The organism is Streptomyces sp. NPDC097619 (assembly GCF_040302735.1).
Classification (GTDB): Bacteria; Actinomycetota; Actinomycetes; order Streptomycetales; family Streptomycetaceae; genus Streptomyces.
Genome location: NZ_JBEOSD010000025.1, coordinates 1 through 55021, shown reverse-complemented (window position 1 = coordinate 55021; position 55021 = coordinate 1). Strand labels below are relative to the sequence as shown.

58 protein-coding genes and 1 pseudogene (1 of these 59 cut by a window edge) are annotated in these 55021 nt (G+C 73.0%); 37 read left to right on the top strand and 22 right to left on the bottom strand.

The features are described 5' to 3' along the window. Positions 1-63 carry the beginning of a KPN_02809 family neutral zinc metallopeptidase gene (gene ypfJ, locus ABTZ17_RS10125; protein ID WP_352195083.1) on the bottom strand. 828 nt of this gene lie to the left of the window's left edge, so only the first 63 of its 891 coding nucleotides appear in the window; the start codon lies at positions 61-63; the stop codon falls past the left edge of the window. A gap of 161 nt (positions 64-224) precedes the next feature. Between ypfJ and ABTZ17_RS10120 the strand changes: the two genes are divergently transcribed. From ABTZ17_RS10120 to amaP, 9 genes are all read left to right on the top strand, one after another. Continuing rightward, positions 225-992 (top strand): hypothetical protein, encoded by a 768-nt coding sequence (locus tag ABTZ17_RS10120; protein ID WP_352195082.1) that lies wholly within the window; start codon positions 225-227, stop codon positions 990-992. 80 nt (positions 993-1072) lie between these two features. Next, positions 1073-2671: an ABC-F family ATP-binding cassette domain-containing protein gene (locus ABTZ17_RS10115; protein WP_352195081.1), complete on the top strand. Its 1599-nt coding sequence runs from the start codon at positions 1073-1075 to the stop codon at positions 2669-2671. A 379-nt stretch (positions 2672-3050) separates the two neighbouring features. Further along, a complete protein-coding gene (locus tag ABTZ17_RS10110) occupies positions 3051-3272 on the top strand; it encodes a helix-turn-helix domain-containing protein (RefSeq protein ID WP_352195080.1) in 222 nt (73 codons plus the stop codon). Positions 3273-3392: 120 nt separating this feature from the next. Continuing rightward, complete coding sequence (locus tag ABTZ17_RS10105) at positions 3393-4172, top strand: enoyl-CoA hydratase/isomerase family protein (protein WP_352195079.1); 780 nt, start codon at positions 3393-3395, stop codon at positions 4170-4172. A gap of 188 nt (positions 4173-4360) precedes the next feature. Then, positions 4361-4813 carry an Asp23/Gls24 family envelope stress response protein gene (locus ABTZ17_RS10100; RefSeq protein ID WP_352195078.1) on the top strand — a complete coding sequence of 151 codons (453 nt, stop codon included), beginning with the start codon at positions 4361-4363 and terminating at the stop codon, positions 4811-4813. Positions 4814-4843: 30 nt separating this feature from the next. Continuing rightward, complete coding sequence (locus tag ABTZ17_RS10095) at positions 4844-5029, top strand: hypothetical protein (protein WP_352195077.1); 186 nt, start codon at positions 4844-4846, stop codon at positions 5027-5029. Between the two features lie 89 nt (positions 5030-5118). Continuing rightward, entirely contained in the window at positions 5119-5502 is a 384-nt protein-coding gene (locus tag ABTZ17_RS10090; protein ID WP_352195098.1) for an Asp23/Gls24 family envelope stress response protein, read from the top strand. Next, the gene (locus ABTZ17_RS10085) at positions 5499-6167 is read left to right on the top strand and encodes a DUF6286 domain-containing protein (protein WP_352195076.1); all 669 of its coding nucleotides are present in this window, start codon (positions 5499-5501) and stop codon (positions 6165-6167) included. Before ABTZ17_RS10090 ends, ABTZ17_RS10085 begins: the two co-directional genes overlap by 4 nt. Further along, a complete protein-coding gene (amaP, locus tag ABTZ17_RS10080; protein WP_352195075.1) occupies positions 6164-6727 on the top strand; it encodes an alkaline shock response membrane anchor protein AmaP in 564 nt (187 codons plus the stop codon). Before ABTZ17_RS10085 ends, amaP begins: the two co-directional genes overlap by 4 nt. Positions 6728-6766: 39 nt before the next feature. Here the strand turns inward: amaP and ABTZ17_RS10075 are convergent, their stop codons facing one another. The 5 genes from ABTZ17_RS10075 to ABTZ17_RS10055 form a co-directional block, all read right to left on the bottom strand. Further along, positions 6767-7522 (bottom strand): SDR family oxidoreductase, encoded by a 756-nt coding sequence (locus ABTZ17_RS10075; protein ID WP_352195074.1) that lies wholly within the window; start codon positions 7520-7522, stop codon positions 6767-6769. Positions 7523-7678: 156 nt separating this feature from the next. Next, a complete protein-coding gene (locus ABTZ17_RS10070) occupies positions 7679-8509 on the bottom strand; it encodes an SURF1 family cytochrome oxidase biogenesis protein (protein ID WP_352195073.1) in 831 nt (276 codons plus the stop codon). A gap of 276 nt (positions 8510-8785) precedes the next feature. Beyond that, complete coding sequence (locus tag ABTZ17_RS10065) at positions 8786-9019, bottom strand: metallothionein (RefSeq protein WP_352195072.1); 234 nt, start codon at positions 9017-9019, stop codon at positions 8786-8788. A gap of 63 nt (positions 9020-9082) precedes the next feature. Continuing rightward, the gene (locus ABTZ17_RS10060) at positions 9083-10069 is read right to left on the bottom strand and encodes a DEDDh family exonuclease (RefSeq protein ID WP_352195071.1); all 987 of its coding nucleotides are present in this window, start codon (positions 10067-10069) and stop codon (positions 9083-9085) included. 221 nt (positions 10070-10290) lie between these two features. Continuing rightward, positions 10291-10917, bottom strand: coding sequence for a TetR/AcrR family transcriptional regulator (locus ABTZ17_RS10055; RefSeq protein WP_352195097.1), 627 nt, complete (start codon positions 10915-10917; stop codon positions 10291-10293). A 124-nt stretch (positions 10918-11041) separates the two neighbouring features. On the opposite strand from ABTZ17_RS10055, the gene ABTZ17_RS10050 reads away from it, so the two are divergent. Genes ABTZ17_RS10050 through ABTZ17_RS10035 form a run of 4 tightly spaced genes read left to right on the top strand, consistent with a single transcriptional unit; the run spans position 11042 to position 15359 of the window. Continuing rightward, complete coding sequence (locus tag ABTZ17_RS10050) at positions 11042-11839, top strand: acetoacetate decarboxylase family protein (protein WP_352195070.1); 798 nt, start codon at positions 11042-11044, stop codon at positions 11837-11839. Position 11840: 1 nt separating this feature from the next. Next, entirely contained in the window at positions 11841-12725 is an 885-nt protein-coding gene (locus tag ABTZ17_RS10045) for an SDR family NAD(P)-dependent oxidoreductase (RefSeq protein WP_352195069.1), read from the top strand. Positions 12726-12735: 10 nt separating this feature from the next. Further along, positions 12736-14064 carry an amidohydrolase family protein gene (locus ABTZ17_RS10040; protein ID WP_352195068.1) on the top strand — a complete coding sequence of 443 codons (1329 nt, stop codon included), beginning with the start codon at positions 12736-12738 and terminating at the stop codon, positions 14062-14064. Next, a complete protein-coding gene (locus tag ABTZ17_RS10035) occupies positions 14061-15359 on the top strand; it encodes an amidohydrolase family protein (protein WP_352195067.1) in 1299 nt (432 codons plus the stop codon). Before ABTZ17_RS10040 ends, ABTZ17_RS10035 begins: the two co-directional genes overlap by 4 nt. Positions 15360-15390: 31 nt before the next feature. On the opposite strand, the gene ABTZ17_RS10030 is transcribed toward ABTZ17_RS10035, so the two are convergent. Continuing rightward, a complete protein-coding gene (locus tag ABTZ17_RS10030) occupies positions 15391-15591 on the bottom strand; it encodes a hypothetical protein (protein WP_352195066.1) in 201 nt (66 codons plus the stop codon). Positions 15592-16087: 496 nt separating this feature from the next. Here ABTZ17_RS10030 and ABTZ17_RS10025 point away from each other — a divergent pair, with 496 nt between their 5' ends. After that, complete coding sequence (locus ABTZ17_RS10025) at positions 16088-16315, top strand: hypothetical protein (RefSeq protein ID WP_352195065.1); 228 nt, start codon at positions 16088-16090, stop codon at positions 16313-16315. Between the two features lie 687 nt (positions 16316-17002). On the opposite strand, the pseudogene ABTZ17_RS36865 reads toward ABTZ17_RS10025, so the two are convergent. Continuing rightward, a pseudogene (locus ABTZ17_RS36865) lies at positions 17003-17335 on the bottom strand (NACHT N-terminal Helical domain 1-containing protein); the annotation flags it as partial. A gap of 267 nt (positions 17336-17602) precedes the next feature. Here ABTZ17_RS36865 and ABTZ17_RS10015 point away from each other — a divergent pair. The 3 genes from ABTZ17_RS10015 to ABTZ17_RS10005 all read left to right on the top strand — a co-directional run bounded on the left by ABTZ17_RS10015 (position 17603) and on the right by ABTZ17_RS10005 (position 20373). Next, positions 17603-18523 (top strand): sterol desaturase family protein, encoded by a 921-nt coding sequence (locus tag ABTZ17_RS10015; protein WP_352195063.1) that lies wholly within the window; start codon positions 17603-17605, stop codon positions 18521-18523. 44 nt (positions 18524-18567) lie between these two features. Further along, the gene (locus ABTZ17_RS10010) at positions 18568-19239 is read left to right on the top strand and encodes a lysoplasmalogenase (RefSeq protein ID WP_352195096.1); all 672 of its coding nucleotides are present in this window, start codon (positions 18568-18570) and stop codon (positions 19237-19239) included. A 90-nt stretch (positions 19240-19329) separates the two neighbouring features. Then, on the top strand, positions 19330-20373 hold the full coding sequence (locus ABTZ17_RS10005; RefSeq protein ID WP_352195062.1) for a zinc-dependent alcohol dehydrogenase family protein: 1044 nt from the start codon (positions 19330-19332) through the stop codon (positions 20371-20373). Positions 20374-20487: 114 nt separating this feature from the next. On the opposite strand, the gene ABTZ17_RS10000 is transcribed toward ABTZ17_RS10005, so the two are convergent. Beyond that, positions 20488-22014 (bottom strand): S8 family serine peptidase, encoded by a 1527-nt coding sequence (locus ABTZ17_RS10000; protein ID WP_352195061.1) that lies wholly within the window; start codon positions 22012-22014, stop codon positions 20488-20490. A 261-nt stretch (positions 22015-22275) separates the two neighbouring features. Between ABTZ17_RS10000 and ABTZ17_RS09995 the strand changes: the two genes are divergently transcribed. The 3 genes from ABTZ17_RS09995 to moaA all read left to right on the top strand — a co-directional run bounded on the left by ABTZ17_RS09995 (position 22276) and on the right by moaA (position 25428). Next, positions 22276-22650, top strand: a complete 375-nt coding sequence (locus tag ABTZ17_RS09995) for a DUF485 domain-containing protein (RefSeq protein ID WP_352195060.1) — start codon at positions 22276-22278, stop codon at positions 22648-22650. Continuing rightward, complete coding sequence (locus ABTZ17_RS09990; protein WP_352195059.1) at positions 22647-24284, top strand: monocarboxylic acid transporter; 1638 nt, start codon at positions 22647-22649, stop codon at positions 24282-24284. Before ABTZ17_RS09995 ends, ABTZ17_RS09990 begins: the two co-directional genes overlap by 4 nt. Positions 24285-24438: 154 nt before the next feature. Then, positions 24439-25428: a GTP 3',8-cyclase MoaA gene (gene moaA / locus ABTZ17_RS09985; RefSeq protein WP_352195058.1), complete on the top strand. Its 990-nt coding sequence runs from the start codon at positions 24439-24441 to the stop codon at positions 25426-25428. A 114-nt stretch (positions 25429-25542) separates the two neighbouring features. Here the strand turns inward: moaA and ABTZ17_RS09980 are convergent, their stop codons facing one another. Both ABTZ17_RS09980 and ABTZ17_RS09975 read right to left on the bottom strand, forming a co-directional pair. Continuing rightward, complete coding sequence (locus ABTZ17_RS09980) at positions 25543-25812, bottom strand: hypothetical protein (RefSeq protein ID WP_352195057.1); 270 nt, start codon at positions 25810-25812, stop codon at positions 25543-25545. Positions 25813-26044: 232 nt separating this feature from the next. Beyond that, complete coding sequence (locus tag ABTZ17_RS09975) at positions 26045-26365, bottom strand: DUF3099 domain-containing protein (protein WP_352195056.1); 321 nt, start codon at positions 26363-26365, stop codon at positions 26045-26047. 249 nt (positions 26366-26614) lie between these two features. Between ABTZ17_RS09975 and ABTZ17_RS09970 the strand changes: the two genes are divergently transcribed. Further along, positions 26615-26890: a GlsB/YeaQ/YmgE family stress response membrane protein gene (locus ABTZ17_RS09970; RefSeq protein WP_352195055.1), complete on the top strand. Its 276-nt coding sequence runs from the start codon at positions 26615-26617 to the stop codon at positions 26888-26890. Between the two features lie 101 nt (positions 26891-26991). Here ABTZ17_RS09970 and tyrS read toward each other — a convergent pair whose 3' ends face one another. The 3 genes from tyrS to ABTZ17_RS09955 all read right to left on the bottom strand — a co-directional run bounded on the left by tyrS (position 26992) and on the right by ABTZ17_RS09955 (position 31365). Continuing rightward, entirely contained in the window at positions 26992-28260 is a 1269-nt protein-coding gene (tyrS, locus tag ABTZ17_RS09965) for a tyrosine--tRNA ligase (protein ID WP_352195054.1), read from the bottom strand. A 148-nt stretch (positions 28261-28408) separates the two neighbouring features. Beyond that, the gene (locus ABTZ17_RS09960; RefSeq protein ID WP_352195053.1) at positions 28409-29806 is read right to left on the bottom strand and encodes a metallopeptidase TldD-related protein; all 1398 of its coding nucleotides are present in this window, start codon (positions 29804-29806) and stop codon (positions 28409-28411) included. Beyond that, positions 29803-31365, bottom strand: coding sequence for a TldD/PmbA family protein (locus ABTZ17_RS09955; RefSeq protein WP_502994633.1), 1563 nt, complete (start codon positions 31363-31365; stop codon positions 29803-29805). Before ABTZ17_RS09955 ends, ABTZ17_RS09960 begins: the two co-directional genes overlap by 4 nt. Before the next feature lie 146 nt (positions 31366-31511). Here ABTZ17_RS09955 and fabG point away from each other — a divergent pair, with 146 nt between their 5' ends. The 3 genes from fabG (at position 31512) to ABTZ17_RS09940 (ending at position 33676) form a co-directional block, all read left to right on the top strand. After that, a complete protein-coding gene (gene fabG, locus ABTZ17_RS09950; RefSeq protein WP_352195051.1) occupies positions 31512-32231 on the top strand; it encodes a 3-oxoacyl-[acyl-carrier-protein] reductase in 720 nt (239 codons plus the stop codon). Positions 32232-32235: 4 nt separating this feature from the next. After that, entirely contained in the window at positions 32236-33006 is a 771-nt protein-coding gene (fabI, locus tag ABTZ17_RS09945) for an enoyl-ACP reductase FabI (RefSeq protein WP_352195050.1), read from the top strand. 208 nt (positions 33007-33214) lie between these two features. After that, positions 33215-33676: a hypothetical protein gene (locus tag ABTZ17_RS09940; RefSeq protein WP_352195049.1), complete on the top strand. Its 462-nt coding sequence runs from the start codon at positions 33215-33217 to the stop codon at positions 33674-33676. A gap of 112 nt (positions 33677-33788) precedes the next feature. Here ABTZ17_RS09940 and ABTZ17_RS09935 read toward each other — a convergent pair whose 3' ends face one another. Continuing rightward, complete coding sequence (locus tag ABTZ17_RS09935; RefSeq protein WP_352195048.1) at positions 33789-34496, bottom strand: FadR/GntR family transcriptional regulator; 708 nt, start codon at positions 34494-34496, stop codon at positions 33789-33791. Positions 34497-34643: 147 nt separating this feature from the next. Between ABTZ17_RS09935 and ABTZ17_RS09930 the strand changes: the two genes are divergently transcribed. The 4 genes from ABTZ17_RS09930 (at position 34644) to ABTZ17_RS09915 (ending at position 37054) form a co-directional block, all read left to right on the top strand. After that, positions 34644-35927: a CynX/NimT family MFS transporter gene (locus ABTZ17_RS09930; protein WP_352195047.1), complete on the top strand. Its 1284-nt coding sequence runs from the start codon at positions 34644-34646 to the stop codon at positions 35925-35927. Positions 35928-35931: 4 nt separating this feature from the next. Continuing rightward, positions 35932-36048: an SGM_5486 family transporter-associated protein gene (locus ABTZ17_RS09925; protein ID WP_352195046.1), complete on the top strand. Its 117-nt coding sequence runs from the start codon at positions 35932-35934 to the stop codon at positions 36046-36048. Between the two features lie 171 nt (positions 36049-36219). Then, positions 36220-36438 (top strand): hypothetical protein, encoded by a 219-nt coding sequence (locus tag ABTZ17_RS09920; protein ID WP_352195045.1) that lies wholly within the window; start codon positions 36220-36222, stop codon positions 36436-36438. 100 nt (positions 36439-36538) lie between these two features. Beyond that, positions 36539-37054: a SixA phosphatase family protein gene (locus ABTZ17_RS09915; protein WP_352195044.1), complete on the top strand. Its 516-nt coding sequence runs from the start codon at positions 36539-36541 to the stop codon at positions 37052-37054. Positions 37055-37139: 85 nt separating this feature from the next. On the opposite strand, the gene serB is transcribed toward ABTZ17_RS09915, so the two are convergent. Further along, the gene (serB, locus tag ABTZ17_RS09910) at positions 37140-38342 is read right to left on the bottom strand and encodes a phosphoserine phosphatase SerB (protein ID WP_352195043.1); all 1203 of its coding nucleotides are present in this window, start codon (positions 38340-38342) and stop codon (positions 37140-37142) included. Between the two features lie 325 nt (positions 38343-38667). Then, positions 38668-40479: a streptophobe family protein gene (locus tag ABTZ17_RS09905; protein ID WP_352195042.1), complete on the bottom strand. Its 1812-nt coding sequence runs from the start codon at positions 40477-40479 to the stop codon at positions 38668-38670. Positions 40480-40799: 320 nt separating this feature from the next. On the opposite strand from ABTZ17_RS09905, the gene ABTZ17_RS09900 reads away from it, so the two are divergent. Beyond that, positions 40800-43352 (top strand): ABC transporter ATP-binding protein/permease, encoded by a 2553-nt coding sequence (locus ABTZ17_RS09900; RefSeq protein ID WP_352195041.1) that lies wholly within the window; start codon positions 40800-40802, stop codon positions 43350-43352. A gap of 139 nt (positions 43353-43491) precedes the next feature. Here ABTZ17_RS09900 and ABTZ17_RS09895 read toward each other — a convergent pair whose 3' ends face one another. Continuing rightward, a complete protein-coding gene (locus tag ABTZ17_RS09895) occupies positions 43492-44220 on the bottom strand; it encodes a transglycosylase SLT domain-containing protein (RefSeq protein ID WP_352195040.1) in 729 nt (242 codons plus the stop codon). Between the two features lie 505 nt (positions 44221-44725). On the opposite strand from ABTZ17_RS09895, the gene ABTZ17_RS09890 reads away from it, so the two are divergent. The 3 genes from ABTZ17_RS09890 (at position 44726) to ABTZ17_RS09880 (ending at position 46999) form a co-directional block, all read left to right on the top strand. Beyond that, positions 44726-45928: a GAF domain-containing sensor histidine kinase gene (locus tag ABTZ17_RS09890; RefSeq protein ID WP_502994632.1), complete on the top strand. Its 1203-nt coding sequence runs from the start codon at positions 44726-44728 to the stop codon at positions 45926-45928. Further along, complete coding sequence (locus ABTZ17_RS09885; protein WP_352195039.1) at positions 45921-46574, top strand: response regulator; 654 nt, start codon at positions 45921-45923, stop codon at positions 46572-46574. Before ABTZ17_RS09890 ends, ABTZ17_RS09885 begins: the two co-directional genes overlap by 8 nt. Before the next feature lie 179 nt (positions 46575-46753). Further along, positions 46754-46999, top strand: a complete 246-nt coding sequence (locus ABTZ17_RS09880) for a chaplin (RefSeq protein WP_352195038.1) — start codon at positions 46754-46756, stop codon at positions 46997-46999. A 242-nt stretch (positions 47000-47241) separates the two neighbouring features. Here ABTZ17_RS09880 and ABTZ17_RS09875 read toward each other — a convergent pair whose 3' ends face one another. Next, the gene (locus ABTZ17_RS09875; RefSeq protein ID WP_352195037.1) at positions 47242-48030 is read right to left on the bottom strand and encodes an Rv1486c family protein; all 789 of its coding nucleotides are present in this window, start codon (positions 48028-48030) and stop codon (positions 47242-47244) included. Between the two features lie 135 nt (positions 48031-48165). Between ABTZ17_RS09875 and ABTZ17_RS09870 the strand changes: the two genes are divergently transcribed. From ABTZ17_RS09870 to ABTZ17_RS09855, 4 genes are all read left to right on the top strand, one after another. Next, the gene (locus ABTZ17_RS09870; protein ID WP_352195036.1) at positions 48166-48960 is read left to right on the top strand and encodes an ABC transporter ATP-binding protein; all 795 of its coding nucleotides are present in this window, start codon (positions 48166-48168) and stop codon (positions 48958-48960) included. Between the two features lie 52 nt (positions 48961-49012). Beyond that, positions 49013-49441, top strand: coding sequence for an NfeD family protein (locus ABTZ17_RS09865; RefSeq protein WP_352195035.1), 429 nt, complete (start codon positions 49013-49015; stop codon positions 49439-49441). A gap of 217 nt (positions 49442-49658) precedes the next feature. Next, complete coding sequence (locus ABTZ17_RS09860) at positions 49659-50630, top strand: SPFH domain-containing protein (RefSeq protein WP_352195034.1); 972 nt, start codon at positions 49659-49661, stop codon at positions 50628-50630. 75 nt (positions 50631-50705) lie between these two features. Further along, the gene (locus ABTZ17_RS09855; protein ID WP_352195033.1) at positions 50706-51476 is read left to right on the top strand and encodes a sulfite exporter TauE/SafE family protein; all 771 of its coding nucleotides are present in this window, start codon (positions 50706-50708) and stop codon (positions 51474-51476) included. A gap of 112 nt (positions 51477-51588) precedes the next feature. Here the strand turns inward: ABTZ17_RS09855 and ABTZ17_RS09850 are convergent, their stop codons facing one another. From ABTZ17_RS09850 to ABTZ17_RS09840, 3 genes are all read right to left on the bottom strand, one after another. After that, complete coding sequence (locus ABTZ17_RS09850) at positions 51589-52092, bottom strand: HNH endonuclease (RefSeq protein ID WP_352195032.1); 504 nt, start codon at positions 52090-52092, stop codon at positions 51589-51591. 183 nt (positions 52093-52275) lie between these two features. After that, a complete protein-coding gene (locus tag ABTZ17_RS09845) occupies positions 52276-52812 on the bottom strand; it encodes a YbhB/YbcL family Raf kinase inhibitor-like protein (protein ID WP_352195031.1) in 537 nt (178 codons plus the stop codon). Positions 52813-52822: 10 nt separating this feature from the next. Further along, complete coding sequence (locus tag ABTZ17_RS09840; protein WP_352195030.1) at positions 52823-53605, bottom strand: sporulation protein; 783 nt, start codon at positions 53603-53605, stop codon at positions 52823-52825. Between the two features lie 91 nt (positions 53606-53696). Here ABTZ17_RS09840 and ABTZ17_RS09835 point away from each other — a divergent pair, with 91 nt between their 5' ends. After that, a complete protein-coding gene (locus ABTZ17_RS09835; RefSeq protein WP_352195029.1) occupies positions 53697-54338 on the top strand; it encodes a DNA-3-methyladenine glycosylase in 642 nt (213 codons plus the stop codon). Positions 54339-55021: the final 683 nt, after the last annotated feature.

The following is a 55021-nucleotide window of genomic DNA, read 5'->3' as shown; positions in this document are numbered from 1 at the left end:
GCGGCTGCCCCGCACGTCCTTGACCTCGGAGGTGTCCAGATTGGCGTCGTCATCGAACTGCATCCCGCACCGTCCTCGTCGGTCCGCACGCGCCGGACGCGGCACCCGGCCCCTCCATCCTGGTACGCCCACCCCCCGTACGGCGCCGGACGAGGGCCGAACGGGGGACCCTCGGCCCCGCCGCCCCCACCACCGGCCCCCGCCCCCGCTACGCTCCCCGACCCGTGAGCCCTGCGCCGAACACCTCCGCCCGACCCGGCACCCGGCTCGTCCTGCCCCTCCTCGGGGCGGCCCTCGCGGCCCTGGCCGCCGTCCCCCTCGCGCAGACCGCCGCCCGACACCCGGACCCCGCGCCCTACGGCGACCGCATCACCCCCCACCCCGGCCCCCCGGCCCCGGCCGCCGCCGCGGAGCCCGTGCCCCGGCTCGCCGGCCCCGCCGTCGAGGCCCGCCGCCCCGGCACCGGCCGCCCTGCCTGGACCTACCGCCGCGAGGGCAGCCGCCCCCTCGACCTCCGCGCCGTCCCCGGCCACGCCTTCACCCTCTGGGACGACGGCCTCGTCACCGACACCACCCCCACCGGCACCGTCCGCTGGCACCGCGCCGTACCTGCCCTGCCCGACCGCCCCACCGGCGCCCTCCAGCCCCTCGACCCGGCCGGCCGGATGCTCGCCGTGATCACCCCCCGGCACGTCTCCGCCTACCGCACCGCCGACGGCGACCTCCGCTGGGTGCTCACCGCGCGCGAGGGCTGCGTCCACGACCCGACCCGGCAGGCCAGGATCGGCGCCGTCCTCCTCCTCGCCCGCCCCTGCGCCGACCCCGACGCCCCCTGGACCGACACCCTGGTCGCCGTGGACGCCCTCGGTCGGCTCAGCCCGCACCGCCGCCCCCTGGGCAACGGGCTCCCGGGTGAGGCCACTCACAGCCCCCGGACCCAGTCCCGTACCGCCGTTAGACTGGTGGGCATGTCACATCTCCTTGCGCATTAGCGGCGTCGAAGCAACGCGACCAGCCCTCACGGCGCGAGCAGCGCCGTCCTTCCGCCGTCCATACCGCCCTGGAGTCCTCCGTGATCACCGCCACCGGCATCGAGCTGCGCGCCGGCGCCCGCATCCTGATCGAGTCCGCCTCCTTCCGCGTCGCCAAGGGCGACCGCATCGGCCTCGTCGGCCGCAACGGCGCGGGCAAGACCACCCTCACCAAGTGCCTCGCGGGCGAGGGCCAGCCCGCCGCCGGCACCATCACCCGCTCCGGTGAGGTCGGCTACCTGCCGCAGGACCCGCGCACCGGCGACCTCGACATCCTCGCCCGCGACCGGATCCTCTCCGCCCGCGGCCTCGACGTGCTCATCAAGAAGATGCGCGCCAACGAGGACCGCATCGCCAACGGCTCCGGCGCCACCCGCGAGAAGGCACTGCGCCAGTACGAGCGCCAGGAGACCGAGTTCCTCACCAAGGGCGGGTACGCCGCCGAGTCCGAGGCCGCCACCATCTCGGCCGCCCTCGGCCTGCCCGACCGCGTCCTCGGCCAGCCCCTGCACACCCTCTCCGGCGGCCAGCGCCGCCGCGTCGAGCTGGCCCGGATCCTCTTCTCGGACGCCGACACCCTCCTCCTCGACGAGCCCACGAACCACCTCGACGCCGACTCCATCGTCTGGCTCCGCGACTACCTCAAGACCTACCGCGGCGGGTTCATCGTGATCTCCCACGACGTGGACCTGGTCGAGACGGTGGTCAACAAGGTGTTCTACCTGGACGCCAACCGCTCCGTGATCGACGTCTACAACATGGGCTGGAAGCTCTACCAGCAGCAGCGCGAGGCCGACGAGAAGCGCCGCAAGCGCGAGCGCCAGAACGCCGAGAAGAAGGCCGCGGCCCTCAACTCGCAGGCCGACAAGATGCGCGCCAAGGCCACCAAGACCGTCGCCGCCCAGAACATGGCCAAGCGCGCCGACCGCCTGCTCGCCGGCCTGGACGCCGTCCGCGTCTCCGACAAGGTCGCCAAGCTCCGCTTCCCGGACCCGGCCCCCTGCGGCAAGACCCCGCTCACCGCCGAGGGCCTCTCCAAGTCCTACGGCTCCCTGGAGATCTTCACCGACGTCGACCTGGCCATCGACAAGGGCTCCCGCGTGGTCATCCTCGGCCTCAACGGCGCGGGCAAGACCACCCTGCTCCGGCTCCTCGCCGGCGCGGAGAAGCCCGACACCGGCGAGGTCACCCCCGGCCACGGCCTCAAGCTCGGCTACTACGCCCAGGAGCACGAGACCCTGGACCCGGAGCGCACCGTCCTGGAGAACATGCGCTCCGCCGCCCCCGACCTCGACCTCGTCGACGTCCGCAAGACCCTGGGCTCCTTCCTGTTCTCCGGCGACGACGTGGACAAGCCCGCGGGCGTGCTCTCCGGCGGCGAGAAGACCCGACTGGCCCTCGCCACCCTCGTGGTCTCCTCCGCCAACGTCCTCCTCCTCGACGAGCCCACCAACAACCTCGACCCCGCCAGCCGCGAGGAGATCCTCGGGGCCCTGCGCACCTACAAGGGCGCCGTCATCCTCGTCACCCACGACGAGGGCGCCGTGGACGCCCTGGAACCGGAGCGGATCATCCTGCTCCCGGACGGCGTCGAGGACCTCTGGGGACCCGACTACAAGGACCTCGTGGCCCTGGCCTGAGCCCCGACCGCCCCCTTCCGGCCCTGGTCGGGGGCGTGATCCGGCCCGCCGACCGGTTTCCGGCCGGGACGCGGCCCGGCTTCCCGATCATTCGGCTCATCGGTGATCCATCATCTGAGTGAGCCCGTCTCGTACCGCTGCATCCTGTACAACGGCCCCCAGCGACCAGCACCGCATCTCGGGGCGCGGCCGGGGTTGCGTGTTCCCCGTCACACCGCTCTGACCTGCCCGTTCACCCGTCGCGAAGGTCGCCGGGGGGCAGCGGAAGCGGAACGGAAGAAAATTGCCCGCGATCCGACCTTGCCGAATGGGTGGCCAGGAAGGCCGGGAGGGGTGATCATGAGAAGCACCAGAGCGCACTTCCCACGAGGAGGCACGGGTGGCCGAGACTCTGAAGAAGGGCAGCCGGGTGACCGGCGTCGCGCGCGACAAGCTCGCGGCAGACCTGAAGCGAAAGTACGACTCCGGTTCGAGCATCCGGGCGCTGGCCGAGGAAACCGGCCGCTCCTACGGATTCGTCCACCGGATGCTCAGCGAGTCCGGAGTCACACTGCGCGGTCGCGGTGGCGCGACCCGCGGTAAGAAGGCGGCCTCGGCCTGACCTGGGCCCGGCCGAGAACCACACCGCCGTCACGGCCTTCGTGACCCCCGGTCGGCCATCCGGCCGACTGGGTGGTTACTGTGCAGTCACTTCTCATTCGACTGCTCTCCGGAGGCATCGATGGCTCTGCTCGACAAGGACGGCGTACGGCTCACCGTCGAAGACACGGTCGCCACGGTGACACTGACCAATCCGGCCAAGCGCAACGCCCAGTCCCCCGCGCTCTGGAGGGCGTTGACGGAGGCCGGGCGGTCGCTTCCGGGCACCGTGCGGGTCGTCGTCCTGAACGGTGAGGGCCAGTCCTTCTCCGCAGGGCTCGACCGCCAGGGGTTCACCCCCGAGGGCTTCGAGGGAGAGCCGTCCTTCCTGGATCTGGCGCGCTCCGAGGACGCGCGACTGGACGCCACCATCGCCGATTACCAGGAGGCTTTCACCTGGTGGCGACGGAGCGACCTCATCACCGTCGCCGCGGTGCAGGGGCATGCCATCGGGGCGGGCTTCCAGCTCGCCCTCGCCTGCGACCTGCGCGTCGTCGCCGACGACGTGCGCTTCGCCATGCGCGAGACCAGCCTGGGCCTGGTGCCGGACCTCACCGGAACCCACCCGCTCGTCTCCCTCGTGGGCTACGCCCGCGCCCTGGAGATCTGCGTGACCGGCCGCTTCGTCCAGGCGGAGGAGGCCGAACGCATCGGCCTCGCCAACCTGGTCGTACCGGGCGCCGAACTCGACGACGCCGTCAAGGACCTCACCGCCGCCCTGCTGGCCGCCCCCCGGGACGCCGTCATCGAGACGAAGACCCTCCTGCGCGGCGCCACCACCCGCTCGTACGAGGAGCAGCGAGCCGCCGAACGGGCCTCCCAGGCCCGCCGCCTGCGCGATCTCGCGGGCCTCTCCGACTGACCCCATCCCCGGGCCACACCCCCTCCGACCTGCGGTTCCGTCCGCGCGGGCGGAAGGCTCGCCCGCGTCCACCGTCCCGCCCCGGCCCCTCGGCCGGGGCGGGACGCGCATGTCCGGGCGCCGCGCCGGGAAGGAGCCTGGCGCTTACGGTGGACAGGGATTCCGGCCGGCCCGAAGGGACGCAGACGATGAGCGAGAGCGACACAGGCAAGATCCCCACTGGCAAGCCCACGGGCCAGGTCCCCCCGCCGTCGGAGCGCGGCCGGACCTCCATCGCCGACGGGGTGGTGGAGAAGATCGCCGGCCTGGCGGCCCGCGAGGTGATCGGCGTCCACGCCCTGGGCAGCGGCCTGGCCCGCACCCTCGGGGCGGTCCGCGACCGGGTCCCCGGCGGCGGCAGCCGGTCGGTGACCCGCGGGGTCAAGGCCGAGGTGGGCGAGGTCCAGACCGCCCTCGACCTGGAGATCGTCGTCGACTACGGCGTGTCGATCCGCGAGGTGGCCCGGGCGGTCCGTGAGAACGTCGTCTCGGCAGTGGAACGGATGGCGGGCCTCGAAGTGGTCGAGGTCAACATCGCCGTCACCGACGTGAAGCTGCCGGACGACCCGGACGAGGGCGAGCCGGAGAGCCGGCTCCAGTAACGGTCCGGACGGAGGGCGAGGGAGCGCGCGATGACGATGGCACAGACCGGCCTGCTCGCCGGCATGGCACTGGGGTTCGCCGCCTACTTCGGCGGATTCGGGGCCTTCCTGCTGGTGGCGGCCCTGGGCGCGATCGGGTTCGTCCTCGGCAGGTTCTTCGACGGGGACCTCGAACCGGGCGACCTGTTCCGGCCCCGCGAGGACCGGCGCCGGTGACCCCCGCACCGGGGGACGGGCGGACCGCGGCGGAGCCGCCGGGCCCCGGCCCGGTCCCCGAGCGGGATCCGGACCTGCCGGACCCGGACGTGCCGGACCCCGTCCGGCCCGGCCCCGGGCGCGGCTCCCGGGCCTCCCGGATCCCGGCCGCGGAGCGCGGCGCCACCCGGATCGCGGACCGGGTCGTGGCCCGGATCGCCGCCCAGGCCGCCCGGGAAGCGGTGGGGACCCCGCCCGCCGGCGGCGCGGCCCCGCACGCCACCGTGACGGTCCACCACGACATCGCCCGGGTCCGCATCAGCCTCGAACTCGACTACCCCACGGACCTCGGGGCCCGCTGCGCGGCCGTCCGCAGCCGGGTCACCGGACGGGTCGAGGAACTCGCCGGCATGGCCGTCCCCGAAGTGGACATCGAGGTGGAGCGGCTGCACCCGGCCCCGCGGCCCGCCTCCGGACGCGGCGGCCTCCGGTGACCGGGCCCGCCGCCGCCGGGGACACCACGGATCCGGCGCCCGACCCGGCCCCCGCGGGCCCGCCCCCCGGCCCGCCCGAGGCGGGCGGCTCCGGCGCGGCACCCGTCCCGGTGCTCCCGGACCGGCCCGCCGCCCGGTTCCGCTCCCCGCGCCGGCTGCCCGCGGCCCTCACCGCCCTCGCGGTGCTCGCCGTCTCCGCGCCGTTCCTCTACGACGTCGCCGCCGTCCGCGCCCACCGCCCCGGCATGCACTGGCGACGGAGCCTCGCCGAACGGCTGGAACACCACACCCTGGACGACCCGTCCGTGCTCGCGGGCGCCGTCCTGCTCCTGCTCCTCGGCGCGCTCCTGCTCTTCCTCGCCTTCGCCCCGGGGCTCCGCTCCCTGCTGCCGATGGCGGGCGGCGGAGAACTGCGCGCCGGACTGACCCGCCGGGCCGCCGCGCTGGTGATCCGGGACCGGGCCATGGAGGTCTCCGGGGTCCGCTCCGTACGGGTCTCCATGGGCCGGCATCGCGTCGGGGTCCGCGCCGTCTCGCACTTCCGGGAGCTGGACGAGGTCCGGGAGGACCTGACGGAGGTCCTGGCCGTGGCGGTGGACGAACTCGGCCTGGCGCGGCCCCCGCGCCCACAGGTCCGGGTCACCCGACTCACCGGAAAGGGGTGACGGCCGTGCTCGGGACGGTCAACCGGACCCTGCTCGCCCTCGTGGGGTCGGTCCTGCTCGGCGCCGGCACCGTGCTGTTGGCGGGCCTGCCCCCGTACACGGGCCGCGGGGACGTGCTGCTCAGCGCGGCGGACCGGCACCGCTGGTCGGACCACGGCTGGTGGTGGCCGGTGGTCCTGGCCGCGCTGGCCCTGCTGGTGCTGCTCGCCCTGTGGTGGCTGCTCGCGCAGGTGCGCCGGTCCCGGCTGTCCGTGGTGCTGGTCGACACCGGCGACGGGGCCGGGGCGCTGCTGCGCGGCCGGGCCCTGGAGGCCGCCCTCACCGAGGAGGCCGCCGCCCTGGACGGAGTGGCGCAGGCCCGGGTGACCCTGCACGGCCGGCGCGAGGCCCCCGAGGTGCGGCTGCGGCTGGTCCTGGAGCCGCACGCGGTGCCCGCCGACGCGGTGGCGGCACTGGAGGGCGGGGTCCTGGCCCGCGCCCGGGCCTCCGTCGGGCTGACGGAACTCCCCGCCGAGGCCCGGCTCCGGGTGGTCGCCCACCACGCGCAGCGGGTGAACTGACCGGTCCGGCGGGAGCGCGTCCCGCCGGACCGGACGCCCTCAGAATCCGTGCCGGGCCCCGCCGTCCACCGGGAGCATGACCCCGGTGAGGTAGGAGGCGGCGGGGGAGAGCAGGAAGGCCGCGGTCTTGCCGAACTCCTCCGGGGAGCCGTAGCGGCGCAGGGGGATCCGCGCCTCGTTGGCGGCGCGGGCGGCTTCCGCGTCCCCGCCCAGGGCGTCCAGTTCGCGGACCCGGTCGGTGTCGATCCGGGAGGGCAGCAGGCCGACCACGCGGATGCCGCGCGGCCCCAGCTCGTCCGCGAGGGACTTCGCGAACCCGGCCAGGCCGGGCCGCAGCCCGTTGGAGATGGTCAGGCCCGGGATCGGCTCGTGGACCGAGGCCGAGAGCACGAAGCCGATGACCCCGCCCCGGCCGAGCTCCGCGGCGGCGGTCCGGGCCAGCCGGACCGCGCCCAGGAAGACCGTGGAGAAGGCGGCCGTCCACTGTTCGTCGGTGTTGTCGGCGGCGAAGCCGGGGGCCGGTCCGCCCACGCTGACGAGCACGCCGTCGAAGCGGCCGAAGTGCTCGCGGGCCGCGGCGATCAGGGCGGTGGCGGCCTCCGGGTCGGCGTTGTCGGCGACCACCCCGACGGCGGTCGGGCCGAGGGCGGCCGCAGCGGCCGCGACCCGCTCCGGGTCCCGCCCGGTCAGCACCACCTTCGCCCCGTCGGCGGCCAGTTCCCGCGCCGCGGCGAAGCCCAGCCCGCGGGTGGCTCCGGTGACGACGTACACACGGTCCTTCAGTCCGAGATCCATGCGCCTACGCTAACCGGCCCCGACGGGTCGTCACCCGCCGCCCGGCCCCGTGCCGCGCGGGGTCTCCCGGCGCGAGTCCTCGGGGTGGGGCGGTCCGGTGCGGTGCGATGCGGTGGCCCGGAAGGGGCGGCCCCGGGAGGGGCCGGCGAGGATGCCTCAGGCCGGGACGCCGGCCTCCGCGTCCGTGCCCGCCCCGTCGCCGGAGCCGTCCCCGGCCGCCGCGGCGGCGGCCCGCCGGGCGTCCTCCTCGCGGTCCCGCTTCTCCCGGCGCACCAGCACCACCCAGCCCACCGGTACCGCTCCGGCGAAGATCCACCACTGGATGGCGTAGGCCATGTGCGCGCCGATGGAGTCGTGGTCGGGCTCCGGGACCGGCTCCGGGCTGCCCGAGGAGGGCACCGGCGCGGTCAGTTCCACGTAGCCGCCGAGCACCGGCCGCTTCAGGGCCGCCGCCTGCTGCTCGCTGTTGATGAGCATGACCTGGCGGTCCGGCAGGCCCCGGCGGTTCTTGATCCCGCTGTCCTCGGTGGTCTCGTCCGCCTTGAGCCGGCCCGTCACCGTGACCTCGCCGGTGGGCGGCTTCGGAACCGTCGGGTAGGCCCGGGCGTCGGTGCCGCTCGGCACCCAGCCGCGGTTGACCAGCACGGCCCGACCGTCGTCCAGGAGCAGCGGGGTCAGCACGTGGAATCCGGGGCGCTCGTCTGCGGAGGTCCGCATCCGCACCACCACCTCGTGGGTGGTGTCGAAGCGGCCGGTGGCCGTGACCGCCCGCCACCAGTCCGAGCGCGGGACCTCGTGCCCGGGCGAGGTCAGCTCGGTGACCGGCACCGGGGCCGACTCCAGGCTGTTCGCGATCAGCGAGTTCTGTGCGACCCGGTGCTCATGGCGGTGGAACTGCCAGAAGCCCAGCTTGGTCATCGCGGGGATGAGCAGGAGGGCGAGGAGGGTGAGGCACACCCACTGCCGGGTCAGTACAAAGCGGTACACGCCACGACGGTACCGGGCCCGGTGCGCGGCGCGGCGCCGGGGTCCCTTCTCGGGGGGCGGGGAAAGGCGAGCGGGCCGGGCGGGCCGGGTGGGGATCCGGGTACATCGGGGGTTCACACGTGACATTGCGGTGTCACGGGTCACGTTCCCATGGGACACGACACGGGCCGCGCCCCGACGCGGGCCGCGCCCGGGGAGGTGGTGGTGGTGACACGGCGACGGCGCCCGGGGCCCTCGGGCCCGCCGGACGCCGCCGATCGGTTTCGTTCGGGAGACTCAGACGCGGTCGACGATCCCCGCCTTCCCTTCCGCGCGGGCGCAGTGTCCCCCGCAGTACCAGTGCCCCTCGACCTCGACCCCCTGGCCGATGATCTGCACCCGGCAGTGCTCGCAGATGGGCGCCATCCGGTGGATGGCGCAGGAGAAGCAGTCGAAGACGTGCACCGCGCCCTGCGCGTGCACCTCGAAGGACATCCCGTAGTCGTTTCCGCAGACTTCACAACGTGCCATGCGCCACAGGGTGGGACCGCCGGCTGCCGGCGGGCGGACGGCGGGCGGCGCGTCGCGCCAGGCTCACCCGTCTGCCGGAGCCACGTCCCGGAGCAGGTGGGTGAAGGCGGCCTCGTCCACCACCGGGGTCCCGAACGCCTTCGCCTTGACCGTCTTCGACGTGGCCGAATCCGGGTCGTTGGTGACCAGCAGACTGGTGAGCCGGGACACGCTCGTCGCCACGTGCAGCCCGGCCTCCACGGCCCGGTCCTCCAGCAGCTCACGGTCCACCGAGGTGTCACCCGAGAAGGCGATCCGCATGCCCTGGCGCAGCGGGGCCCCGTCGGCGTACCGGCCCGGGTTGGGGTACGGGCACGGGGGCCGCTTCCGCGAGGGCCGCCAGCCGCCGCCCCGGAAGGAGCCCGGCCCGCCCTGGTACCCGACGCGCGGCGCGGCCGGGGCGTCCGACCACTCCGTGAGCGGCCGGCACTCCAGCAGCGGCAGCCGCACCCCGTCGCGGGCGGCCGCGTGCAGCGAGGGCCGGAAGGCCTCCGCCAGCACCCGGGCGTCGTCCAGGGCGTGGTGGGCGCGCTGCTGGACCACGCCGAAGTGCGCGGCCAGCGACTCCAGTTTGTGGTTGGGCAGCGGCAGCGCCAGCTCCTTCGACAGGGCGATGGTGCACAGCCGCTGCCGGACCGGCACGGTCTCGGCGGCCCGCGCGTACTCCCGGGCGATCATCTGCCAGTCGAACATGGCGTTGTGCGCGACGAGCACCCGCCCCTCCAGCCGCTCCGCGAACTCGCCCGCGACCTCTTTGAAGAGCGGGGCGTCCGCCAGGACCGCGCTGGTCAGCCCGTGGATCCAGACCGGTCCGGGATCGCGCTCCGGGTTGACCAGCGTGTACCAGTGGTCTTCCACGTTGCCCCGGGCGTCGAGCCGGTAGACGGCCGCGGAGACTATCCGGTCGTCGCGAGCGAGCCCGGTGGTCTCCACGTCGACCACCGCGTACCCCTGCGGGTAGGCGGCGGGCCAGGTCGTCTCTGCGGTCGTACGGTCGTCGAGCATGGTCACAGAGGATACGGGCCCCCGCCGACACGCGGGGCACGCTCCCGCCCCATCACCCCGCGCCCCCGGCGGGGTTCGGCCACCCCGCACCCGCCGCCGCGAGGCGTGCGTCACACCGCCGTGGCCCCTTCCACCCCTTCGGCCCCTCCCGACACCTCCGGTTCCTTCGGTCACCGGAGCGGCGCACCGTCGACGCTCGGCCCCGCACCCGGCGCCCGTGACCCCCGTCACGTCGGGGGTGGGGTGAGGAGGGAGCGGACCAGGGCGCGGAGGGAGAGGAGGAAGAGGCGTTCGGGGGCGACCGGGCGGGCCAGGGCGCGGGCCAGGGCCGGGTCGCCGGGGCCGACGGCCGGGTCCCACAGCTCGGCCTCGGCGGGGGACTGGGCGGGGGAGCGCTCGCGGTTCCGCTCGACCAGCACGAAGCCGACCACCTGGAACTGCACGGCCCGTACCGCGTCCGCGGCCCGCGCCCCGGTCAGGCCCGCGGCGTGCACCTCGTGCGCCAGGGCCTGCTGGGCCGGCAGGAACATCAGCTCGGTCAGGCCCCGTTCGTGGACCATCGCGATCAGGTGCGGGCGTTCGCGCAGCTCGCGGCGGAGGATCCGGCCCACCGAGACGATCCGCTCGGCCGGGGTGCGTCCCGCCGGCCGGATGGCGCCCATCTCGGCCACGGTCCGCTCCACGAGGGCGTCCAGCAGGGACTCGCGGTTGCCGACGTGCCAGTAGATCGAGGTGACGGCGGTGTCCAGCTCGGCGGCGAGCCGGCGCATGGTCAGCGCCGCCGGGCCGTGCCCGCGGACCAGGGCGGCGGCCGCCGCCAGGACCTCCGCGCGGGTCAGCGTCTCGCGGGCCATACCGCCCCCAGTGATCTGATGTTCCGTCATGGCGTGTGCGTGCAGCGGTCTTTACCCTTCATCGGGGGCGGTGTAACTGTGTTACAGGCACCCGGGAACGAACCCAGCGAAGGGTGGTACACCCATGGCACGCGTACGGTACGGAGCGCGCACCGAGGCCGAGATCGCGGCGGCGCGCGAGAAGAACGCGAAGATCCCCGACATCTGGTCCACCGGCGTGGTGGCGGTCTGGGAGACCGACCCGGACGTGGTGGCGGCCGTGCTGCCGCCGCCCCTGAAACCGGCCGAGGAGCCCCTGGTCCGGGCCGCCATCAGCACCGTGGACCTGCCCGGATACCCGCTCGGCGCCGGCTCGGTCGCGGTGGCCGCCCGGCACGGCTCGGTCACCGGCTGGTACCCGCTCGTCATGCCGATGACCCACGAACGGGCCCTGACCGGCGGCCGGGAGGTCTTCGGCGAGCCCAAGAAGCTCGGCGAGGTCACCGTGGAGCGGGACGGGCTCGTGGTCCGGGCCGCGCTGGCCCGGCACGGCATCGCCTTCGTCGAGGTCCGCGGGGCCGTGGACCGCGCCCTCCCGCTCCCCGAACCGGAGCCCAAGACGGACTTCTACTTCAAGTTCCTGCCCGCCGTGGACGGATCCGGCCTGGAGTCCGAACCGGTGCTGGTGCACTGCGTCCGCAACGAGCGGATCAGGAAACTGGAGAACGTCACCGGTGACGTGGTGCTCCGCGAGTCCATGTACGACCCGGTGGCCGACCTCACCGTCCGCCGCCTCGTCGGGATCACCATCGGGGAGAAGACCACCGACCAGCAGGGCCGGGTGGTCGAGAGGGTCAGCGCCGACGCCCTGTTGCCCTACGTCCACCAGCGCTACGACGACCCGCGGCAGGTCCTCGACGGCCCGCCCGAGGGGAGCGTCTGAGATGCGGCTGGAAGCGGGACAGACCGCCGTGGTCACCGGGGCCGCGAGCGGGGTCGGCCTCGCCCTGGCCCGCCGGTTCGCCGCCGAAGGGCTGAAGGTGGTCCTCGCCGACGTGGAGGAGGCCGCCCTGGCCAAGGCCGTCGACGAGCTCACCGCCGACGGGGCCGAGGTCCTCGCCCGGGTCACCGACGTCTCCGACCGGGACTCCGTCCTCGCCCTCGCCGACGCCGCCTACGCGACCTTCGGCGCCGTCCACGTGCTCTGCAACAACGCGGGCGTGGGCTCCGGGGCCGAGGGCCGCATGTGGGAACACGAACCCAACGACTGGAAATGGGCCTTCTCCGTCAACGTCTGGGGAGTCTTCCACGGCATCCAGGCGTTCGTCCCCCGCATGCTCGCGGCCGGCGCCCCCGGGCACGTGGTCAACACCTCCTCCGGCGACGGCGGCATCGCCCCGCTGCCGACTGCCTCCGTCTACGCCGTCACCAAGGCCGCCGTGGTCACGATGACCGAATCCCTCTACGCCCACCTGCGCGCCGAGGGGGCGGCCGTCGGTGCCTCCGTGCTCTTCCCCGGACCGCACATGCTGCGCACCGGACTGTGGGAGTCGCACCGCAACCGGCCCGAGCGCTATGCCAAGGAACGCCCGCGCCGCACGCCGTACCGCACCCTCGACCAGTACGAGACCGCGATGCGGGAGGCCGGGCAGGAGGTGCGGTTCACGCCGGTGGAGGAGGTCGCCGGGCACGTGGTCGACGGGATCCGCGCCGACCGCTTCTGGATGCTTCCCCCGAGCGAGCACAGCGACCGCCAGATCCTCGCCCGGTCCCGCTCCATGCTCGACCGTGCCGACCCCACCTACCTGGAACGCTTCATCCTCGACTGAGGGGTGCAATGTGACCGACGACAGTGCAACGTCAAACACCGCACCGCAGGGTGACACCTCCCACCAGGACCCCTACCTGATCATCTCCTCCGACTGCCACGCCGGACTCCCCACCGAGCGCTACCGGCCCTACCTCGACTCCCGCTACCACCGGCAGTTCGACGAGTTCCTCGGGCAGCGCGACGCCCGCCGCGAGGAGGCCACCCGCCTCGGCATCCGCAACGAGGCCTTCGCCGAGAAGTGGTTCCACGACAACGAGGAGGGCCTCCGCGGCGGCTGGGACCCGGCACAGCGCCTGAAGGAACTCGACGGCGACGGGGTCGCCGCCGAAGTGGTCTTCCCCGACGCCGACGCCGTGGACAGCGGGACCGCCGCCCCCTTCGGCGTGGGCCTCGGCCTCTCCGGAGACCAGGACCCCGAGCTCGGCATGGCCGGCGCCCGCGCCCACAACCGCTGGCTCGCCGAGTTCGTCTCCGAGAACCCCGAACGCCACTGCGGGGTGGCCCTCCTCCCCGTCACCGCCGACCCCGCCGAGGTGGTCGCCGAGATCCACCGCGCCCGCGCCTCCGGCCTCGGCGCCCTCATGATCCCCTCCATGTGGGTCGACGCCCCCGCCTACCACGACCGCCGCTACGACCCGGTGTGGGCCGCCGCCGCCGAGACCGGCATGCCCGTGCTCACCCACTCGGGGGCCGCGCCCCGCCAGGAGTACGGCGACCACCTCGGCATCTACGTGTCCGAGGTGACCTGGTGGCCCGCCCGCCCGCTGTGGTTCCTGCTCTGGTCCGGGGTCTTCGAACGGCACCCCGGGCTGCGCTTCGGCGTGGCCGAGTCGGGCTGCTGGTGGCTGCCGAACCTGCTGTGGTTCATGGACCGCCTCTACCTCGGCGCGCACGGCGGCAAGAAGCTGTCGCCGTTCGCGGAGCTGCGGCGCGCGCCCAGCGCCTACGTGGACCGGCAGGTCTTCGTCTGCGCCACCAACACCAAGCGCCGCGAGCTGGCCCAGCGGTACGAGATCGGCGTGGACAACATCCTGTGGGGCTCGGACTTCCCGCACCCCGAGGGCACCTGGCCCGCCACCCGCGACTGGCTGCGGCGGACCTTCCACGACATCCCGGTGGACGAGACCCGCCGGATGCTGGGCCTGGCCGCCGCCGAGGTCTTCGGCTTCGACACCGAGCGCCTGGCCCCGCTGGCGCGCCGGATCGGCCCCACCCCGGCCGAACTCGGCCAGCCCGCCGACCAGGCGGCCGTCGTCGCCTCCTGGGCCCGCTCCCGCGAGACCGGCCGGCACTGGCTGACCGGCGGGGACTTCCCCGTGCTGGGGACCGGCGCATGACCGCCCCCGGCCGCGGCGCCGCCCCGCGGGACACCGCCGCGGGCCCCCACCCGGACCCCGCCCCCGCGCGCGAGGACCGCTACACCGTCATCTCCGCCGACTGCCACGCCGGCGCCGACCTCCTCGACTACCGCCCCTACCTGGAGAAGGAGCACCACGAGGAGTTCGACGCCTGGGCCGCCTCCTACGTCAACCCGTACGAGGACCTCCTCGCCGACAGCGCCGACCTCAACTGGAACTCCGCGCGGCGCCTCGCCGAACTGGAGGCCGACGGCATCGTCGCCGAGGTCGTCTTCCCCAACACCATCCCGCCCTTCTTCCCCAGCGCCGCCCTGATGGCGCCGACCCCCGACCGCGCCGAGTACGAGCGGCGCTGGGCGGGCCTGCGCGCCCACAACCGCTGGCTGGCCGACTTCTGCGCCGAGGCCCCGGGCCGTCGGGCCGGGGTGGCGCAGATCCTCCTCAACGACGTGGACGAGGCGGTCCGCGAGATCAGGCGCTCCGTCGACGCGGGGCTGACCGGCGGGATCCTGCTGCCCGGCACGCCGCCCGGCTGCGGACTGCCGGAGCTGTACTCGCAGGTGTACGACCCGATCTGGGCGGTCTGCGAGGAGCTGGGGGTGCCGGTCAACCACCACGGGGGTTCGGCCTCCCCGCCGCTGGGGGAGGAGGCGGCGGCCCGGGCGGTGTTCATGGTGGAGACCACCTGGTTCTCGCACCGGGCCCTGTGGCACCTCACCTTCGGCGGGGCCTTCCGCCGCCACCCCGGCCTCAAGCTGGTCCTGACCGAGCAGGGTTCGGGCTGGATCCCGGGGGTGCTGGAGATGCTGGACTACTACCACGGCCGGCTGGTCGCGGCGGCGGGCCGGGCGCGGACCGCCGAGAAGAAGTTCGGCGCGGGGCTGGCCGAGAGCATGGGCAAGGGCCCCAGCGAGGTCTGGCGGGACAACTGTTTCGTCGGGGCCAGCTTCATGCGCCCGCACGAGGTGCCGCTGCGGGACCGGATCGGCCTCGACAAGATCATGTGGGGCAGCGACTTCCCGCACGACGAGGGCACCGCCCCCTTCTCCCGGGAGGGCCTGCGGATCGCCTACGCGGGGCTGCCCCGGGAGGAGGTGGCCGCGATGGTGGGCGGCAACGCGGCCCGCGTGTACGGCTTCGACCTCGGATTCCTCGCCCCCCTGGCGGCGGAGCACGGGCCGACGCCGGCCGAGATCGCCGTACCGCTCACGGAGGTCCCGGCCGAGGCGTCCAGCCCGGCCTTCGCCCGCGGCGGGTCGGTGCGCGTCTGGTGAGCGCGCCGGCCGCCGCGTCCCGCGGAGCGGCTCAGGCCACCCTGAGCCGCTCCGGCGGGAACAGCCCGGCCCCCAGCACCTCGGCCCCGCCGGTCACGGTAAGGTGCAGGCCCTCCAGGGCGGCCAGCGGCCGCAGGTCCAGCACGCCCCGGCAGTCGTACAGGCCCAGGGAGGTGAGCCGGGGCAGGGCACGCAGCGGTTCCAGTTCGCCGGCCAGCCGGGAGGAGGACACCGAGAGCGCGGTCAGCCCGCGGTGCCGCAGCAGGGCGGCCGGGTCCAGCGCGCCGAGCCCGGTGAGCTGGAGGAAGTCCAGGGCGGGCAGCGGGGTGAGGCGTTCCAGTTGTACGGCCTGGTCCTCGCCGGAGACGGTCAGCCAGCGCAGGCCGGGCCAGCGCTCCAGCCCGTCCAGGGAGAGCCCGTGGGCGCCGGGGTAGAGGCCGAGTCCGGTCAGTTCCGGTCCGGCGGGCAGTTCGCCGGCGGAGCGGAGCCCGGGGTCGAAGTCGAGGCCGAAGTGGCGCAGGTGGGGGAAGGAGGCGAGGACGTCCGGGGCGGTGCCCGGCGGGAAGCGGTAGAGGGTCAGGGTGTGCAGGGGCAGGCCGCGCAGTCCGTCGAGGGCGGCGGCGGGACTGCCGTTGACGCCGAGCCGGTCGAGTCGGGGGCAGTGCCCGCAGCGGGGTGAGGTCGCGGAGGTCGGAGTTGCCGAGGAGGTAGAGGGCGGTGAGGCCGGTGTGCGCGGTGAGTTCCGGGGAGAGGCCGTCCAGGACCGCTTCGGCGTAGCGGGTCGGCTCGAACTGTGCCCAGCTCCGCGAGAGTTCGAGGAGAACGCCGGTGCGCCGGTCGTCGCGGAAGGCAGCCAGGACCTCCAGGGCGCGTTCCCCGCCGACCAGGGCGGCGGTGCGGACGGTGGCCGCGGCCTCCGGTTCGGTGAGGCCGCCGGGTCCGGGCAGGAGTTTTAGGACGAGTTCGCCGACCCGGGCCAGTTCGGCGGCGGCCTCTTCGCCGCGCGGGGGCAGCAGGGCGGCGGTGCGCCGTTCGATCTCGGCGCGGACCGCCGGGTCCAGTTCCGGGGCGTGCTCCAGGCAGGCGGCGGCGAGGAGGACCAGCCGGCCGTGGTGGGCGGGGGAGCGTTCGGCCTGCCGCAGCAGGTCCCGCAGGAGCCGGGCGCGTTCGTCGCTGCGGGCGTGGCCGACGGCCATCCGCACCACGTCGTCCCACCGGTCGTCGTAGGCGTTGCGGGCGAGCACCCCGAAGTCGCGCGATTCCACAGCCTCCTTGGCGCCGAGGTGGTCGAGGAAGGTGGCGTGCACGAAGTCCACCTCGCCGGGGACGGGTTCGCGCAGCACTCCGCTGCGGATCAGCAGGTGGGTGAACACCTGCTCGGTGGTGCCCTGTTCGCGGGCCTGCGGCATCGCGGCCAGCCGGCCGTCGATCAGGCCGACGGCCAGTTCGCGGGAGCTCTGTCGCCGGTCGTTGCGGATGAGCCGGTACGCGAACCGCTGCAGCAGCAGGGTCTGTTCGTCGCGGGTGAGTTCCACCCCCTCGACGCCGGTGATCTCCCGCTCGGTGTCCCGGCGGACGAGCAGCAGGTCGAGGGCGGCGTCGTACAGCTCCTTGCGGGCCCGGGGCAGCTGCATGCGGCGGTGCCGGTTGAGGGCGCACAGCAGGGCGCGTTCGTAGCGGGCGAGGGCGGCGGCGGCCCCCGGGTCGGCGGGATCCTCGCCGTCGAGGGCGAAGAGCTCCGCGGGGCCGAGCTCGCCCAGGGCGGCGAAGGCGTCACGGACCCCGAGGGCCACCGCGGTCCGTTCGCCCTCGGGCAGGGATTCCACCGGACCGCGCAGCCGACGCGCCAACTGCCCGGTCAGCCGCTCCAGTTCGTCGGGGCCCAAGGTGGCGGGGCGGCGCCACCGGGGGGCCGGGGCGATCGGCTCGCGGGCCAGTCCGGCCCCGGGGGAGCGGTCGAGGGCGGCGCGGACCAGGGCCCCGGCCGCCGCTCCCGCCGCCTTTGAGGAGCACCGTCTCGAATCCGGTCATGCGCCCGCCCTCCCCCGTCCGCCCGGCGCGGACCGGCACCGGGCGGGCCAGTATCGGCAGCGCCGGCCCGGCCGTACAGGCGGCTACCGGCCCTTCCGGAGGTGCGCCGGGGCGCGCGTACCCGCCGAGGTGGTACCGGAGGTAACCCGAATGAATACTGATTGGTAACAACCTCTGGCGGAGCCCCGGAACCCGCCTCTATGGTCCTTGTCATGTCCAAGCTGCCCGATGTCGTGCTGTGGTCCATACCTGCCTTCGTGCTGCTCACGGTGGTGGAGCTGATCAGCTACCGGCTCCATCCCGACGAGGACGCCGAGGGGTACGAGACGAAGGACTCCGTCACCAGCCTCAGCATGGGACTGGGCAGCCTCGCCTTCGACGCCCTGTGGAAGATCCCGGTCGTCGCCCTCTACACCGCGGTCTACGAACTCACCCCGCTGCGCGTCCCCGTGCACTGGTGGACCGTCCTGCTGATGCTCTTCGTCCAGGACTTCCTCTACTACTGGCAGCACCGCGGCCACCACGTGATCCGCATCCTGTGGGCCTGTCACGTGGTCCACCACTCCAGCCGCCGGTTCAACCTCACCACGGCCCTGCGGCAGCCCTGGACCAGCGTCACCTCCTGGCCCTTCTACCTGCCGATGATCGCCCTCGGCGTCCACCCGGCGGCCGTGGCCTTCTGCTACTCGGTCAACCTGCTCTACCAGTTCTGGATCCACACCGAGCGCATCGGCAAGCTCCCCCGGCCCGTGGAGTTCCTCTTCAACACCCCCTCCCACCACCGGGTCCACCACGCCTCCCAGGGCGGCTACCTCGACCGCAACTTCGGCGGCATCCTCATCGTCTGGGACCGCGTCTTCGGCTCCTTCGTGCCCGAGACCGACCGCCCCGTGTACGGGCTGACCAAGAACATCGGCACCCACAACCCGCTCCGGGTGGCCACCCACGAGTACGTCTCCATCGCCCGCGACCTGCGCGCCGCCCGCAGCTGGAGGGAACGCGGCGGCCGCCTCTTCCGCGGCCCCGGCTGGAGCCCGACCCCGCACCCGGCCCCCGCCCCCGGGGCCGCCGACCTCGCGCCCCCGCCCGACGCGGCGACCACCCCCGCCACCGCCGGGGAGCGTGCCGCGTGACCGGCTCCCTCACCGACGGCACCCCCCGCACCCCCTCCTGGGCGCTGACCGCCGACCCCACCGCCTCCGCCCGCCGCACCCGCCTCGGCCGGCTGCTGCTCACCGCCTTCGCCGTGGCCGCCGCGGGCGACCTGCTCTCCCTCCTCATCGGCTGGGACGCGGGCCACCCGCTCTTCAAACCGCTCCTGATGCCCCTCCTCGCCGGGTACGTCCTCACCCGGCGGGGCCCCGGCCTCCTCACGGCCGCCCTGCTCTTCGGCTGGGGCGGGGACGTGGCCCTCCTCTTCGACGCCGACCTCGCCTTCCTCCTCGGCATGGGCTCCTTCGCCGCCGGACACGTCTGCTACCTGGTCCTCTTCGGCCGCCGCCGCGCCTCGCCGCTGCTCGGCGCCGGGTACGCCGTCGCCCTCACGGGCACGGTCGCCCTGCTCTGGAGCGACCTGCCCGCCGACCTGCGCGTCCCCGTGGCCGGGTACAGCCTGCTGCTCACCACCATGGCCTGGCGCTCCGGCGCCCTCGGCCGGACCGCCGGGCTCGGCGGGGCGCTGTTCCTGCTCTCCGACACCCTGATCGCCACCGGCGTGGCCGCCTGGCCCCAGCCGCCCCGCCCCGACTTCTGGATCATGCTCACCTACCTGGCCGCCCAGTACCTGCTGGCCCAGGGCGTCCTCGCGGCGGCCCCGCGACGCGACTCCGGACGGGCGGGCGTACGGTAGGACGATCGTGGCCGGAAACCATCGGCCGCCCTGTCCGAGCCGGACGAGCCCACCAGGCCGCCCGGGCCGTACGAACCCGAGGATCCCCGCATGCGCGCCACCGTCATCCACGCCCCGCACGACATCCGCGTGGAGGAGGTGCCCGACGCCCGGATCCAGCGGCCCGGGGACGCGGTGGTCCGGGTGGTCCGGGCCTGCATCTGCGGCAGCGACCTGTGGGCCTACCGCGGCGAGGCCCAGCGGCAGCCCGGCCAGCGGATCGGCCACGAGTTCCTCGGCATCGTCGAGGAGACCGGCTCCGAGGTCTCCGGCTTCCGCCGCGGCGACCTGGTCGTCGCCCCCTTCATGTGGTCCGACGGCACCTGCGACTACTGCGCCGAGGGCCTGTACACCTCCTGCGTGCACGGCGGCTTCTGGGGCTCGGTCGGCCACGACGGCGGGCAGGGCGAGGCCGTGCGCGTCCCGCACGCCGACGGCACCCTGGTGGCCCTGCCGGCCGACGCCGCCTCCGACGACCGGCTGCTGACCGCCCTGCTGGCCCTCTCCGACGTCATGGGCACCGGCCACCACGCGGCCCTCGGCGCCGGGGTCCGCCCGGGCGCCACCGTCGCCGTCGTCGGCGACGGGGCCGTCGGCCTGTGCGGGGTGCTCGCCGCCCGCCGCCTCGGCGCCGAGCGCATCATCGCCCTGGGCCGGCACACCGTCCGCACCGACATCGCCCGCTCCTTCGGCGCCACCGACGTGGTCGCCGAGCGCGGCGAGGCCGCCGTGGCCGCCGTCCGCGAGCTCACCGGCGGCGCCGGGGCGCACGCCGTCATCGAGGCCGTGGGCACCGAACAGTCCATGCGCACCGCCGTCGGCATCACCCGCGACGGCGGGGCCATCGGCTACGTGGGCGTCCCGCACGGCAGCGGCACCGGACTCGACCTCGGCCTCATGTTCGACCGCAACCTCACCCTGCGCGGCGGGGTCGCCCCGGTCCGCGCCTACCTCCCCGAGCTGCTCCGGGACGTCCTCGACGGCACCATCGACCCGTCCCCGGTCTTCGACCGGACCGTCACCCTCGACGAGGTCCCCGAGGGCTACCGGGCCATGGACGACCGCTCCGCCCTGAAGGTCCTCATCACCCCCTGACACCCGGCGCCCCCGGCCGCCCCCTCCCGGTACGGCCGGGAGCCCCCGGGCCCGGAAACGGCCGCGGGGGCCGTCCCGGCGTGATCACGCCCGGACGGCCCCCGCGCCCACCGCCTACTTCACGGCGCGCAGCGCGTTCACCACACCGGAGCCGTAGTAGCCGGTCTGGCCCCACTTGGCCTTGCAGGTGGTGGCGTCGACCAGGGCGCCGGTGGCGTCGTAGATCTTGTCCGGGCAGGCCGTCCGGTCCGCCTGCGCCTTCAGCATCCGCTGGAGCTGCGCCGGGGTGGCGTACGGGTGGGCGCTCTTCAGCAGCGCCGCCACACCGGCCACGTGCGGGGCGGCCATCGAGGTGCCCTGCTTGTAGCCGTAGCCGCCCGGGACGGTGGACAGGATCCGGCCGTTGGCGTCGGCCGTCGCCGGGACCTGGTACTTGTCGCCGCCGGGGGCCGCCACGTCCGCGACGCCCAGGCCGTAGTTCGAGAAGTACGAGCGCAGGCCCTCGGCACCCGTGGAGGTCACCGTGACCACGCCCGGGAGCTGGGTCGGCAGGTCCAGGCAGACCTTCGGGTCGATGGTCCGCTCCACCGGCACCGTGTCGTTCGGGCTGGTGACGTCGGTGATGCTCGCCGCCGCGAAGTCCATGTTCGAGTTGCCGGCCGCCGCGACGTTCAGCACGCCCTTGCGCTCGGCGTACTTCGTGGCCCGCGCCAGGGCCTCCACGAGGGCCTTCTGGTCGTCGTCGGTCTTGCAGTTGAAGTACCAGGGGTCGACGTAGTAGCTGTTGTTCGTCACCTCGATCCCCTTGTCGGCGGCGAACATGAAGCCGCAGACGACCGCCTCGGTGAAGAACAGGCTGGTCGCCGGCTCGCTCACCTTGATCGCGGAGATCTTCACGCCCGGGGCGACGCCGGTGACGCCGATCCCGTTGCGCGGGGCGGCTATGGTGCCCGCCACGTGCGTGCCGTGGTCGCTGCCGTCGGCGTAGGGCCGCCAGGCGCCCTCGGAGGTGTCCGCGACACCGCCCACGCAGTTGGCGGACTGCTCACGGGAGAAGTTCGGCGCCAAATCGGGGTGCGTGTCGTCCACACCCGTGTCGATCACGCCGACGGTGACCCTGCGGCTGCCATCGTTGATCTTGTGCGCCTGGTCGGCCTTGATCGTCCGAATGTCCCACTGGTTCGGCTCCAGCGGCTCCTCACCCGGGGCGGCCTTGGCCGCCGCCGCCGCGGCGTCCGCGGCGCTGAGGCGCTGGGTGGTGCCCTCCTCGTGGGTCTGCACCGTCTGCAGCGGGGCCGTCCGGGTGGCGCCGGCCGAGGCCACGCCCTTCGCCGCGCGGATCGTCTTCGCGAACTCCGGGTTCTGCGAGTGGACGACGATGACGCCGATCTTGTCGTACGCGATCACCACCGTGCCACCGGCCCGCTCGATGGCCTTCTTCACCTGCTTCACCTGGCCGTACGCGCCGAGGTTCACCACGTACGACAGCTTCGGGCCGGTGGTGCCGGCGGCCGGGGCGGTCACCGAGTCCAGCGGGGCGGCCGTGGCCGTCACCGAGGGCAGGAAACCGAGCGAGGCCGTGAGCGCCAGGCCGACCGGCACGGCGAGCGCGCGGCGGCGACGGGACCCGAGATGAGCCATGGGTTCTCCACATCATCAGCGAAAAGGCCGTCCTGACGCGGTCGCGTTGGACGGGACATGACGAGTGAAGCTAGCGCCGATCTTCCCGCCGAAGCAATGAATTCCGAAAGAAAAAACGGGTGTTGAACCTCCGCCGACCGCGGTCCGTGCCGTTGACAGCAGGGGAACAGCACCACACGTCCCCTGGAGGCCGATATGTCCGCCGTCCCCGTCCCCGCACCCGCGACCGCCCAGGCCGCGACCGAGCACCCAGGAGAGCCCGTGACCACCGAAGCGCCACCGCCCCCGGGCAGCGGGGACACCCACCCCGCCGGCCCCACCACGGAGGAATACGCCGAGGTCCAGCAGAGCCCCGAGTTCGCCGAGCTCCGCCGCTCCTACCGCTCCTTCGCCTTCCCCCTCACCGTGGCCTTCATCGCCTGGTACCTGCTCTACGTCCTGCTCTCGAACTACGCGGGCGACTTCATGGGCACCAAACTCTTCGGCAACGTCAACGTGGCCCTCGCCCTCGGACTCGCCCAGTTCGCCACCACCTTCCTCATCGCCTGGTGGTACGCCCGCCACGCCGCAGCCGAACTCGACCCCAAGGCCGAGGCCATCAAGGCCCGCATGTCCCGCACGGAGGACGGCGCATGACCCCCGCCCAGCTGCTCCCGGCCACCCCGCTCGCCGTCGGCTCGGCCTCCGAGCACCGCCCGCTGATCATCACCCTCTTCGGGCTCTTCGTCGTGGCCACCCTGATCATCACCGTCTGGGCCGGCCGCCAGACCCGCGGCGCCTCCGACTTCTACGCCGGCGGCCGCCAGTTCACCGGCTTCCAGAACGGCCTGGCCATCTCCGGCGACTACATGTCCGCCGCGTCCTTCCTCGGCATCGCCGGAGCCATCGCCCTCTTCGGCTACGACGGCTTCCTCTACTCCATCGGCTTCCTGGTGGCCTGGCTCGTCGCCCTGCTCCTCGTCGCCGAACCGCTCCGCAACTCCGGCCGCTACACCATGGGCGACGTCCTCGCCTACCGGATGCGCCAGCGCCCCGTCCGCACCGCCGCCGGCACCTCCACCATCGTGGTCTCCATCTTCTACCTGCTCGCCCAGATGGCCGGCGCGGGCGTCCTGGTCTCCCTGCTCCTCGGCATCACCAGCGACGGCGGCAAGGTCGCCATCGTGGCCCTGGTCGGCCTGCTGATGATCGTCTACGTCACCATCGGCGGCATGAAGGGCACCACCTGGGTCCAGATGGTCAAGGCCGTCCTCCTCATCGCGGGCGCCCTCCTCATCACCTTCCTGGTCCTGCTCAAGTTCGACTTCAGCGTCTCCGAACTCCTCGGCCGCGCCGCCGAGAACAGCGGCCAGGGCGCCGCCTTCCTGGAGCCCGGCCTGAAGTACGGGGCCACCGCCACCTCGAAGATCGACTTCATCTCGCTGGGCCTCGCCCTGGTCCTCGGCACCGCCGGACTGCCCCACATCCTCATCCGCTTCTACACGGTCCCCACCGCCAAGGCCGCCCGGAAGTCCGTCAACTGGGCCATCGGCATCATCGGCGCCTTCTACCTGATGACCATCGCCCTCGGCTTCGGCGCCGCCGCCCTCCTGGACCGGTCGGACATCATCGCCTCCAACAAGGCGGGCAACACCGCGGCCCCCATGCTCGCCGAGGCCGTCGGCGGCGGCACCGGCTCCACCGGCGGGGCCGTGCTCCTCGCCGTGATCTCCGCCGTCGCCTTCGCCACCATCCTCGCCGTGGTCGCCGGACTGACCCTCGCCTCCTCCTCGTCCTTCGCCCACGACATCTACGTCAACGTCATCCGCAAGGGCGAGGCCACCGAACGCGAGGAGATCCGCGCCGCCCGCTGGTCCACCGTCGTCATCGGCGCCGTCGCCATCGGCCTCGGCGCCCTGGCCCGCGACCTCAACGTGGCCGGGCTCGTCGCCCTCGCCTTCGCCGTCGCCGCCTCGGCCAACCTCCCCACCATCCTCTACAGCCTCTTCTGGAAGCGCTTCACCACCCGCGGCGCCCTCTGGTCCATCTACGGTGGCCTGATCTCGTCGGTCGTCCTGGTGCTGTTCTCACCCGTGGTGTCCGGCAAGCCCACCTCGATGTTCAAGAACGCCGACTTCTACTGGTTCCCCCTGGAGAACCCCGGGATCATCTCCATCCCCCTCGGCTTCCTCCTCGGCTGGCTGGGCACCGTCCTCTCCAAGGAGGCCCCCGACCTCGGAAAGTACGCCGAGCTCGAAGTCCGTTCGTTGACCGGTACGGGTGCCCACTGACATCCTCCGAACACCGAGCGTGGCCGCGTCGTACATCCCTACGACGCGGCCACGCCGTGTCTCGTTCTTTCGGGCAGCACCCCGCGCCACGGCCGTCGCGTAGGCTCGAAATGCGTGGAGACCTCTGCGGAACCGGACAAGGGAGGGGGCCCCAGTGCTCATCGACACATACGGCCGGAAAGCCACTGACCTGCGAGTCTCGCTCACCGACCGGTGCAACCTGCGCTGCACCTACTGCATGCCCGAAGAGGGCCTCCAGTGGCTCGCCAAGACGGACCTCCTCACCGACGACGAGATCGTCCGCCTCATCGACATCGCCGTCACCCACCTCGGCATCGAAGAGGTCCGCTTCACCGGCGGCGAGCCCCTGCTCCGCCCCGGACTGGTGGGCATCGTCGAGCGCTGCGCCGCCCTCGCCCCCCGCCCCAAGATGTCCCTCACCACCAACGGCATCGGCCTCAAGCGCACCGCCGCCGCCCTCAAGGCCGCCGGACTCGACCGGGTCAACGTCTCCCTCGACACCCTGCGCCCCGAGGTCTTCAAGACCCTCACCCGCCGGGACCGCCACCACGACGTCATCGAGGGCATGGCCGCCGCCCGCGAGGCCGGACTCACCCCCGTCAAGGTCAACGCCGTCCTCATGCCCGGACTCAACGAGGACGAGGCCCCCGACCTCCTGGCCTGGGCCGTCGAGAACGCCTACGAACTCCGCTTCATCGAGCAGATGCCCCTCGACGCCCAGCACGGCTGGAAGCGCGAGGGCATGATCACCGCCGGCGACATCCTCGCCTCCCTCCGCACCCGCTTCGAGCTCACCGAAGAGGGCGCCGGGGCCCGCGGCTCCGCCCCCGCCGAACGCTGGACCGTCGACGGCGGCCCCGCCACCGTCGGCGTCATCGCCTCCGTCACCCGCCCCTTCTGCCGGGCCTGCGACCGCACCCGCCTCACCGCCGACGGCCAGGTCCGCACCTGCCTCTTCGCCACCGAGGAGACCGACCTGCGCACCGCCCTGCGCTCCGGTGCCCCCGACGCGGAGATCGCCTCGCTCTGGAAGGGCGCGATGTGGGGCAAGAAGGCCGGCTCCGGACTCGACGACCCGTCCTTCCTCCAGCCCGACCGCCCGATGTCCGCGATCGGCGGCTGACACCGGGGCCCCGGCGGTGCCGGGGCCCGCGGCGGACCGTCCGGGCCCGGTTTCCGGGCCCGGACGCGAGTCCCGGTTCCGGACGCGGGCCGGGCAGGATCCGGAGGAGACGACCTAGGCGCGGGCCTCCGGCCCGGATCCCTCAGGACCGGAACCCTCCGGCTGCTCCCACTCCTCGAAGGCCACCACGTCCTTGAGGAAGCCCCGCACACCCAGGAACTGCGACAGGCTCTCGCGGTGCTCCTCGCAGGCCAGCCAGGTCTTGCGGCGCTCCGGCGTGTGCAGCTTCGGGTTGTTCCAGGCCAGCACCCACGCGGCGGCCGCGCGGCAGCCCTTGGCGGAGCAGATGGGCGCGCTTGTCTCGGAAGGGTTCAGGGAGATCACGCCCCCACCCTAGAACAGCGACTCGCGGGCGCCTCGGGCGGAAGGGCACTGGCTCCCGGGGCTTCCGGGACCTCCGCGTCCAGGTCCTGACCGGGGGCCTTTTCCGGGCCCGGGCACGACGACGCCGGGCAGCCACGGGGGGAGCTGCCCGGCGTCGGTCTGTCGCTCCGACGGGGGATGCGGAGCGCGTAGGAAGTATGTCACGCAGGACCGGGTGCGGTGCACCCGAACTTCAGGATTGGTCGGAGCCGTTCTCCGGGCCGCCGGGCCCCAGGGCCGGACGGACCATGAAGGTGGAGGGCGCCACCGGGGCGGATTCCCGCCCCGCGTTGGCGATGACCACGGCCACGTAGGGCAGCAGGGCCCCCGCGACCAGCGTCACGACGGCCACGTGCCGCTCCACGTTCCACAGCACCACGGTCGCGATCACCGACAGGGTCCGGATCACCATCGAGATGACGTAACGCCGCTGGCGCCCCCGCACGTCCTCCGCCAGGCCCGTACGCGCCCCGGTGATCTGGAAGACCTGGGCGCCCTTCGCCTTGCTCTTCACGTAGCCACCACCCGCATTCCCGCGCCGGAGGCCCAGCGCTCCGGTCGGCTTCCACGGTAGCCGCAGCGCCCCGCACCGTGGAGAGGGGGTACCGGCAAGCCGGGCATCGGTCCGTCACCGGACGCCCCTCGCGTCTCCTCGTGTCCCACCCGGTCCGGGCCCCGACCCCGCGGCCGCCCCGACATGCGCGATGCGCCCGAAAGGTCGAAACTGTCCGCACATGTGCATTTCGCACGAGGAGGAGGCGACATGAGTTGGTTGTGGGCGATCATCGTCGGATTCGTGCTGGGCCTGATCGCACGGGCCATCCTGCCCGGCAAGCAACACCAGCCGCTCTGGCTGACCACGGTCTTCGGCATCATCGGCGGGGTCCTCGGCAACGCCGTCGCCACCTGGATCGGCGTCAACGACACCAAGGGCATCGACTGGATCCGGCACCTGCTCCAGCTGGCCGGTGCGGTGGCCGTCGTCGGCCTCGGCGACATGGTCTACATGGCGATGAAGGGCGATCGCAAAACCGCCTGAGGGGCCCGGGGGCGGCGCGGGGGCCGGTACGGACGCATCCCGTCCGTACCGGCCCCCGCGCCGTACGCGCTCCGGCCCGAGGCCCCGCGGGGCCGACCGGCTCAGAGGCCGGTGACCTCCACCGCGGCCAGGTTCTTCTTGCCCCGGCGCAGCACCAGCCAGCGGCCGTACAGCAGTTCCTCGCGGGCCGGCACGGCGTCCTCGGCGGTGATCTTGACGTTGTTCACGTAGGCCCCGCCCTCCTTCACCGTCCGCCGACCCGCCGACTTGCTCGCCACCAGACCGGTCTCGGCGAGCAGGTCCACCACCGGCGCGAGCTCCGCCACCTCGGCGTGCGGCAGCTCCGACAGGGCCGCCGCCAGCGTGGCCTCGTCCAGCTCCGCCAGCTCGCCCTGCCCGAACAGCGCCTTCGAGGCGGCGATGACGGCCGCGGCCTGGTCCGCGCCGTGCACCAGCGCGGTCAGCTCCTCGGCCAGCGCCCGCTGCGCGGCCCGCGCCTGCGGACGCTCGGCGGTCTGCGCCTCCAGCTCCTCCAGCTCCTCCCGGCTACGGAAGGACAGGATCCGCATGTAGGTGGAGATGTCCCGGTCGTCCACGTTCAGCCAGAACTGGTAGAACGCGTACGGGGTGGTCATCTCCGGGTCCAGCCAGACCGCGCCGCTCTCGCTCTTGCCGAACTTCGTGCCGTCCGCCTTCACCATCAGCGGGGTGGCCATGGCGTGCACCACGGCCTCCGGCTCCAGGCGGTGGATCAGGTCGAGACCGGCGGTGAGGTTGCCCCACTGGTCCGACCCGCCCTGCTGGAGCACGCAACCGTGCCGGCGGTACAGCTCCAGGAAGTCCATGCCCTGGAGCAGCTGGTAGCTGAACTCGGTGTAGCTGATGCCCTCCTGGGACTCCAGGCGCTTGGCCACCGAGTCCTTGGTGAGCATCTTGTTCACGCGGAAGTGCTTGCCGATGTCCCGCAGGAACTCGATGGCGGACAGGCCCGCCGTCCAGTCCAGGTTGTTGACCATGACCGCGGCGTTCTCGCCCTCGAAGGACAGGAACGGCTCGATCTGCGTCCGCAGCCGCCCCACCCAGTTCGCGACCGTCTCCGGGTCGTTCAGGGTGCGCTCGGCCGTGGGCCGCGGGTCACCGATCTGGCCGGTGGCCCCGCCCACCAGCGCCAGCGGCCGGTGCCCGGCCTGCTGGAGCCGCCGCACGGTCAGCACCTGCACCAGGTGGCCGACGTGCAGGGAGGCCGCGGTCGGGTCGAAACCGCAATAGAACGTCACGGGACCGTCCGCGAAGGCCTTGCGCAGGGCCTCTTCGTCGGTGGACTGGGCGAACAGCCCGCGCCACTTCAGTTCGTCGACGATGTCCGTCACGGTCTCTCGACTCCTCTGGATATGGGGATTGCCGCCCCAGTCTAGGTCCTGCCGCCGACCCCCCGGTGACAGGACCGGGGACCGAACGGCGGCAGGACGCCGACAGGGCGGCGACGGATCGGGCGAGGTCAGACGGGGTCGGACGGGTTCAGACGCCCTGGCTGACCGAACTCATGTTGAAGTCCGGGATCCGCAGCGCGGGCATCGCCGCCCGCGTGAACCAGTCGCTCCACTCCCGCGGCAGGGTCTTCTCCGTCCGCCCCGCCTCGCTCGCCCGCGACAGCAGGTCCACCGGCGACTCGTTGAACCGGAAGTTGTTCACCGCGCCGGTGACCTCCCCGTTCTCCACCAGGTAGACCCCGTCCCGGGTCAGACCGGTCAGCAGCAGCGTGGCCGGGTCCACCTCGCGGATGTACCACAGGCAGGTCAGCAGCAGCCCCCGCTCCGTCCCCGCGACCATCTCCTCCAGGGACTTCTCGCCGCCCCCGTCCAGGATCAGGTTCCCGGCCGCCGGCGCCACCGGCAGCCCGGTCAGCCCCGCGCTGTGCCGGGTCGTCGTCAGATGCGCCAGCTCACCCTGCCGCACCCAGTCCACCGGACCCACCGGCAGCCCGTTGTCGAACACCGAGGCGTCGTCCCCCGAGCTGTGCGCGATCACGAACGGCGCCGACTCCAGACCCGGCTCCGACGGATCGCTGCGCAGGGTCAGCCCCAGCTCCGACAGCTTCTCCCCGACCCGCGTCCCACCACCCGGCTTCGAGAAGACCGTCCGGCCCTCCGCCGCGTCCCGGGCCGCCGAGGACCACAGCTGGTAGATCATCATGTCCGCCACCGCCGTCGGCGGCAGCAGCGTCTCGTACCGGCCCGCGGGCAGCGCGATCCGCCGCTCCGCCCAGGCCAGCCGCTGCGCCAGCTCGGCGTCCAACGCCGCCGGATCCACGTCGGCGAAGTCCCGGGTGGCCCGTCCGGCCCACGCCGACCGCTGCATGTCCGGGGACTTCGCGTTCAGCTCCAGCGTCCCGTTCGGCTGGTCGTGCCGCAGCCGCAGCCCCGTCGAGGTGCCCAGGTAGGTACTGGTCAGCTCGTGGTTCGCGAAGCCGTACAGCTCCCGACCGCCCTCCCGGGCCCGCGCGAACGCCTCGCCCAACGCCGGCGCGAATCGCTCGAACACCGCCGACGAGGTCTCGTCCGGGGCCTCCGTGAACCGAGCCGAGGCCGGCCCGCCCGCCGCGGCGGTCACCAGCGGCAGGGCGTCCTCCGCCGGCCCGGCCGTCCGGGCGGCCGCCTCGGCGGCCCGCACCAACGGCTCCAGGTCCGCCGCGGTCACGGCGGAGCGCGAGACGACCCCCGAGGCCGTGCCCTCCCGGCCGTCCACGGTCGCGATCACCGTGAGGGTCCGACCGCGGGTGACCCCGTTGGTGGTCAGCGCGTTGCCCGCCCACCGCAGGTTCGCGGTGGACTGCTCGTCGGCGATCACCACGCAGCCGTCCGCCGTGGACAGCTCCAGGGCCCGCTCGACGATCTCGTGGGGACGGGTGCGGCTCATCGGCCGGCCTCCTGGGTGGTGTTCAGCACGTTCACGTCGCGGAAGAGGGCCGAGGGGCAACCGTGCGAGACCGCCGCCACCTGACCGGGCTGGGCCTTGCCACAGTTGAAGGCACCGCCCAGCACGTACGTCTGCGGACCGCCCACCTTCTCCATGGAGCCCCAGAAATCGGTGGTGTTGGCCTGGTACGCCACGTCCCGCAGCTGCCCGGCCAGCCGACCGTTCTCGATCCGGAAGAACCGCTGACCGGTGAACTGGAAGTTGTACCGCTGCATGTCGATCGACCAGGAACGGTCGCCGACCACGTAGATCCCGCGCTCCACCCCGCCGATCAGGTCCTCCGTGGACAACCCGCCCGGATCCGGCCGCAGGGAGACGTTCGCCATCCGCTGCACCGGCACGTGCCCGGGGGAGTCGGCGTACGCGCAGCCGTTGGAACGCCCCAGCCCCGTCAGCTTCGCGATCCGCCGGTCCAACTGGTAACCGACCAGCGTGCCGTCCTTGACCAGGTCCCAGGACTGCGCCTCGACGCCCTCGTCGTCGTATCCGACGGTCGCCAGGCCGTGCTCGGCCGTGCGGTCACCCGTCACGTTCATCACCGGGGAGCCGTACTTCAACTTCCCCAGCTGGTCGAAGGTGGCGAAGGAGGTGCCCGCGTACGCGGCCTCGTAGCCCAGCGCCCGGTCCAGCTCGGTGGCGTGCCCGATGGACTCGTGGATGGTCAGCCACAGGTTCGACGGGTCGATGACCAGGTCGTAGCGGCCCGCCGTCACCCCGGGCGCCCGCATCTTCTCCGCGAGCAGCCCCGGGATCGCCTCCAGCTCGGAATCCCAGTCCCACCCCGTGCCCGTCAGGTACTCCCAGCCGCGACCGGCGGGCGGCGCGATGGTCCGCATGGAGTCGAACTCGCCGGTCTTGCCGTCCACGGCCACCGCCGTCAGCTGCGGGTGCACCCGCACCCGCTGCTGGGTGGTGACCGTCCCGGCGGTGTCCGCGTAGAACTTGTTCTCGTGCACGGCCATCAGGGAGGCGTCCACGTGCGCCACCCCGTCCGCCGCCAGCAGCCGGGAGCTCCAGTCGGCCAGCAGCGCCGACTTCTCCTCGTCGGGCACCGCGAACGGGTCCACCTCGTACGCCGACACCCAGGTGCGGTCCGCGTGCACCGGCTCCTCGGCCAGCTCCACCCGTTCGGCCGAACCGGCCGCCGCGATCACCTTCGCCGACAGCTGCGCCATCGCCACCGCCTGCGAGGCGACCCGGGCGGCGCCGTCCATCGTCAGGTCCACCCCCGAGGCGAACCCCCAGGCCCCGCCGTGCACCACGCGCACCGCGTAGCCCAGGTCGGTGGTGTCGGAGGAACCGGAGGGCCGGGCGTCGCGCAGCCGCCACGAGGCGCTGCGGATCCGCTCCAGCCGGAAGTCGGCGTGGGCGGCGCCCAGCGCCCGGGCACGGGCGAGCGCCGCGTCGGCGAGCGCCCGCAGGGGCAGCGCCGTGAACGCCGCGTCGATGGAATGAGGCACGGATTGTCTCCCTGTGGTCGGACCGGGGACTCCGATCATGTCCTGTCCGCCCGCCGCCTGCCTACCTCTTTCTGTAGGGACCCCACAGAGCCTCTTCCCATGCCCTGTCGAGGCCCGATTCTTCGTGCGGAGCACCGGACCGATAGGTTTCCGGTGAATCAGACAGCCAAGGAAAGGGTGATCCGATGAGCCGCTCGGTTCTCGTCACCGGAGGAAACCGGGGCATCGGCCTCGCCATCGCCCGTGCCTTCGCGGAGGCCGGCGACAAGGTCGCCGTGACCTACCGGTCGGGCGAGCCGCCGCAGGAACTCCTCGCCCTCGGGGTCCTCGCGGTCCGCTGCGACATCACCGACTCCGAGCAGGTGGAGCAGACCTACAAGGAGATCGAGGAGAAGCACGGCCCGGTGGAGGTGCTCGTCGCCAACGCGGGCATCACCAAGGACCAGCTGCTGATGCGGATGTCGGAGGAGGACTTCACCGCCGTCCTCGACACCAACCTCACCGGCACCTTCCGCGTGGTCAAGCGCTCCAACCGGGGCATGCTCCGCGCCAAGAAGGGCCGCGTCGTCCTGATCTCCTCGGTCGTGGGCCTCCTGGGCTCCGCCGGGCAGGCGAACTACGCCGCCTCCAAGGCCGGGCTGGTGGGCTTCGCCCGCTCCCTCGCCCGCGAGCTCGGCTCCCGCAACATCACCTTCAACGTCGTCGCCCCCGGATTCGTGGACACCGACATGACGAAGGTGCTCACCGACGAGCAGCGCGCCGGGATCGTCGCGCAGGTCCCGCTCGGCCGGTACGCACAGCCGGAGGAGATCGCGGCGACCGTGCGCTTCCTCGCGTCGGACGACGCCTCGTACATCACCGGAGCCGTCATTCCCGTTGACGGCGGATTGGGCATGGGTCACTGATCACATGAGCGGAATTCTCGACGGCAAGCGCATCCTCATCACCGGTGTGCTGATGGAGTCCTCCATCGCCTTCCACACCGCCAAGCTCGCGCAGGAGCAGGGCGCCGAGGTCATCCTGACCGCCTTCCCCCGGCCCACCCTCACCGAGCGCATCGCGAGGAAGCTGCCCAAGCCCGCCAAGGTGATCGAGCTCGACGTCACCAACGAGGAGCACCTCGCCCGCCTGGAGGGCCTCGTCCGCGAGGAGCTCGGCGGCCTCGACGGAGTCGTCCACTCCATCGGCTTCGCCCCGCAGGACGCCCTCGGCGGCAACTTCCTCAACACCCCGTTCGAGTCGGTGGCCACCGCCATGCACGTCTCGGCCTTCTCGCTGAAGTCCCTGACCATGGCCTGCAAGCCGCTGTTCCCGGCGGAGGGCGCGGCCGTCGTCGGCCTCACCTTCGACGCGCAGTACGCCTGGCCGCAGTACGACTGGATGGGCCCGGCCAAGGCCGCCCTGGAGGCCACCAGCCGCTACCTCGCCCGCGACCTGGGCAAGGACAACGTGCGCTGCAACCTGGTCTCCGCCGGCCCGATCGGCTCCATGGCCGCGAAGTCCATCCCCGGCTTCGGCGAGCTGGCGGACGTCTGGAACACCCGCTCCCCGATGAACTGGGACATGTCCGACCCCGAGCCCGCCGGCCGCGGTGTGGTCGCCCTGCTCTCGGACTGGTTCCCGAAGACCACGGGCGAGATCGTCCACGTGGACGGCGGCCTGCACGCGATGGGCGCCTGACCCCCGGCCCACCACCGGCCCCGGGGGAGTCCCCCGAGCGGGCCGGTCCCGACGGCGGCCGCGGTACCCCGACAGGGGCGCCGCGGCCGCCGTCGGCGTTTCCCGAAGTGTCGATCGGGACGTATCACTGCACACTGGCCGAGTCGGGATCTTCCCGGCGGGCGGTGGGGCGGAGGTGCGCGGAGTGGGCCCGAGTCGGAGCCGAGCTTTGTCCCTGCTGGTGACCTCGATGGTGCTGTCCGGGCTGCTGGTGCCCGGAGCCGCGGCCCGACCGGGCACGCCGCGCGAGCCCGCCCAGCGGGAGCGGGCGCTCCGGGCGGACCCGGTGGAGCGCCCGGACCACCACGCCGACCTCGTGGACCGCACGGCCGCCGTGCGCCTGGCCGACCTGCCGGCGGAGCCGCCCGCGCAGCCCGCCCGGCCCCGCGGCGAACCGCTCTTCGGCTCCGACTGCGACACCGTGATCGAGGGCTCGCGGGTCACGGCCCACTGCCACAACCCGTTCCCCCGGACGGACCTGGTCCGCCTGCACGTCGAATGCGAACGCTGGTGGGACGTGGACGGGGACTCCGCACCCGTCTCCGTCGAGCCCGCCGGGCACGTCCGCCTGGCCTCCCGCTGCTGGAAGGAAGTCCGCTCGGCCTGGGTCAGCCACGAACCGGGCGGCTGAGCGGGGCGCGGGACGAAGGAGGGGCGCGGGTGTGTCGTGTGGGTCCGCAATGTCACGCGTGAACGGGCAATGTCACGCGTGAGCGTGCAGTGTCAGACGTGACCGTACAGGGTCACGCCGAGGCCCCGCCGGGCTCCGCCGCCCGACCCGGGGCGTTGCGGAGCCATTCGAAGGGGTAGCCACCGGCCTCGGCCGCCGCCGCCTCCCCGTCCCCGCGCCGGATCGCCTCGATCAGACGCGCGTGATCCATGTGGGTGTCCGGCGTCAGCTCGGTGCCCACGTCCTCCCGCAGCCAGTCCCGCAGCAGGTCGCCCAGGTCCGCGTACAGCCCCATCAGCACGTCGTTGTGCGAGGCCGCCACCACCGCCATGTGCAGGCTCACGTCGGCCGCGACGAACAGCTCCGCGTCCCCGCCCTCCCACGCCTCCTCGCGGCGCGCCAGCAGCGCGTCCAACTGCGCCAGGTCCCGCTCGGTGCGCCGCTCCGCCGCGAACCGCGCCGCCGAGGACTCCAGGGTGGACCGCAGCTCCGCCACGTGCCGGGGGTCCGCCCCCGCGAACCGCCGGTGCATCACCCCCGCCAGCTCGCTGGTGGCCAGGACATACGTGCCCGAGCCCTGCCGGATGTCCAGCAGCCCGTTGTGCGCCAGGGCCCGGACGGCCTCCCGCACGGTGTTGCGGGCCACGCCCAGCATCTCGACCAGCTCCGGCTCGGTGGGGATCCGGGAGCCCACCGGCCACTCACCCCCGGTGATCTGGTTCCGGAGCTGGGCGATCACCTGGTCCACCAGCGCGGATCGGCGCGGCGAGGTCAGCGGCATGGGGCCCTCTCGGGTTCGGCGGGGGAGCGGCGGGCGGGCGGCCGGTGACGGCGGCGCTCGGTGGGGACGACCCTACCGAGCGTCGCGCGCGGATCGCCGGCGCCGACGACTGGACCACCAATCATCCCATGATTCTATGATGGTTCCATGTCCGACGAAGAAACCACGCTCCTGAGCCGCCCGGCGCCCACCCGCGCCATCGTCCCCACCGACGACCCCCGCCCCGCCCCGGCCTGGCTCGGCCCGACCCTCCTCGTCGCGATCGTGCTGGCCGCCCTCAACCTGCGCCCCGCCATCACCAGCCTCGGCGCCCTCCTCGAAGAGACCCGCGAGGGCCTCGGCATGAGCGGCACCGTCGCCGGCCTGCTCACCTCCGTCCCCGGCCTCTGCTTCGCCGTCTTCGGCATCACCGCGCCCCGGCTCTCCCGCCGCTTCGGCCCGGCCGCCGTGGTCTGCGCGGGCATGGCCGCGATCGCCGCCGGCCTGCTGATCCGCCCCTTCGCGACCGGCACCGTCGGCTTCCTGGCCGCGAGCGCGCTGTCTCTGGCGGGCATCGCCCTCACCAACGTGCTCCTGCCCGTGATCGTCAAGCGCTGGTTCCCGGACCGCGTCGGCACCATGACCGGCCTCTACTCCATGGCCCTGGCCATCGGCACCTCCATCGCCGCGGCCGCCACCGTCCCCATGACCCAGGCCCTCGGCGGCAATTGGCGCGCCGGCCTGCTCATCTGGGCGGTCCTCGCCGTGATCGCCGTCGTCCCCTGGGTGCCCATCGCCCGTCAGACCCGCCGCGACCGCGACCGCACCCCCGCGGGCGCCCCCGGCGAAGCGGCGCGCGGCCTCCGCGTCACCCGCAGCCGCACCGCCTGGGCCCTCGCCGGCTACTTCGGCCTCCAGGCCACCGGCGCCTACGTCACCATGGGCTGGCTCCCGCAGATCTTCCGCGACGCCGGAGTCTCCGCCGGCACCGCCGGACTCCTGCTCGCCGTCACCATGGTCATGGGCGTCCCGCTCGCCTTCGTCATCCCCCGACTGGCCGGAGCCGTCCGCAACCAGGGCGTGATCGTCGCCGCCCTGGGCGCCTTCGGACTCACCGGATACGCCGGTCTCTACCTCGCCCCCGCGGGCGGCGCCTGGGCCTGGGCCCTGCTCCTGGGCATCTCCAACTGCGCCTTCCCGCTCGCCATCACCATGATCGGCCTGCGCGCCCGGTCCGCCGCCGGCGTGGTCAAACTGTCCGCCTTCGCCCAGAGCACCGGCTACCTGATCTCGCTCCCCGGCCCGCTCCTCATCGGCGTCCTCTACCAGCACAGCGGCGGCTGGGACCTGCCGCTCGCCCTGATGGCCTGCCTGATGGTCCCGCAGATCGCGATCGGCGTCCTCGCGGGCCGGGACCGCACCATCGAGGCCGAATGCGGCATGGGAGACTGACCCCATGCCCGTCCTCGAACCGAACCCCCAGAACGGCCACAAGAAGCTGGCCATCGTGCTCGGCGCGATGCTCGGCGTGACCGTGATCATCGCCGTCATCGCCACCCTCGCCTCCCCCTGACCGGTACGCCCCCGCCCCGGGGGTGGGGAAGACCCCCCGTCCCCTAGGGGGCGGGTCTCAGGGTGCAGTGGGTGGAAAACCCGATGGGATCCCGGGCCCCCGATCCGTAGATTCGGAGGCAGTACGGCACTCCCGCCGGACGGCACGCCCAGCACCACCGCGGAGGCGGTCATGTCTGTACCGGTCCACACCGCCCACCCCCGCCCGCCGACCCCACCGGCACTCCGGGCCACCGCCCCCCGGCTCGCCTGGTGGACCCTGGCCCTGCCCGTCCTCGCCTTCACCGCCCTCATGGCCCTGCTGACGGGACCGGGAGCCGCCGAAGCCGCCGGAGGCGGCGCCGCCGGACTCGGCCGCGTCATGACGGAACTGCTCCGGATACTCCTCTGACGGCGCCCGCCCCGCCCCGCGCGGGAGCACGCCCCCCGGAGGGGTACGAGCCTCCCAACACCCTGCGCCCCGTGGCTCGTTTCATGCGAAGCTGAGAACCATGAGCGCCGACACCTCCCGCAGGATCGTCCTACTCCGGCACGCGAAGGCGGACTGGCCCCAGGTCTCCGACCACGAGCGCCCCCTCGCCGACCGCGGCCGCCAGGACGCCCCGGCCGCCGGCCGGAAACTGGCCGAAACCGGCATCACCTTCGACCTGGCCCTCTGCTCCACCGCCGCCCGCACCCGCGAGACCTGGAAGCTGGCCGTCCAGGAACTGCCCCACCGCCCCCGGACCTCGTACGAGGAACGCCTCTACGAAGCCGCCCCGGGGGAGATCATCGCCCTGCTCAACGAAACCCCCGACGAGGTCCGCGACCTCCTCGTCATCGGCCACAACCCGGGCATGCAGGCGCTCGCCGACATCCTCTCCGGCAGCGCCGACGGCGACGCCGACGGCCGACTGGCCCGCAGCGGCTTTCCCACCGCCGCCCTCGCCGTGATCGGCTTCACCGGCACCTGGAAGTCCCTCGAACCGGGCGTCGGCAGCCTCACGGACTACTGGAGCCCGCACTGACGGTACCCGCCGACGCGAAAAAAAGGGGGCCCCGACGCCACGGCGCCGGGGCCCCCTCCTCGCGGCCGCGATCGCGACCGCCCGCTCAGTCGAGGTCGGCCGCCTCGACCTCCTCGCGGGTGATGCCCAGCAGGTACAGCACGGCGTCCAGGAACGGCACGTTCACCGCGGTGTGCGCCGCCTCCCGCACCACCGGCTTGGCGTTGAAGGCCACGCCCAGCCCGGCCGCGTTCAGCATGTCCAGGTCGTTGGCCCCGTCACCGATGGCCACCGTCTGCGCCAACGGCACCCCGGCCTCGGCCGCGAACCGCCGCAGCAGCCGCGCCTTGCCCGCCCGGTCCACGATCTCCCCGACCACCCGACCGGTGAGCTTCCCGTCCACGACCTCCAGCGTGTTGGCGGAGGCGAAATCCAGCCCCAGCCGCTCCCGCAGGTCGTCGGTGACCTGCGTGAACCCGCCCGAGACCACGCCCACCTGGTAGCCCAGCCGCTTCAGCGTCCGGATCAGGGTCCGCGCCCCCGGCGTCAGCCGGACCTCGGCCCGCACCTTCTCCACCACGGAGGCGTCCAGCCCCGCCAGCAGGGCCACCCGCGCGTGCAGGGACTGCTCGAAGTCCAGCTCCCCGCGCATCGCCTGCGCGGTCACCTCGGCGACCTTGTCCTCGCAGCCGGCGTGGGCCGCGAACAACTCGATGACCTCGTCCTGGATGAGGGTGGAGTCCACGTCCATCACCACCAGGCGCTGCGCCCGCCGGTGCAGACCGGCCGACACCACCGCCACGTCCACCCCGATCTGCGAGGCGGCCGTGGCCAGCGCCGTGCGCAGCGGCTCCGTCTCCGCGCCGGACACGGCGAACTCCACCGCGGTGACCGGGTACTTGGCGAGTCGGAAGATCCGGTCGATGTTGCCGCCCGTGTCGGTGATCCGGGCGGCGATGGCGGCGGTGGACTCCGCCGTCAGCGGATGCCCCAGCACGGTGACGTGCGACCGGCCCAGACCGCGGGGCCGGTTGTCACCGGTACCGGAGATGATCTCGGCCTGCAGCTTGAGCGACTCGGCCCAACTGTGCACGGTGGCCCGCAGTTCGCCCTCACCGCCCGGCTGTTCCGGTCGGGTGACCAGCGCGCACAGCACGATGCGGCCACGGGTGACGACCTGCTCGATGTCCACGACATCGACGGAGTAGGCGGCAAGAGTGTCGAACAGTCCGGCGGTGATCCCGGGACGGTCCTTGCCGAAGATCTTGACGAGGAGGGTGGGGACGGCGGAGGTCTGCGAAGCGCTCATGGTGACCTCACCGTATCCCGTACCCCCACGACCACCGCCCCCCGTCCCACCCCCCGGGACGACCCCCGGAGCGAAACCCCGGCCCCGCCGGCGCGTGAGGCGATCGGTGAGCCGCACCCGACGACCAACCGGAACCGAATCCCGGCCCCGCCAGGGGGTACCTCCCAGCGGTAGCCGGCGGAGTGTGAGGCGCGGGGGTGTGGGGGGCGGAGCCCCCGAGGGGCCGCGGTAGCGGCTTGCCGTCACGGCGTGGCCCGGGGCCGCCGCGGGCGCCCGGTTCCGGGAAGGGGCGGGGCGGGGAAGAAGCCCCGCGCAGCGGCACCCCTCACCCACCCCCCGCCGGCGGAGGCGGAGGCGGAGGTGGCGGCGGCAACGGCGGCGGCGTGAACGCCGCCCGCCCCCCACCCCGTCCGCCCGCACCCCTCGGCGGCACCGGCGGCAACCCGGTCACGGTCTCCTGCTCCTCCACCCCCGAGCCCGCACCCCCCGCTCCCGCCCCCGCACTCGGTCCCGCCCCCGCCCCCGCCACCCGATACGGATTGACCTCCCCCAGCGCCGGCCCCCGCACCGGCGACGGTCGGTACGGCCCCACGATCCCGGTCCCGGCCCCCGCATTCCCGGCCCCGACCGCTCCCATCCCGCCGGCCCCCACCCTCCCGCCGCCCCCCGCACCCTCCCGCCCGCCCCGAACCGCCCGCACGAGCACCGCCCCCACCGCTCCGGCCCCCGCCCCCCACGCGGCCCCCGCCACCGCCGCCCACCCCGGATCGGCCCGGAGTTCCAGCCCCGCCTCGAAGGCGTCCACGCCCAGTACCGACAGCGAGGCCCCGGCCGACACCGCCGTCAGGACCGTCAGCACCGGCAGCGCCACCGCCAGGGCGCCCCCCAGCCGCACGGCGCCACGCAGCGGCCCGTGGTCCGGCGCCCGTACCGCCGACAGCGTGCCCGCGTACAGCAGCAGCACCGCGAGGGCCACGAGCAACAGCCACACCCGCCCGTCCGCCTCCGCGAGCCGAGGCAGGTTCAGCGCGGCCCGTTCGTCTCCCGAGCCGGTCACCAGCGGGCCGAGCGGATCGGGCAGCACCTCGGCCAGGGAGCCCTCGGCCCGCCCCTCCCAGGGCACCAGCAGCCCCAGCGGCACCGCCGTCCAGGCTCCGTTGGGCGCCCCGAGGAGGGCCGCGCCCAGGATCCGGCCCGGGTGCTCGTCCCGGGCCGCGGCCCAACCGGCCGCCCCCAGCCCCGCGAGGACCGCCACCAGCAGCATCGCCACCACCGCGGACGACCCCGGCCGCACCCACCCCGAGACGACCCCCCACCTCCCCGCCCGCGCCCCACCCCGCCGCGAGGTCAGCCGGGCGAGCAGCAGGACGGCCGCCGCCCACACCAGGGCCCCGCGCAGCGCCGCCCCCGCGTCCGCGGAGAAGCCGACGCGCGCCTGCGCGTCCACCAGGTCCCCGACCCGCTCCCGCCACAGCCCGCCGAGCCCGGCCCCGTCCGCGAGCCGCCCGGCCCCGCCGAGCCCGAGCCCGCCGAGCCCGAGGGACCCGGGCCCACCCGCCCCGCCGCTCCCCGTGCCCCCGTCGGCCCCGCCCCACCGGGCCCCGTCCAGGGTCACCACCTCGTGCGCCGCCCGCGCCAACCCCCAGGCCGCGGCCCCGAACAGCCCCACGACGGCCGCCGCCAGCCCGGCCACCCGCCGGCCCGCCCCGGGACCACCCCCGGCCCCCACCGCCCGCGCCGCGCGCAGGAAGAGCGGCCCCAGCACCAGCGCCCCGGCCAGCGAGATCCCGAGCGGCGTCACCCGCACCGCGGTCTCCGCCGCGGCCCCGTCCAGTCCGAAGGCGGACACCTCTCCCGAGGGGGTCACCGTCCCGCCGACCGCGAGCACCAGCAGCGCCGCCGTCAGCGCCGGCAGCGAGGCCCCCTCCCCGCCTGCCCCGCCGAGCTCCCGCGCGCCCAGCAGCCACAGTCCCGCCGCGGCCACCCCGGCCATCACGGCCAGGGACCACCCCACCACCGCCACCGCGCACAGCGGCGACCACCACCAGGCCGCCGCCCCGCCGCTCCGGGCCTCGGGGGTGGCGGCCCCGAACGCCCGCCCCGCTCCGCCCGGTTCTCCGCCCCCGTACCGCCCCATGCCCGGACCCCGATTCGTACCGAGTGATCCTTGATCTCCGAATTGCCATGATCCGTACGGACTCATGGCCTCTTTCCACTCTCCGGGCGCTTTCCGACCCCGTCAACGCCCCTGTCCGGAAGTGACCGGACGGTCCGTCAACAGGGGTGCGGGCGGGGGGCGGAGAGCCGCCGGTCAGCGGCCGCGTGCCGGCCCGCGGCCCGGGGGCGCGCGCCGTTGCGGGAGCCGGATTCCACATCCGGCCCCGGGCCTGAAATAGTTCCCCCCGATGTTCGCCATCCCTAGACTCCCTGCTGTCAGGGGGCACCGGGGGACAACAAGTGGGGCATGGAGTGCAGGAACTCGTACTGCAATTGAACGGAAGGACCTGGGCTCTCGATCCGTCCAGGTCGTACACCCTGGGGCGTGACCCCCAGGGCGACGTGGTGATCGACGACGCGAGGGTCTCGTGGCGGCACGCCACGATCGGCTGGAACGGCCGCGGCTGGTCCGTGGAGGACCACGGCAGCACCAACGGCACCTACGCGCAGGGCCAGCGGGTCCAGCGGCTGGAGCTCGCCGCGGGCACGGTGGTGCACCTCGGCAACGCCTCCGACGGGCCGCGGCTCGATTTCACCGCCGCCGCTCCGGCCGCGGCCTCCCCGGCGGTGGCGGGGGCCGCCGCGGGTGCCGCGCACCCCGGGCAGCAGCCGCAGCCCGGATACGCCGCGCACCAGGCCGGGCACCCCGGCCAGGCGCACCAGTACCCCGGGCACCGGAGCCCGGGCGGGTCGCCGCAGCAGGGCCAGGTGCCCCCGCAGCAGCAGGGGCAGATTCCGCAGCAGCAGGGCGCCCCGCGCGCCGCCGGTGCGGGGGCCCACGGCTACGGGGACCGCAGCCCGACCACCTTCCACCAGCTCTCGCTCGGCCACGTCATGCGCATCGGCCGCGCGCTCGACAACGAGCTGGTCGTCTCGGACCTGCAGGTGTCCCGTCACCACGCGGAGTTCCGCTCCTCGGGCGGACGGCTGGAGATCCACGACCTCGGCAGCCACAACGGCACGTACGTCAACGGTCAGCCGCTGGCCAAGTCCGGTACGGCGCTGCTCGGCCCGAACGACATCGTCGGCGTCGGCCACTCCACCTTCCGGATCGTGGGCGACCGGCTGGAGGAGTTCGTCGACACCGGCGAGGTCTCCTTCTCGGCCCGGCACCTCACCGTCACGGTGGACGGCGGCAAGCAGATCCTCAAGGACGTCTCCTTCGGCGTCCCGGAGAAGTCGCTGATCGCCGTGATCGGCCCGTCCGGCTCCGGCAAGTCCACCCTGCTGAAGGCGCTGACCGGCTACCGGCCCGCCAACGAGGGCGACGTCCTCTACGACAACCGCAACCTGTACAAGCAGTTCGCGGAGCTCCGCCAGCGCATCGGCCTGGTCCCGCAGGACGACATCCTGCACAAGGAGCTGACGGTCCGGACCGCCCTGAAGTACGCGGCCAAGCTCCGCTTCCCCGGGGACACCGCCGAGTCCGAGCGCGCCGACCGCATCGACGAGGTGCTGCGCGAGCTCAAGCTCGACATCCACAAGGACAAGAAGATCACCTCGCTCTCGGGCGGTCAGCGCAAGCGCGTGTCCGTGGCCCTGGAGCTGCTGACCAAGCCCTCGCTGATCTTCCTGGACGAGCCGACCTCCGGTCTGGACCCGGGCATGGACCGCGACGTCATGCAGCTGCTGCGCGGTCTGGCCGACGACGGCCGGACGGTGCTCGTGGTCACCCACTCCGTGGCCGAGCTGGCGCTGTGCGACAAGCTCCTGGTCATGGCCCCCGGCGGTTCGGTGGCGTACTTCGGTCCGCCGGACGAGGCCCTGAACTTCTTCGGCTACACCACCTGGGCCGACGTCTTCTCGGCCTTCGAGAACTACCGCGACTACGACTGGGCGGGCCGCTGGAAGGGCTCGCAGCACTACCAGCTGTACGCGGCCGACATCGACGCGGTCGCCCCGCAGTCGGTGAGCATGCCGAACGCGCAGGTCCGGCCGCCCAAGCCGCAGGGCTGGGGCTCGCAGCTGATCACGCTGATGCGCCGCTACGTCTCCGTCATCGCCTCGGACAAGGGCTTCATGGCCCTGATGCTGATCCTCCCGGCCGTCCTCGGCGTGGTGTCCACGGTGATCCCGGCGACCTTCGGCCTGGCCCCGCCGAAGCCGCCGTCGCGGTTCAACGGCGACGCCGGCACGATCATGCTGATCCTCGCGGTCGGCATGTGCTTCTCCGGCGCCGCCAACTCCGTCCGCGAGCTGATCAAGGAACGGGTCATCTACGAGCGGGAGCGCGCCACCGGCCTGTCCCGCTCCGCCTACCTGATGTCCAAGATCATCGTGCTGGGCTTCATCACGGCCGTCCAGGGCGTGGTGATCTGCGCGATCGGCTTCTTCCCGCGCGACCTGCCCGCCGAGGGCCTGGTCCTGCCGCCCGCCGTGGAGCTGTGCCTGTCCGTCACGGCCCTGGGCTTCACCTCGATGATGTTCGGCCTGGTCATCTCCTCGCTGGTGAAGACCGCCGAGAAGACCATGCCGCTGCTCGTCATGTTCGCGATCGTCCAGGTCGTCTTCACCGGCATCCTCTTCCAGGTGTACGACTCGCCCGGCCTGGAGCAGTTCGCCTGGCTGATGCCCTCCCGCTGGGCCGTGGCCGCCGCCGGCACCACCCTGAACCTCGCGGTCCTCATGCCGCCGTGGGACCAGGACAACCCCACCAACACCGACCCGCTGTGGGAGGCCACCACCGGGCAGTGGGTCTTCGACCTCTCGGTCCTGCTGCTCATCGGCATCGCCTGCGGCTTCGTCGTCGCCCGCCTGCTGCGCCGCCACGAGCCGGAGGTCATGCGCAAGTAGCGGCCCCGCCCGCCGCCGGCACCGGCGGGCGCACGCGTCGACGCCTCAGGGCGGCACCCGTTCGCACGGGGGCCGCCCTGAGGCGCATGGGGGACCGGAAGGTCGGGCGCGCAGACCGCGCACCCGGCCCGGACAGCTCCTAGTAGGCGCTGTTCACGTTGTTGATGGAGCCGTAGCGGTCCGCCGCGTAGTTGCAGGCGGCCACGATGTTGGCGACCGGGTCGTACTGGTCGAACTTCGTGCCCTTGACGTGGTAGGCGGCGAAGGTCGGGTAGATCACCTGGAGCAGGCCCTTGGACGGGATGCCGTTCTGGGCGTTGATGTCCCAGTTGTTGATGGCCAGCGGGTTGCCGCTGGACTCGCGCATCACGTTGCGGTGGATGCCGTCGTAGCTGCCGGGGATGCCCTCGCGCTGCATGATGCTCAGCGCTTCCTTGATCCAGCCGTCCAGGTTGTTCGCGTAGATCGGCGTGCGGGCGGCGGCACGGCTGGCGGCGGCCTTCGCGGCGCGCTCCTTCGCGGCGGCGGCCTTCGCGCGGGACTCGGCCTTCGCCTTCGCGGCGGCCTTCGCCTCCGCCTGCGCCTTGGCCTTCGCCGCGGCGGCGGCCTTGGCGGCGGTCTCCTTGGCGTTCTGGTCGGCCACCAGGTGCTGCTGCGCCAGCCCGGCCTGCACGGCCTTGGGGTGGGCGGCGTCCACCAGCTGCGTCCAGGCCACGGGGGAGGCGGTCACCACGGTCTCGCTCTTGCCGTTGTCGGCCGGCACCAGGCTCACGGCGAGGGCGGCGACACCCAGGGAGGCGACGCCGGCGATCGACAGCTTGTGGGCCTTGGTGAAGCGGCTATGGCCGGCAGGGCTGGAAGCAGACATGAGTGGACGACCTTTTCGAAGAGCGGAGGGCCGCAGGACGGCGCCGGGGGTCCATGACCCTCGGCGCCTGGCGACGGCAGCCATTCTTAGCGGCGGCAAAAACCTGAGGCAAAGACGTCCGGTACGAAGCCGCTTAGTGGATCAGGGGCCCCCACCGACCCGTCCGATTCGCCCCCTGCCCCCTGCTGATCAGCACTGACGCGCCGCTTATGCGTCCACTAAGCGGCTTCGTAAGTGAAATAGGTCCTATGCGCGGGCTCACATCGACCACGTAACAGTCTCACCGGACGTTGCGAAGGCGACGCGGAGCGTAGGCGCCCCTCCTCCCTGAGGAGGAGACACCGTCCCCGACCCTCCACCCAGGGGCAGAGACCGACCCGCACCCCTCCGCCCCGGGTACCCCCGAGCCCCCGGGGCATCCCCCCGAGGTCCTAGGCCCCCCGCCCCCGCCCCCTGCGACCGCGGCCCGATACCGGCCCCGCCGCTCCCCTATACCGTGAGCCCCATGAGCCCCAGCGCAGGTCACGGCAGCCGAAGGCCCGGCCCCGGAAGCGGCCACCGGCCCGGCCACGGCCTGGCCGCGGTCAGCACCGCGCTCCTCGCGATGAGCCGCCACCTGGAAGTGCGCGACGTGCTCAAGACGATCGTGGCCTCCGCCCGGGAACTCCTCGACGCCGAGTACGCGGCCCTCGGCGTCCCGGACGACCACGGCGGCTTCGCCCAGTTCGTCGTCGACGGCATCAGCGACGAACAGTGGCGCCGCATCGGCCCCCTGCCCCGCCAGCACGGAATCCTCGCCGCGATGCTCCACAGCTCCGGCCCCGAACGCCTCGCCGACGTCCGCGAGGACCCCCGCTTCGGCGGCTGGCCCGCCGCCCACCCCGACATGTCCGACTTCCTCGGCCTGCCGATCCGCGACGGGGACGAGACCCTCGGCGCCCTCTTCCTCGCGAACAAGCGCTGCGCCCGCCCCGCCCCCGACGCCCCGGCCTCCTGCGGCTTCACCGAGGAGGACGAGGAACTCCTCGGCATCCTCGCCCAGCACGCCGCCATCGCCCTCACCAACGCCCGCCTCTACGAGCGCAGCCGTGAACTCACCATCACCGAGGAACGCTCCCGCCTGGCCCACGAGCTCCACGACGCCGTCAGCCAGAAGCTCTTCTCCCTCCGGCTGACCGCCCAGGCCGCCGCCGCCCTCGTCGACCGCGACCCGGCCCGCGCCAAGACCGAACTCCACCAGGTCGCCACCCTCGCCGCCGAAGCCGCCGACGAGCTGCGCGCCGCCGTCGTCGAGCTCCGCCCCGCCGCCCTCGACGAGGACGGACTGATCGCCACCCTGCGCACCCAGGTCCAGGTCCTCGACCGCGCACACACCTCACATGTCACGTTCACATGTGACGGTGTACGCGCCCTCCCCGCCTCCCAGGAGGAAGCCCTGCTCCGCGTGGCCCAGGAAGCCCTCCACAACGCCCTACGGCACTCCGCGGCCGCCCGCGTCGAGGTCCTCCTCGCCCGCCGCGGCCCCGGCGCGCTGCTCCGCGTCACCGACGACGGCAAGGGCTTCGACCCGCGGGCCGTCCGCCGCGCCGGCCGCCACCTCGGCCTGGTCTCCATGCGGGACCGCGCCGCCGGCGTCGGCGGCACCCTCACCGTGCAGTCCGTGCCCGGCCAGGGCACCACGATCGAGATGGAGGTCCCCGGTGGCTGACGCGACCGGCACCAGGATCCGGGTCCTGCTCGTCGACGACCACCAGGTCGTCCGCCGCGGCCTGCGCACCTTCCTGGAGGTGCAGGACGACATCGAGGTCGTCGGCGAGGCCGCCGACGGAGAGGAAGGGGTCGCCGCCGTCGGCGAGCTCCACCCGGACGTGGTCCTCATGGACATCAAGATGCCCGGCACCGACGGCATCGAGGCCCTGCGTCGGCTCCGCGCGCTCGACAGCCCCGCCCGGGTCCTCATCGTCACCAGCTTCACCGAGCGGCGCACCGTGGTCCCCGCCCTACGCGCCGGGGCCGCGGGCTACGTCTACAAGGACATCGACCCCGAGGCCCTCGCCGGAGCCATCCGCTCCGTCCACGCCGGGCACGTACTGCTCCAGCCCGAGGTCGCCGAGGCCCTCCTCGCGCAGGAGGAGCAGCCCCCCGCCGGGGGCCGCGGCGGCGGCCTCACCGACCGCGAACGCGAGGTCCTCGGCCTGATCGCCGACGGCCGCTCCAACCGCGAGATCGCCCGCGCCCTGGTCCTCTCCGAGAAGACCGTCAAGACGCACGTCTCGAACATCCTGATGAAGCTCGACCTCGCCGACCGCACCCAGGCCGCCCTCTGGGCGGTCCGGCACGGTCTCAGCAGGTGACGGACGTACCGGCGGTCCCACCCGCCCCGCCGGACCCACCGGCCGGGCAGGTAAAGGGAGAGGATGAGATTCATACCGTCGGGTGGATGTAGCCCACATGGCGGAACCCGAACGGCGGGGCGCCGTTCTCCATGGCGTGCCGCGGCTCACGGTCGCGGCGAACCGATGGAGGACGTGAAGTGAAGAACATGAAGAAGGCGGCTGCCGTCACCATGATCGCCGGCGGTCTGATCGCCGCGGGTGCCGGGGTCTCCTCCGCGCACGGCGGTGCGCACGCCCACGGTGAGGCCCTCAACTCTCCCGGCGTCGGCTCGGGCAACCTCATCCAGGCCCCGGTCCACGTCCCGGTCAATGCGGTCGGCAACACCGTCAACGTCATCGGCCTGCTCAACGGAGCCTTCGGCAACACCGGCCTCAACCACTGAGACCGGCCCCGCCCCGCGGCCCCGCTTCCCTCCTCTCCCCGGAAGCGGGGCCGCGGCGCGTCCGGGCACGCCCGTCCTCAGGGGACACGCCTCAGCGCAACGTCACCGATCACCCTGCAACGCGACGCGTCACACCCTCGCCCAGGCCCCCCACCCGCGCCGCCCCCACTCCCGGGTCACGGCCCCCCACCCGCGGGTCATCGCGGGCGATCGCCGACACCCGCCGCGGCGCGGCGCCCGCCTCAGCCCCGCCGCCGCTCCTGCTCCTCCACGTAGGCGTTGTACGCCGCCACCTGAGCCCGCCGTGCCACCCGCTCCACCGGAGCCAGCGCCAGCGCCCGCGCCGACATCTCCGAGGCGCTCACCGCGCCCCCCTGCCCGCGCCCCTGCGCCAGATCCATCAGCAGACCGATCCGCTGCGCCAGCTCCAGCACCCGCACGGCCCGCGGCGGATACCCAGGGGCCAGCACCTCACGGCCCCGCTCCGCCCGCGCCGCGTACGCCGCGCGGGCCGCCTCCGCCACCGGCCCCGAGGCGGCCACGTCCAACCGCGTCAGCACCTCCGTGGCCTCCCGCATCCCCTCCGCGAGCTCCCGCTCCGCCTCGCCCAGCGAGGGCACGTCGGCGGGCGGAGCCTCCCGCACCGGCAGGCAGTGCCACACCACCCCCACGTGCACGTCCCCCTCGGGCCCCGCCTCGGTGACCTCCGGCACCAGCCCCAGAGCCGCGCCCACGCAGACCACGGCCTCCGCCGCCTCCAGCGCCCGCGCGTTGAACTCCGGCGGTCCGGACAGCCCCAACGGGTGCCCCGGCGCGGGCAGCGCCACCCGCAACCCCGTCACCCCCAGCACGCGCAACCGCCCCAACGCCAGCGACAGCCCCACCGGCCCCGATTCACCCGGCAGCCCTTCCACCCGGTGTACGGCGTCCTCGCCGACGACCGCCACAACGGCCTCGTCCGGGGACACCAGCCCGCCCAACAACGCATTGCCCCAGGCGGCCAGGCGCCCGGACCGTGGTTCAGAAAGCATGCCCCCCACCCTACGGACCCGCCCTTCCCCCGACCTCGTCCCCGGGGCACTCCCCGAGTGGCGTAGGTTTTCCCCTGGGGATGCGCCCACAGGCGCACTGTGACAGTCGAGACTGCAATGGGAGACAACGCGCTCATGAGCGATGTACTGGAGCTGGAGGACGTATCCGTCATCCGCGAGGGCCGGGCTCTGGTGGACCAGGTCTCCTGGTCGGTCAAGGAGGGGGAGCGCTGGGTCATCCTCGGCCCGAACGGCGCCGGGAAGACCACCCTGCTCAACATCGCCTCCAGCTACCTCTTCCCCAGCAAGGGCAGCGCCGCCATCCTCGGCAGCACCCTCGGCAAGGTCGACGTCTTCGACCTCCGCCCCCGGATCGGCGTGGCCGGCATCGCCATGGCCGACAAGCTCCCCAAGCGGCAGACCGTCCTCCAGACCGTCCTCACCGCCGCCTACGGCATGACCGCCGGCTGGCAGGAGCAGTACGAGGAGGTCGACGAGCAGCGCGCCCGCGCCTTCCTCGACCGCCTCGGCATGACCGCCTACCTCGACCGGAAGTTCGGCACCCTCTCCGAGGGCGAGCGCAAGCGCACCCTGATCGCCCGCGCCCTGATGACCGACCCCGAGCTGCTGCTCCTCGACGAGCCCGCCGCCGGCCTCGACCTCGGCGGCCGCGAGGACCTGGTCCGCCGCCTCGGCCGACTGGCCCGGGACCCCCTCGCCCCCTCCATGATCATGGTCACGCACCACGTCGAGGAGATCGCCCCCGGCTTCACCCACGTCCTCATGATCCGCCAGGGCAAGGTCGTCACCGCCGGACCGATCGACCTCGAACTCACCTCCCGCAACCTCTCCCTCTGCTTCGGCCTGCCGCTCGTCGTCGAGCGCACCGAGCACGACCGCTGGACCGCCCGGGGCCTCCCGCTCCGCTGAGCCCGGCACCGCACCCTGTCCGGACCGCGCCCGGCCGATTTACCATGACCATGTGGACATCGACGCATGGGTGTGGTGGCTCATCGGCGCGGTCGGACTGGGCATTCCGCTGGTCCTGACCGCCATGCCGGAATTCGGCATGTTCTCCGCGGGAGCGGTCGTCGCGGCGATCACCGCGGCACTCGGCGGGGGAGTGGTCGCCCAAGTCCTCGTCTTCGTCGTGGTGTCGGTCGCGCTGCTCGTCGTGGTGCGACCCGTCGCCAACCGACACCGCAGCCAACGCCCCGAGTTCGCCAGCGGAGTGGACGCCCTCCGGGGCCGCACCGCCGTGGTCCTGGAGCGCGTGGACGACGGCGGCGGCAGGATCAAGCTCGCGGGGGAGATCTGGTCGGCCCGCGCCCTGGACGCGGACACCACCTTCGAACCCGGACAGCAGGTGGACGTGGTGGAGATCGACGGGGCCACCGCCGTCGTCATGTGACGGCCGAGCGCGGCCCGACCCGGAAAGAACGGGCGAAAGCCGCACAAGGTGACACGGCAACGTGACACCACAACGTGACAGTGCACGGCGCACCCCCACAGGTGACGCCAAGTGACCGAATCCGGCTCGCCGGAGACGCAGGTCTGCGAGACTCCGCACAAGGGGCACTGCGCTTCCAACGCGCAGGACAGGCAGCTAGAAGGGTACGGGGAACCGCATGCAACCGATCATCATCGTCCTGATCATTCTGGTGGTGCTGGTCTTCATCGCCCTGGTCAAGACGATCCAGGTCATCCCGCAGGCCAGCGCGGCGATCGTCGAACGGTTCGGCCGCTACACCCGGACCCTCAACGCCGGCCTCAACATCGTCGTCCCGTTCATCGACTCGATCCGCAACCGGATCGACCTCCGCGAACAGGTCGTCCCGTTCCCGCCGCAGCCGGTCATCACCCAGGACAACCTCGTCGTCAACATCGACACCGTCATCTACTACCAGGTGACCGACGCCCGGGCCGCCACCTACGAGGTCGCCAGCTACATCCAGGCCATCGAGCAGCTCACCGTCACCACCCTCCGCAACATCATCGGCGGCATGGACCTGGAACGGACCCTGACCTCCCGCGAGGAGATCAACGCCGCCCTCCGCGGAGTCCTCGACGAGGCCACCGGCAAGTGGGGCATCCGCGTCAACCGCGTCGAGCTCAAGGCCATCGAGCCGCCCACCTCCATCCAGGACTCGATGGAGAAGCAGATGCGCGCCGACCGCGACAAGCGCGCCGCGATCCTCCAGGCCGAGGGTGTCCGACAGTCCGAGATCCTTCGCGCCGAGGGCGAGAAGCAGTCCTCCATCCTCCGCGCCGAAGGTGACGCCAAGGCCGCCGCCCTCCGCGCCGAGGGCGAGGCCCAGGCCATCCGCACCGTCTTCGAGTCCATCCACGCGGGCGACCCCGACCAGAAGCTCCTCTCGTACCAGTACCTCCAGATGCTCCCGAAGATCGCCGAGGGCGACGCGAACAAGCTCTGGATCGTCCCCAGCGAGATCGGCGACGCCCTCAAGGGCCTCAGCGGAGCCATCGGCAACTTCGGCCCCATGGGCGGAGGTTCGGCCGGCCTCAGCCCCCGCCAGGACCAGCACAACGGGCACGGCGGCGGCACCACCGACCGCCGCGAACAGCCCCCGATCGACTGACGCCACCCCGCCTGACGCATGATCGTCGAGCCCCCCGGCCCGCGCCGGGGGGCTCACCCATGCGAAAGGCCGGTCATGTCCCCCTGGGAATCCCTCGCTGTCTTCGCCGCCGGCGTCGGAGCGGGCACCATCAACACCATCGTCGGCTCCGGCACCCTCATCACCTTCCCGGTGCTCCTCGCGACCGGCCTGCCCCCGGTCACCGCCAACGTCTCCAACACCCTCGGCCTGGTGCCCGGTTCGATCAGCGGCGCCATCGGCTACCGCAAGGAACTCGTCGGCCAGGGCCGCCGCATCCTCCGCCTCTCCGCCGTCTGCCTCCTCGGCGGACTCGCCGGAGCCGTCCTCCTGCTCACCCTGCCCTCGGACTCCTTCGACACCATCGTCCCGGTCCTCATCGGCCTGGCCCTGCTCCTCGTCGTGTTCCAGCCCCGCCTCGCCCGCGCCCTGCGCGCCCGCCAGGAGGCCACCGGCGCTCCCGGACCGCACCCCGACGGCGGCCCCGCCCTCCTCACCGGCATGTTCTTCGCCAGCGCCTACGGCGGCTACTTCGGCGCCGCCCAGGGCGTCCTCTACCTCGGCCTCATGGGCCTGCTCATGCACGAGGACCTCCAGCGCACCAACGCCGTCAAGAACGTCCTCGCCGGACTCGTCAACGGCATCGCCGCCGTCTTCTTCCTCTTCGTCGCCGAGTTCGACTGGACCGCCGTCCTGCTCATCGCCCTCGGCTCCACCCTCGGCGGCCAACTCGGCGCCCGCGTCGGCCGCCGCCTGCCACCCGCGGTGCTCCGTACCGTCATCGTCGTGGTCGGCCTCCTCGCCATCGTCCAACTCCTCATCCGCTGAACGACGTAGAACAACTCGACTCACCCGGGAACGACAACAGGCCGGCCCGGACCTCACGGTCCGGAACCGGCCTGCCCACAACCCCCCGGCCCCCACGGGCCCCCTACGAAGCTCAGGCCGAGCGGCCCAGCCACTCCGGCAGCGCCTCCCGCTGCCGCGCCCCCAGCGACAGCAACATCGCGTCCGCCGGAGACGGCACGAACGGCTTCCGCAACAGCGGCATCCCCGCCTCGTCCGGCGTCCGCGCCGCTTTCCGGTGATTGTCCTCGGCACAGGAGGCCACCGTGTTCAACCAGGTGTCCCCACCCCCCTGCGACCGCGGGACCACATGGTCCACCGTGGTCGCCCGCCTCCCGCAGTACGCGCATCTGTGCTGGTCACGCGCCAACACCCCACGCCTCGACCACGGCGCGTGTTTTCGGAACGGCACCCGAACGAACCGGCAGAGCCGGATCACCCGGGGCACCGGCAACTCCACCGCGGCCGCACGCACCAGGAGCTCGGGATGCGACTGTTCGACCACGGCCTTGTCCTGGAGCACCAGCACCACGGCCCGGTTCATCGACACCGTCGACAGCGGCTCGAAGCTCGCGTTCAGCACCAGCGTGTCCCGCATCTCGCCCACCTCCCGTGCGCAGGCCCGCGACCACCCTGGCAGCAGGGCCCGCAACCACTCTGGCCGCGCGCGCCACGCGGGACAACGCAATAAAAATGCCCGGTCCGGGCCACCTTTAGACCAGGACCGGGCAAACGACCGGCGAACGATCAGACCAGCATCCCTACGCCGGACGACGGAGGATCAGCTCCCCCGTGGAGCCTCGTACTCACCGATCAGCTGCGCACGCGCCAGCGCGTGGAAGCGCAGGTGGAATCCGACGACCGCGGGAGAAGCGTCCGCATCCGGCCCCAGCTTCTCCTCGTCCACGGCATACACCGTGAACACGTAACGGTGCCGCTCCCCGGCCGGCGGAGCCGCACCCCCGAAGTCCCGGTCGCCGTAGTCGTTCCGGACCTGCACCGCACCCGCCGGCAGACCCTCGCCCGCGGCCGTACCCACGCCCGCCGGTAGCTCCGTCACCGACACCGGCAGGTCGAACAGGACCCAGTGCCAGAAGCCGCTGCCCGTGGGCGCGTCCGGATCGAAGCAGGTCACGGCGAAGCTCTTGGTCTCCGGAGGGAACCCCTCCCACCGCAGCTGCGGGGACCGGTCACCCCCCGCCTTCACCTGGTCCGCCCCCAGCTCGGCACCCGGAGCCAGATCCTGGCTGGTCACCGAGAAGGAGGGGACCTCCGGGTGGAAGTCGTGCGGCAGCGGCGGCCTCTTGAGCTCGGACACGGGGATCTCCCTAGAACCAGTTGCGCTTGGAGCCGACGGACGCGATCCACTCGTTGAGGTACGCCGCCCAGTCCGTGTTCTGGTACGTGTGCAGCCCCACCCGGAAGCAGCGGTACGTGTCGCTGCCCTCCGTGAACAGACCCGGCTTCTTGTCCATCTCCAGCACGACGTCCATCTCGTTGCCGTCTGCGACGAACGTCAGCTCCACCTGGTTCAGCCCGTGGTACTGCTGCGGCGGCAGGAACTCGATCTCCTGGTAGAACGGCAGCGTCTGCCGCGTCCCGCGGATGTGCCCGCGCTCCATGTCCGCGCTCCGGAACCGGAACCCCAGCTGACCGAAAGCGTCCAGGATCGCCTGCTGCGCCGGCAGCGGGTGCACGTTGATCGGGTCCAGGTCGCCCGCGTCCACGGCCCGCGCGATCTCCAGCTCCGTGCTCACCCCGATGTTCATGCCCCGCAGGTGCTGACCCGCGAAGTGGGTGACCGGCGTCTCCCACGGGATCTCCAGACCGAAGGGGACCACGTGCACCGCACCCGCCTGCACCTGGAAGGCGCCACCCAGCCGCTGCTTCGTGAAGACGACGTCCTGCTTGTACTCGTTGTCGCCGCTCTCCACCTCCACCCGCGCCTGGAGCCCGATGGACAGCCCCTCGATCTGCTGCTCCACGGAGCCGCCCTGGATCCGGACCTCACCCTGCACGATGCCGCCCGGCACCACGTTCGGCTCGGTGATGATCGTGTCCACCGAGGCACCGCCTGCGCCCAGACTCGCGAACAGCTTCTTGAAGCCCATGCCTGTCTCCCCTTCGAATCTCTGTGACCTCTACAAACGCGGAACCTTAGGGCCCGGTTCCCTCCCGTGCGGTTCCACTACGCTCGGACGGATGAGCGCGCGCCCGAACCGTACGCCCCTGACCCGGAGCTTCTACGACCGGCCGGTCCTCACCGTGGCACCCGACCTGCTGGGCCGCACCCTCGTCCGGCACGGTCCCGAGGGACCCATTGAGCTGCGCATCACCGAGGTCGAGGCGTACGACGGCCCGACCGACCCGGGCTCCCACGCCTACCGGGGCCGCACGGCCCGCAACGCCTCCATGTTCGGACCCCCCGGACACGCGTACGTCTACTTCATCTACGGCATGTGGTTCAGCCTCAACCTGGTCTGCGGGCCGGAGGGCACCGCCTCCGGGGTCCTCCTGCGGGCCGGGGAGATCATCACGGGCGCGGATCTCGCCGCCAAACGCCGGCTTTCCGCCAGAAAGCCGGTGGAACTGGCCAAAGGCCCGGCCCGCCTGGCCACTGCCCTCGCCGTGGACCGCTCCCTGGACGGTACGGACCTCTGCGGGGGCCCCGGAGCACCCCTGACGGTACTGACGGGCACCCCCGTCCCCTCCGACCTGCTCCGCTCCGGCCCGCGAACGGGCGTCGGCGGCGAAGGAGCCCACCGTCCGTGGCGTTTCTGGCACGCGGACGATCCCACCGTCAGCCCCTACCGGCCCCACGCGCCACGCCGCCGCTCAACTTGACTCGCCCTTGCACGACGCCTAACGTAGCCCGAGCCGCTTGAAACGGAACCCCTGCTGTCGGCAGGTCCGGAGCGGCCATCCACCACCTACGAACGACCACCCTGACGGGGACCCATTCGGCGTGCCCGAATTCCTCTCCGGTCCGCCCGATTATGAGCGGCAGAGTGAAATCCGTTAGCGTGGTGGAACGCCGAAAGGCAAAGGCCCCCACGGCCTCCAGGATTTCGAATCCGAGTCGGAAACGAAGCGGAATCGGTTCTGGTACGGTGGGAACCGCCGGAAAGGAAGCGGACGCGAAAGCGGTCGGGACCGGAAAGGCGCCGAGGAAATCGGAACGGAAACGGTCTGATAGAGTCGGAAACGCAAGAACGAAGGAAGCGCCCGGAGGAAAACCCGCGAGGGTGAGTACGAAGGAAGCGTCCGCACCTTGAGAACTCAACAGCGTGCCAAAAATCAACGCCAGAAGTTGATACCCCGTCCACTTCGGTGGATGAGGTTCCTTTGAAAAAGTCCTGTTTCGGCTCCTTCGGGGGTTCGGGCAGGCAACATCACAGCGAGGACGCTGTGGACGGTCCGCCATATTCCGGTTGGATCGTCCCGCTCTTTCGTGTGTGTGCACCGGATGACCGGTAAACATTCATGGAGAGTTTGATCCTGGCTCAGGACGAACGCTGGCGGCGTGC

Coding starts and splice junctions, on each gene's coding strand:
- ABTZ17_RS09875 (WP_352195037.1), bottom strand. CDS start 48,030: ATGCTTTCTGAACCACGGTCCGGGCGCCTGGCCGCCTGGGGCAATGCG.
- ABTZ17_RS09920 (WP_352195045.1), top strand. CDS start 36,220: ATGTCTGTACCGGTCCACACCGCCCACCCCCGCCCGCCGACCCCACCG.
- ABTZ17_RS09850 (WP_352195032.1), bottom strand. CDS start 52,092: ATGCGGGACACGCTGGTGCTGAACGCGAGCTTCGAGCCGCTGTCGACG.
- ABTZ17_RS10100 (WP_352195078.1), top strand. CDS start 4,361: ATGAGCGAGAGCGACACAGGCAAGATCCCCACTGGCAAGCCCACGGGC.
- ABTZ17_RS10005 (WP_352195062.1), top strand. CDS start 19,330: ATGCGCGCCACCGTCATCCACGCCCCGCACGACATCCGCGTGGAGGAG.
- serB (WP_352195043.1), bottom strand. CDS start 38,342: ATGAGCGCTTCGCAGACCTCCGCCGTCCCCACCCTCCTCGTCAAGATC.
- ABTZ17_RS09930 (WP_352195047.1), top strand. CDS start 34,644: ATGTCCGACGAAGAAACCACGCTCCTGAGCCGCCCGGCGCCCACCCGC.
- ABTZ17_RS09895 (WP_352195040.1), bottom strand. CDS start 44,220: ATGTCTGCTTCCAGCCCTGCCGGCCATAGCCGCTTCACCAAGGCCCAC.
- ABTZ17_RS09970 (WP_352195055.1), top strand. CDS start 26,615: ATGAGTTGGTTGTGGGCGATCATCGTCGGATTCGTGCTGGGCCTGATC.
- ABTZ17_RS10045 (WP_352195069.1), top strand. CDS start 11,841: ATGCGGCTGGAAGCGGGACAGACCGCCGTGGTCACCGGGGCCGCGAGC.
- ABTZ17_RS09870 (WP_352195036.1), top strand. CDS start 48,166: ATGAGCGATGTACTGGAGCTGGAGGACGTATCCGTCATCCGCGAGGGC.
- ABTZ17_RS09935 (WP_352195048.1), bottom strand. CDS start 34,496: ATGCCGCTGACCTCGCCGCGCCGATCCGCGCTGGTGGACCAGGTGATC.
- ABTZ17_RS09855 (WP_352195033.1), top strand. CDS start 50,706: ATGTCCCCCTGGGAATCCCTCGCTGTCTTCGCCGCCGGCGTCGGAGCG.
- fabG (WP_352195051.1), top strand. CDS start 31,512: ATGAGCCGCTCGGTTCTCGTCACCGGAGGAAACCGGGGCATCGGCCTC.
- ABTZ17_RS10095 (WP_352195077.1), top strand. CDS start 4,844: ATGACGATGGCACAGACCGGCCTGCTCGCCGGCATGGCACTGGGGTTC.
- ABTZ17_RS09960 (WP_352195053.1), bottom strand. CDS start 29,806: ATGAGCCGCACCCGTCCCCACGAGATCGTCGAGCGGGCCCTGGAGCTG.
- ABTZ17_RS09990 (WP_352195059.1), top strand. CDS start 22,647: ATGACCCCCGCCCAGCTGCTCCCGGCCACCCCGCTCGCCGTCGGCTCG.
- ABTZ17_RS10075 (WP_352195074.1), bottom strand. CDS start 7,522: ATGGATCTCGGACTGAAGGACCGTGTGTACGTCGTCACCGGAGCCACC.
- ABTZ17_RS10015 (WP_352195063.1), top strand. CDS start 17,603: ATGTCCAAGCTGCCCGATGTCGTGCTGTGGTCCATACCTGCCTTCGTG.
- ABTZ17_RS10055 (WP_352195097.1), bottom strand. CDS start 10,917: ATGGCCCGCGAGACGCTGACCCGCGCGGAGGTCCTGGCGGCGGCCGCC.
- ABTZ17_RS09925 (WP_352195046.1), top strand. CDS start 35,932: ATGCCCGTCCTCGAACCGAACCCCCAGAACGGCCACAAGAAGCTGGCC.
- ABTZ17_RS10050 (WP_352195070.1), top strand. CDS start 11,042: ATGGCACGCGTACGGTACGGAGCGCGCACCGAGGCCGAGATCGCGGCG.
- fabI (WP_352195050.1), top strand. CDS start 32,236: ATGAGCGGAATTCTCGACGGCAAGCGCATCCTCATCACCGGTGTGCTG.
- ABTZ17_RS10000 (WP_352195061.1), bottom strand. CDS start 22,014: ATGGCTCATCTCGGGTCCCGTCGCCGCCGCGCGCTCGCCGTGCCGGTC.
- ABTZ17_RS09955 (WP_502994633.1), bottom strand. CDS start 31,365: ATGATCGGAGTCCCCGGTCCGACCACAGGGAGACAATCCGTGCCTCAT.
- ABTZ17_RS10035 (WP_352195067.1), top strand. CDS start 14,061: ATGACCGCCCCCGGCCGCGGCGCCGCCCCGCGGGACACCGCCGCGGGC.
- ABTZ17_RS09905 (WP_352195042.1), bottom strand. CDS start 40,479: ATGGGGCGGTACGGGGGCGGAGAACCGGGCGGAGCGGGGCGGGCGTTC.
- ABTZ17_RS09915 (WP_352195044.1), top strand. CDS start 36,539: ATGAGCGCCGACACCTCCCGCAGGATCGTCCTACTCCGGCACGCGAAG.
- ABTZ17_RS09890 (WP_502994632.1), top strand. CDS start 44,726: ATGAGCCCCAGCGCAGGTCACGGCAGCCGAAGGCCCGGCCCCGGAAGC.
- ABTZ17_RS09860 (WP_352195034.1), top strand. CDS start 49,659: ATGCAACCGATCATCATCGTCCTGATCATTCTGGTGGTGCTGGTCTTC.
- ABTZ17_RS09840 (WP_352195030.1), bottom strand. CDS start 53,605: ATGGGCTTCAAGAAGCTGTTCGCGAGTCTGGGCGCAGGCGGTGCCTCG.
- ABTZ17_RS10065 (WP_352195072.1), bottom strand. CDS start 9,019: ATGGCACGTTGTGAAGTCTGCGGAAACGACTACGGGATGTCCTTCGAG.
- ABTZ17_RS10105 (WP_352195079.1), top strand. CDS start 3,393: ATGGCTCTGCTCGACAAGGACGGCGTACGGCTCACCGTCGAAGACACG.
- ABTZ17_RS09835 (WP_352195029.1), top strand. CDS start 53,697: ATGAGCGCGCGCCCGAACCGTACGCCCCTGACCCGGAGCTTCTACGAC.